Below are 56147 nucleotides of genomic sequence, written 5' to 3' on the forward strand. Positions count from 1 at the left end.
ATAAAGAGCTGTGGCTGTTCCCGCAGGCTATGGAGCCCCTGTTTGGTCAGGTGCGTTTTTCACGCATCGGCGTACGCCTGGCAGAGGTGCACAATAAGGGGTACCGCTGGCAGCATGAGGCGGTTATCGCCTTTGCCGCGCCGCAGCGCGCCTTCGAGCTGACCCAGGAGGAAGCGGAGGAATGGTATCGCGGACGCGACGTCTATCCGCAGACCGCGCCGCAGCAGGATGAGGCCATCGTGACCTTCCAGGGTGTCCCGCTGGGTCTGGCCAAGCGCGTCGGCTCCCGTCTGAAGAATAGCTACCCGCGCGAACTGGTGCGCGATGGGAAACTTTTTGCCGGCAAGGTGTGACGCCGCGCAAAAAATGCGCACTTTTTGACTGGCGGTTTTCACCCCATTGACTACGCTGAAAAATGACGGCCTCAACTGGTCGTACCACAACTCAGCTGAAAAATGGGGTGAAGCGATGAGTAAAACCAATGTCCGCATCGGCGCGTTTGAGATAGACGATGCCGAACTGCACGGTGAACATCAGGGAGAGCGAACGTTAAGTATTCCCTGCAAATCCGATCCAGATTTATGTATGCAGCTTGACGCCTGGGATGCCGATACCAGCGTGCCCGCTATTCTCAATGGCGAACATTCCGTGCTCTACCGTAAACATTACGACCGCCAGTCTGATGCCTGGGTCATGCGCCTTGCCTGACTCAAATGAACCCGTCGCCTGAGACGGGTTATTTATTTCCCCGTCCCGCCGTCATCCCCTACACTAAAGAGTATGTGAACCCGAGCATGAGGCCAGGATGTTTGCCTTGGTGTTGTTTATTTGCTATCTGGATGGCGGCTGCGAGGACATTGTGGTTGACGTCTACCGCGAGGAAACGCAGTGCTTAGTGGCGATGGAGGATCAGCGGATCCGCCACGGCGGCTGCTATCCGATAGAAGATTTTATTGATGGCTTCTGGCAACCCGCCAGCGAATACAGCGATTTTTAACCTGCCGATTGTAGCGCCACCAGCGTCAGCGTTCCGCCAAACACGGCGCCCGTATCAATATAGTGTTGATTATCGCGTTCATAAGGCGTGCGAAGCGGCGTATGGCCAAACCAGAAATGGTCTGCTCCGGCGATGGCGCCATGACGTCCCGCCAGATGTTCGCTCAGGCGATGACGGCTCCATAACACCCGCTGGGGATCCACCGGCTGCTGCCAGCGATAGACTGGCGCCGGATAATCGGCATGGGCGATCACATGCCGGGCATCTGCACACCCAACTTCAATAATCAACGGTAGCCGCTGACAACGCGCTAACAGCCGGTCGGCTTCGGCCCGCTGCTGCGCGGTGCCCCGGCCATACCAGTCGCCGCCATTCATCTGCCAGAGTGCCATATCCCCGCTCTCCAGCGCCTCCAGCGCCATCTGTTCATGATTCCCCCGAACGGCCCTGAACCAGCGGCAGCGCAGCAGGCCGAGGCAGTCAGCGCTCTGCGGTCCGCGATCGATCAGATCGCCCACGGAAATGAGCAGATCGGCCCAGGGATCAAAGCGCAGCTGACGCAGGCGGTCCATCAGTAGCGCAAAGCAACCATGCAGATCGCCCATCAGCCAGATATTACGCCAGTCGCTACCATTAATACGTTGATACATATAATTACCTCTCTGCTGTAATTATAGGTAATTGCGCCGAATCCCCGGTGATTTTTATTTACACCTCAATCGATTTTAAACAAACGGGAAATATAGTCGGCCAGAGGATTAAGCTTATCAGAAGCTCGCTTTAAAATAGGAGGAAATAACAACGAGGTGTTTATCGTGACAGACAATAGCCTGCATTCAACCAGCGTGCTTGCGCCGCGCTCGCATCTTATTGCCGATCTGGTGATGGGCAGACTAATACCTGCACCTATCTGGCGGCAGAAAAATTTTCGCCTTAAATTTCTGCTGCGTACGGCGTTATTTTATAGCCCCACCAAAGCAATGCTTGAGTCGCTTAGCGCCCGTGACGATTTTAATCAGCTTCTGACCGCGCAGGCGACCTTGCCGGGAAAAGTGCACCGTCAGTACCTGACGCGCGATCTTAACGCCTGGCAGCGGGCGATGGCGGTGATAAGTCATTATCGCTACATCGATACCCTGCAAGGGTCGCTGCTGGCGCATGCCATGACCGCGGTGAGCGAGGTCCCGCTGCTGACGCTGAACGGAAAAGACGACAGCCCGTTCACTCTCTCCGCCTCCTCAGCCGGGAAGGCTGAGCGCGAGGGCGAAACCACATTATGGCTACGCGACGGCGATCACACCCTGTTGGCCAGCGCAACCTTTAGCGTGACCTGGGACGGTGAAGCCTGGCAACTTGTCATCGGCGGCCTGCAGGGGCCACGGCGCCACGTTTCCCATGAGGTGATTAAGCAGGCCACTCGCGCCTGCTTCGGCCTGTTCCCGAAGCGCCTGCTGCTGGAGTTCATTTGGCTGCTGGCCGCTCGCAGCGCTATCGAGTCGATTTATGGCGTCAGCGATAACGGCCATGTGTTCCGTGCCCTGCGCTATCGTCTGAGCAAGGGCCGCCATTTCCACGCCAGCTACGACGAGTTCTGGCAGTCCATCGATGGTAAGCCGGAAAGCGCATGGCGCTGGCGGCTGCCGCAGCGTCTGGAACGAAAATCACTGGAGAGTATCGCCAGCAAAAAACGGGCCGAATACCGGCGTCGGTTCCAGCTGCTGGATCAACTGGCTGAGCAGGTGGACATCCTGACGCAACCGCGCCATGGTGCGTAAATGTCGCTGCGGATAGCGCCGCGCTGACACGCGGCGTTTGCTTATTCGGTCGTTATTTCGCTACTATCATGGCCCCTGGCGCCATTGGATAGTGGTTGGCATGATGAGTAAAACCGAAATTTTCCTGCTGATTCTTCTTGCGGTCATTCTGCTGGGCTGCGTATGGTTTATTTTTAGCGATGAAATTTGGCTTTTGCTCTGCTATCTCGAAAGTAAAATATATCCCACCTTTAGCGTCCCTGAATAATTTTAGCCGCTGTAAATAGCGGCGCATTCGCTTATTATTTTTAGCGATACGGTCGTTCATTGATAGCTAATCGCATGAATTGCCAAACCTATTAGACTTTGCTTATTTTATTTGTCATACAAATGTGTATACTAGCAGGCTTCCGATGTTGGCCCGCCAGTTAACCTGCACGCCGGGCCTGGTTAGGTGCAGGTTTTTTCTTTTCTCTTTCCACCCCAGCTTCAGATCTCTCCTTCCCGACGCAACCCTTCCTCAGGATGCGATTTGTGTGTAAATGGATTGTGTATGCTAAAAACGGTGTGCTATAACGGGACATCCAGAGGCCAGCCTGGGGTTTGACTGACATGATGTCGCTGGCTATTGCGAAAGCAGAAAGTTACCGATAAAAAGAGACCGAATACGATTCCTGTATTCGGTCCAGGGAAATGGCTCTTGGGAGAGAGCCGTGCGCTAAAAGTTGGCATTAATGCAGGCTAAGTCGCCTTGCACTATAAGAATAGTTTAACGCGTCAGCTTTTCCAGTCCGTGGCCAATGTGGTCGTATAATTCCTGGGAAACGGCTGTCAGCCAGTAAAAAACCGCCACTGCCGTTATCCGGCAAGGGCGGTTTTTTTTATGCTATTACAGTAAGATAACGCGGAACGCTAGCAGAGCTTCTGCGCTCGCTCGATAAATGGCGCAAGACTCATTTTTTGTCCCGGATGCTGCGGATCGTCGATCTGGATCACCGAGATCGGCTGCGCGGTCGTCTTGCCGGCTTTAACCTGCTGTTCCGCGACGTCATTGAGCGGATACTGGACCAGCGTACTCGGGTTGATGGCGTAAAGCGCGTTACCCGGACGGCAGGTCAACATCACCTCTTCACGGTTGAACGCCCAGCTCTCCTTCCCCACTTCAAAGCGGCTCACGGTGATAATTTGCGGCGCCGCCAGAGCAGCCCCGGAGCTTGCCAGTAACAACATGGTCAGAACAATTTTTTTCATGATTTTGCCAGTTAATTCAATAAGGTTCCCAGGTGGCAAACAGACTGACGGCCAGCAGCGCCAGCGCGCCCAGCCCTATCTCAGCCTGCGTGGTTCGCAGGATCAGGCTTTCCGCCCGCGAACCGCTTGCCGACATGCGCGGTACCAGAACATACCTGTTCACTAAGGCAATTACCACCATCCCGGCGACCAGCGCACATTTGATCAACAGCATGCGCCCCCAGGGCGAGGTGCCGATCACCGCCCCCTGGATCAACAGCGCATTGACCACGCCGCTGGCAAGGGTGCCGGCCACCGCCAGATGTCCATAACGCGAAAAGCGCGCCATGGTATAGACCGCAGCCTGACGCCAGCGCCCCTGCGCCAAACGCAGGCAGTAGATGAAGGGCAACAGGCCGCCGAACCAGCTGGCGACGCAGAAGAGGTGGACGGCATGATTAGTCCGCTGCAGGGCGCCGAGTAAGCCATCGTGCATAGCAGCATGCCCAACCCCGGCGGAAAGCAGCAGCTGGGCCGCCAGCAGGGCCATCAGTTGCCTGGCGCCGTGATGGGGACGGATCCACACCACGGCGAGAGCAGTCAACGCCAGCAGGATCTGCCAGATCCACACCCCGCCGAAGCGGGTACCCGCTACCGCCTGCCAAACGGCGGGCTGCCAGACATCCGCCCAGCCCTCGCCCATTATCCCCCCCTGCAGCAGATACAGCGCCACGGTTGAGAGCGCGCCAATCAACATCAGGGGGCGCAATAGCGGATAAAAGCGGTGCATCAGCACGCGCCTCAGCGGTACCGGCGCCCACCAGGCGCCATACAGCACGCAGCCAAAAGCCAACATCAGGGTGATAAAGTGCCCAAAACGCAGCGTGATATAGAGCCCGGTCAACATCGATCACTTCACGCTAAAAGTGTATTGCCCTTTGGTTTTATGGCCGTCAACCGAGACCACATGCCATGCTACGGTGTACTCCCCCGGAGGCAACGTTTCCGCCAGGGGTAAGGTGACCTGAGCGGGGTTGTCAGCGCTGCGGGTCAGTTTACCGGCGGCTACCGCGTGCTGCTGCGGACCGGTGACGGTCACGCCGCTGAAGGCCGGTTCGATCCCTTCTGAGAAACTGAGCGTCAGCGTCTGAGGAGGCGCGGTCAGTTGGGCACCCGCGGCGGGGATCTGCTGTTGCAGGTGAGCATGGGCGAAGGCGCCTGCCGCGGTTAACATACCGGCAAACGCAACGGAGAGGCGCAACGCGCGTCCAGCGAGGAGTCGCATATTCGTCATTCCCTTTTGTTATGTCTGTAGGACAGAGAATAACCCTGTATAATGGCAGAGTCGAGCTAAGCGTCAGCGCCTCGACCGGGTTTACCAGCACACTGGAGTTAATAATGGAAAGAAATCTGGCCAAAATTTCGCAAGCTGAGATGGATAAGGTCAACGTCGATCTCGCCGCCGCCGGCGTCGCCTTTAAGGAGCGATACAACATGCCGGTGGTCGCTGATTTGGTCGAGCGTGAGCAGCCCGCCCATCTGCGCGACTGGTTCCGCGAACGACTGATCGCCCATCGGCTGGCCTCTGTCTCGCTTTCCCGACTGCCCTGGGAGCCGAAGCAGAAATAATGCGCGCCCGCCTGCTCCCCATCGGTTGGCAAGACCACCCAATTCCTTTACGCTTGTTGTTTTGCTCTGGAGCGAGCCATGCTGCGCGTCATTGATACCGAAACCTGCGGCCTGCAGGGGGGCATCGTCGAAATCGCCTCGGTCGATATTGTCGACGGGCGAATCACTAACCCGATGAGCCATCTGGTGCGTCCTGATCGGCCCATCACGCCGCAGGCGATGGCTATCCACCGTATAACGGAAGAGATGGTCGCCGATAAGCCGTGGATTGAAGAGATTATTCCGCATTATCTTGGCAGCCCCTGGTATGTCGCGCACAACGCCAGCTTTGACCGCCGGGTGTTACCGGAGATGAGCGGCGAGTGGATTTGTACCATGAAGCTGGCCCGCCGCCTGTGGCCGGGGATCAAATACAGCAATATGGGGTTATATAAATCACGTAAGCTGAATGTGGCGACCCCGCCGGGGCTGCATCACCACCGCGCGCTGTATGACTGCTATATCACCGCCGCGCTGCTGCTGGATATCATCAACGTTTCCGGCTGGACGCCTGACGAAATGGCCGATATCACCGGCCGCCCGGCGCTGCTCACCACCTTTACCTTCGGCAAATACCGGGGTAAAGCGGTGGCCGAAATTGCTGAAAACGACCCCGGCTACCTGCGCTGGTTATTCAACAATCTCGACCGGATGAGCCCCGAACTGCGTCTGACCCTCAAACACTACCTCGGGGAATAATCGTCACACAGCCGCTTTTCCCGGCAGTGTCCCCTGCGCCAGGGCAATGAAAAAGGCATACTCCAGGGCCACCCCTTCATAGCTTTTAAAGCGCCCGGATTTGCCGCCATGGCCGGAATCCATATCGGTACAGAGCAGCAGCAGGTTATCGTCGGTTTTCAGTTCCCGCAGTTTGGCCACCCATTTCGCCGGCTCCCAGTATTGCACCTGGGAATCGTGCAGTCCGGTGGTGACCAGCATATGCGGATAAGCCTGCGCCCGGACGCCGTCGTAGGGGCTGTAGCTTTTCATGTAGTGGTAATAGGTTTCATCCTGTGGATTCCCCCACTCTTCAAATTCCCCGGTGGTCAGTGGAATAGATTCGTCCAACATGGTGGTCACCACATCGACGAACGGCACCTGGGCTATCACGCCATGAAACAGCTCAGGACGTTCGTTAACGGCCACGCCCATCAGCATCCCGCCGGCGCTGCCCCCCATGCCATAGCAGAGCTGCGGATCGCCGTACCCCTGGGCCAGCAGCGCGTCACAGACGTCCAGATAGTCGTTGAAGGTATTTTTCTTACACAGAAATTTGCCGTCCTCATACCACTGCTGCCCCAGCTCGCCCCCGCCGCGGACATGGGCGATGGCGTAGACAAAGCCGCGGTTGAGCAGGCTCAGCCGGCTGGCGCTGAAATCGGCATCGATACTCTCGCCATACGAGCCGTAGCCATAGACCAGCAGCGGATTGCTCCCTTTGCGGAAATGGTCGCGATGGTAGACCAGCGATACCGGAACCTCGACGCCATCGCGGGCGGTCACCCACAGGTGTTCGCTCTGGTAGCAGCTCGTGTCCAGCCCCTTCACTTCCTGCTGCTTGATAACCCGCCGCTCGCCGGTATCCATATCCAGTTCAAACAGGGTGTCCGGCGTGGTCATGGAGGAATACCCGTAGCGCAGTCGCGACGTTTCAGGTTCCGGATTATAGGCAAGCCAGGTGACATAGGCCGGATCGTCAAAGGCGATCCCTACCACCTCCCGGGTCTTGCGGTTAATTTGCCGCAGGCTGGTCAGGCCGCGCTGGCGCTCCTCGACGACCAGCCAGTCAGTAAACAGGGTAAATCCTTCGAGCATCACGTCGTGACGCGGCGGGATCAGCGTGGTCCACTGATCTTCATCGCGCAGCACAGTACGGTAGAGGCCAAAATTCTTCCCCTCCCGGTTGGATCGCAGATAGAACGCGTGCTGATAGTGATCGAGGCTGTATTCGTGATCTTTCCGCCGCGGCAGGAAGCAGACCGGCTCGGCGTCAGGGAGTTCGGCGTTGAGCAGTAATGCTTCACTGGTGGTGGCGCTGGAGAGATAAATCACCACGAACTGCTGGGAAGTGGTCTTATGTACGCTGACGTAGAAGGTCTCATCTTTTTCTTCATAGACCAGCACATCACTCTGCGCCGCGGTACCCACCGTGTGGCGCCAGACCTGATAAGGCAGCAGTGTGGTGGGATGTTTACGCACGTACCACACAAAGCGGGAATCATTGCTCCAGGCAAACCCGGAGGTAACATTTTCCAGGATCTCCGGGTACCATTCATCGCTGCTAAGGTTGCAGAAGCGCAGGCCATACTGGCGGCGGGAAAGATAATCCTCCGCCACCGCCATCAATTGGTTATTCGGCGCGACGCCCAGTCCGCCAAGGGTGTAGAACTCACTCTTCGCCGCCCGCTGGTTGCCGTCGAGCAGGATCTCCCACTCGTCCCACTCCTCTTTGAGCACCGACTGGCGCTGATAGATGGCGTATTCACAGCCCGGCTCGTAAACCTGACGGTAGCGAAAACCATTTTTACTGTAAGGGGCGGAGACTTCCCGTTGCGGAATGCGGTCGATAATTTCTTTCAGCAGACGTTCCTGCAGGCTGAGCTGCGAATCCATCACCCGCTTGCCATAGGCGTTCTCCGCGTGCAGGTACTCCAGCACGTCAGGTCGCGCGCGCTCATCGTCGCGCAGCCAGTAATAGTTATCGATGCGTGTATCGCCATGCAAGGTCATGGCGTGAGGGATCCGTTTGGCTTTAGGTGGCATGTTGTTCTTCTGCTGCTTTATCGTGACACAAGAGCATTCAGGTCACACGGCGGCGCCTGAATGATGACGTGTCTATAAGGGTGGCAAAAGACGCGGGCGATGCAAGCGAAACGTGATAATTTAGACGCTTAGCGCTTGTTTTTGTGACTGGATATCCTGTTCTATATCGGCCCGGACATCCTTTGGCAGTGACAAAGCGTCTCCCAGCGCGTTCAGATAACTGCGTTCCATAAAGTGGTCGATATCAATGACCGCGCAGCTGACGTAGTAGATCTCCAGTGCCTCCTGCGGATCAACGATGCCCTCCGCCAGACGCTGAGGATCCAGCGGTTGGGCCAGCGCCTGGTCGATCAGCACCCGGGCCTGAACGTCGATATTGGCCGCCCGCAGCTGGGCTTCAATATTAGCCCGTTCGTGATCATCTATATGACCATCGCTCCTGGCGGCAAAAACCAGCGCGGTGATCAGTCGCACGCTGCGCGGATCAACGTCCGCCGGCACGGCAGCCGGCGTGTTCGCCCCGGGGACAGGCGCGTTTTGAGCGCGCATCTTCTGCTGATACTTGTTCCATAACACCGTACCCGCCACCGCCCCACCGCCAGCCAGCAGCGCGCTGGTGCCGTACTTCGCCAGCAGTTTGCGTGAGGATTTACTGGCCACCAGCAACCCGGCCAGCCCGCCAATCGCGCCGGGCAGCAGTGCGCTCCCTTTTGACGACTCGCCTGTCGATGACGCGCCCTGCTGCCCGAGCAGCGACTGCAGTTGATTAAGCCAGTTAGCCATGGTTTTCCTCTCAGGTGATAAAACACTGCTATCAGCCTAAACGACGCGATGTCAGGAAATGTTAGATCTGGCTAAAGATGCGCAAAGGTGGGCGCGGCAGACAAATCCCTGCCAAGCCAGGCCATAGCTGGCTGCCGCCAGTCAGGCCACTTTCGCCTTACGCGCTTTGGTCGCTGGCGCCGCGGCGTCTTCCGCTGGAGAAGCCTCTTCTGCCGCCGACGGCGCGGGTGAGTCGTGCGCGGACGCATCCTGCTCCGGCAATCGGCCGACGCGCAGGATATGCTGCAGCGCCTCTTTTCGCTCTGCCAGCCACATCGCCATGGTGTCACGCTGGGCGTCATCCATCTCCAGCGGCGATGCCACCAGCCAGTCATTCAGCACCTCTGCCAGATCGAGCATTTTGTCGTAAGCGTCGGCCTCTTTTTTGCTGGCAAAAGACATTTTTTCCTCACCTTCGCGGATCACAACATATTTAATTTCAACCGCCATGCTGCAGCCTCTCAATACTGTTTTTTTATACAGTATAACAAATTTCCTCTCCGGACTCAACTCACGCGCGTAAAGACAGACGCAAACGTTTTCGTTTATAATCGGCAGCATCTTTTTTTACTGCGGAAGAGAGTTATGACTGTATTAGGCACCGCGCTGCGCCCGGCAGCCACCAAAGTAATGCTGTTAGGTTCCGGCGAGCTGGGCAAAGAAGTCGCTATTGAATGTCAGCGTCTGGGCATTGAAACTATCGCCGTCGACCGCTACCCCGATGCCCCGGCGATGCAGGTCGCCCACCGCGCCCATGTCATCAATATGCTGCACGGCGAGAGCCTGCGCGCTCTGATTGAACAGGAAAAACCCGATTACATCGTGCCGGAGATCGAAGCTATTGCTACCGATACCCTGGTTGAACTGGAACAGGCCGGGCAGAAAGTAGTCCCCACGGCGCGGGCGGCTAAGCTCACCATGAACCGCGAAGGCATTCGCCGCCTGGCGGCAGAAGAGCTGCAGCTCCCCACCTCCAGCTATCGCTTTGCCGACAGCGAAGAAGGCTTCCGCGCGGCGGTCACCGACATCGGTTTGCCGTGCATCGTCAAACCAGTGATGAGCTCCTCCGGCAAAGGTCAGAGCTTTATCCGCTCGGCTGACCAGCTCAGCGAAGCCTGGCGCTATGCGCAGCAGGGCGGCCGCGCCGGCGCCGGGCGGGTGATCGTCGAGGGGGTGGTGAATTTCGATTTCGAAATCACCCTGCTCACCGTCAGCGCCGTCGACGGCGTGCATTTCTGCGCCCCGGTTGGCCATCGCCAGGAAGACGGCGATTACCGTGAGTCCTGGCAACCGCAGCAGATGAGCGACCTGGCCCTCGAACGTGCCCAGGCCATCGCCCGCAAGGTAGTGCTGGCGCTGGGGGGTCATGGCCTGTTTGGCGTGGAACTGTTCGTATGCGGCGACGAGGTGATCTTCAGCGAAGTTTCCCCGCGCCCACACGACACCGGCATGGTAACGCTGATCTCGCAGGATCTCTCGGAATTCGCCCTGCACGTTCGTGCCTTTCTTGGACTGCCCGTCGGCGCTATCCGCCAGTACGGTCCGGCCGCTTCCGCAGTGATCCTTCCGCAGCTGACCAGTCAGAACGTCAGCTTTGGCCAGCTGCAATCGGCCGTCGGGGCTGGCCTGCAGCTGCGACTGTTCGGCAAGCCCGAGATTGACGGTACCCGCCGCCTGGGGGTGACCCTCGCCGTTGCCGATTCGGTTGAAGAGGCCGTAGCGCGGGCTAAAACCGCCGCCGCTGCGGTCATCGTCGAAGGCTAAAGACAAAAAAACCCGGTCGCGTTGCCGCTGACCGGGTTGTCGACCCTGAGGCGCGGTTTACTTCGCGCCTTCCACCGCTTCACGCGCCAGGGTGGTGATGCGATCGTAGTCGCCGGCCTCCAGCGCGTCGGCTGGCACCAGCCAGGAACCGCCGATGCACAGCACGCTATTCAGCGCCAGGTAGTCACGGTAGTTGGCCGGAGAAATACCGCCGGTAGGGCAGAAACGAATGTGGCCGAACGGACCAGCAATCGCCTGCAGGGCTTTCACGCCGCCGTTGGCTTCCGCCGGGAAGAATTTAAACTCTTTCAGACCATACTGCATACCCAGCATCAGCTCGGAAACCGTGCTGATCCCCGGGATCAGCGGAATGGTGCCGTCTTCGGTCGCCGCTTTCAGCAGGGATTCGGTCAGTCCCGGGCTGATAGCGAACTGCGCGCCAGCTTCCGTTACCGCTTTCAGTTGCTCGACGTTGGTGACCGTGCCCGCGCCGACAATCGCGTCCGGCACTTCTTTAGCAATCGCGCGGATCGCTTCCAGGGCGCACTCGGTGCGCAGGGTGACTTCCAGCACGCGCACGCCGCCCGCGACCAGCGCTTTCGCCATCGGTACCGCATGCTCCAGCTTTTTCACCACGATAACCGGGACAACCGGACCGGAGGTGAGGATTGCTTCTGCTGTTGTTTTCCAGTTTTTCATCAGGATTTTCTCTCGCCAGATCTAGAAATAAAATCGTCTTAAAAAGTGATGCAGGTTGCGCCCTGTTCCGCGCCAGAGAGCTTCTCACGCAGCGCCCCAAACATCTCCCTACCGGTTCCCACGCGCGACGCGCTGAGGTCAGGGATATGCGGCTGACGCGCCGCCAGTTCGGCATCGTCCACCAGCAGCGTCAGTTCTCCCGTCTGCCCGTTCACGCGAATCACATCGCCATCGCGCACCTTCGCCAGCAACCCACCATCATAGGCTTCAGGCGTGACATGGATTGCTGACGGGACTTTACCGGAGGCGCCAGAGAGTCGACCATCGGTCACCAGCGCTATTTTGAAACGGCGGTCCAATAATACACCAAGTGGCGGCATAAGTTTATGTAATTCTGGCATCCCGTTCGCTTTTGGCCCCTGATGACGGACCACCACCACACAATCTTTATCCAGCAGGCCCGCTTCAAAGGCCGGCAATACGTCGTGTTGGCTCTCGAACACCACCGCCGGCGCTTCGATCACCTGATTCTCCACCGGGACAGCCGAGGTTTTCATTACCGCGCGCCCCAGGTTGCCGCTCAGCACCTTGGTGCCGCCGTGACGGGAGAACGGTTTCTCGAAGGTCGCGATGACCTGATCGTCAAGCGGCGCTGTGGCCCCTTCACGCCAGTCCAGCTCGCCGTTGTTGAGCCACGGCTCCAGGGTATAACGCGACAGACCAAAGCCAGCGACGGTGTGAACATCCTCATGCAGCAGGCCGCCTTTCAGCAGCTCGCGCACCAGTACCGGAACGCCGCCCGCCGCCTGGAAGTGGTTGATATCCGCCGGGCCGTTGGGATAGAGGCGCGCCAGCAGCGGCACCACGTCTGACAGGTCAGAGAAATCGTCCCAGTTAATGATGATCCCCGCCGCGCGGGCCATCGCCACAAGGTGCATGGTATGGTTGGTAGAGCCACCGGTCGCCAGCAGCGCCACGATGCCGTTGACCACCACTTTTTCGTCGAACATTTTCCCCAGCGGCATCCACTCGTTGCCATTGCCGGTCATGCGGGTGACCTGGCGCGCGGCGGCGGCGGTCAGCGCGTCCCGCAGCGGGGCATCCGGATGGACAAAAGAGGAGCCCGGCAGCTGCATGCCCATAAACTCAACCACCATCTGGTTGGTGTTCGCCGTCCCGTAGAAAGTACAGGTCCCCGGCGCGTGGTACGAGGCAGCTTCAGACTCCAGCAGGGCCATACGATCCACTTTACCTTCCGCGTACAGCTGGCGAATGCGGACCTTCTCTTTATTAGCCAGGCCGCTGGCCATTGGACCGGACGGAATAAAGACCGACGGCAGATGGCCGAAAGAGAGTGCCGCCATGGTCAGGCCAGGAACAATTTTATCGCACACCCCGAGGTACAGCGCGCCGTCGAACATGTTATGCGACAGACCGATAGCGGCGGACATGGCGATCACTTCGCGGCTCAGCAATGAGAGCTCCATACCGTCCTGCCCCTGGGTTACGCCGTCGCACATTGCCGGCACGCCGCCGGCCACCTGGCCGACCGCATTGGCGCTATGCAGCGCTTTACGGATGATGTCCGGATAGTGTTCGTAGGGCTGGTGAGCGGACAACATATCGTTGTAGGAGGTAATGATGGCGATATTGTTGCGCAACATGCTTTTCAGAGAGGCTTTGTCGTCAGCCTGACAGGCCGCGAAACCGTGAGCCAGATTGCCGCAGGCCAGTTGCGCACGATGCACGGTGTCGGTTTTGGCCTGGTTAATCCTTGCGAGGTAAGCCGCGCGGGTGTCACGCGACCGTTCGATAATGCGATTTGTTACCCGTAACATTGTCGAATTCATAAAGGCTCCTCAAATTTGTATCTGTCCGGCCGCTGCGTGATGACGTATTTTTGTGCTAAAGGCCACCAACACCAGCGCTCAGGGGCAAAATGTCTGAAAGCAGTGTAATAAAAAAAGCCCCGTGGGTGAATCCTCACGGGGCTTAAAAGATTAAAAAGCGTGCGACTTTCTGCGTCAGATCATGTTACCGGTAAAATAACCCTGACGGATTAGGCGGCGAGCTTACTCGAACTCGTTCCATGAGCGGCCGTCACGGGTGATCATCGCCACCGACGCAACCGGTCCCCAGGTCCCTGCCTGATACGGTTTCGGCGCATCGCGGTCGGCAGCCCAGGCTTCGGTGATGGAATCCACCCATTTCCACGCCTCTTCCACTTCATCACGGCGGACGAACAGCGCCTGGATACCGCGCATGGTCTCCAGCAGCAGACGCTCATAAGCATCGGCCAGGTGCGTCTGGTTGAAGGTCTCGGAGTAGCTCAGATCCAGCTTGGTGATCTGCAGATTATGCTTATGGTCGAGGCCCGGCACTTTGTTCAGCACCTGGATATCCACCCCTTCGTCCGGCTGCAGACGAATGGTCAGCTTGTTCTGCGGCAGCTCCTGCCAGGTCTCTTTAAACAGGTTCAGCTCCGGAGTTTTGAAGTAAACCACTACCTCAGAGCATTTGGTCGGTAGACGTTTGCCGGTGCGCAGATAGAACGGTACGCCGGCCCAGCGCCAGTTATCGATATCGACGCGGATAGCCACGAAGGTTTCGGTGTTACTGGTTTTGTTGGCGCCCTCTTCTTCCAGGTAGCCCGGCACTTTTTTGCCCTGGGCAAAGCCGGCGGTGTACTGGCCGCGAACGGTTTTCTCACGCACGTTGGAGCGATCAATGCGGCGCAGGGATTTCAGGACCTTGACCTTTTCATCACGGATGCTGTCGGCGCTGAGATCGGACGGCGGTGACATGGCAATCATGCAGAGGATCTGCAGCAGGTGGTTCTGGATCATGTCGCGCATCTGCCCGGCCTGGTCGAAGTAACCCCAGCGCCCTTCAATACCCACCTCTTCCGCGACGGTGATTTCGACATGGTCGATAGTGCGGCAGTCCCAGTTATTGACGAACAGAGAGTTGGCAAAGCGCAGCGCCAGCAGGTTGAGGACCGTCTCTTTACCGAGGTAGTGGTCGATACGGTAGACCTGGCACTCTTCAAAAAACTCGCCGACCTGGTCGTTGATTTCACGCGAGGTTTCCAGCGAGGTACCCAGCGGTTTTTCCATCACCACGCGCGCAGGCTTGGAATTGAGCTTCGCTTCGCCCAGACCTTTGCAGATCGCGCCAAAGGTGCTCGGCGGCATGGCGAAATAGTTGATGGTGACACGGTTCTGTTGATCCAGCATCTCACCCAGACGCGTGAAGCCGCTGGTGTCATTGACGTCAAGATTACAGAACTCCAGGCGTCCGCTCAGGGAATCCCACAAACCCTCATCAATTTTTTCCTTCATGAAGGTTTCCAGCGCTTCGCGCACGACTTTGGTGTAAGCCGCTTTATCCCAATCGGCACGGCCGACGCCAATGATGCGGGTGTCGGCGTGGATCTGGCCCGCTTTTTCAAGCTGATACAGGGAAGGCAACAATTTACGTCGCGCCAGGTCGCCCTTCGCGCCGAAAATGACCAGGTCGCATGCCTGGGCCGTTTGCGTTACCGCCATGTCATTCTCCTCAGTTGATAGTCTGGTGCTTCTGCCAGGCTATATTTGTAATTTTCTTACACTGCACTGTACTGTGTTTACGTATTTCCCGAAAGCCTTCCCCTTCGTTTGCGGCGGTAAAACCGCACAGGGTGAAAACATTCGGCGATGATTTGGGCATCTGGCTGATATTGTTCGTTGTTTGTACCTGTTTCAGGTCAGTAAAATACGACTCTGATCATGTAATGAAAAAAAACAACATTATTTCACGTCATTCCTCACCGCTTGCGCTTGCGGAGGGGTATATTCTTGCTAAAACGCCCGATGATTTCACCCATTAATGAAATCGTTTCCATTGATGAGCGCCCTGTTACTAATGAACATGCTGGAAAAAATCCAGTCCCGACTGGAACACCTTAGCAAATCTGAACGCAAAGTGGCGGAAGTGATCCTCGCCACCCCCGCGCAGGCCATTCATTCGAGCATCGCCGCCCTCGCCCTTGAGGCCGGGGTGAGCGAACCGACCGTCAATCGCTTCTGCCGCAGTCTCGAAACCCGCGGGTTTCCTGATTTTAAACTGCACCTTGCCCAGAGCCTCGCGCACGGCACGCTCTATGTTAACCGGAATGTTGATGAAGACGACAGCGTTGAGTCATACACGGGAAAAATATTCGAATCGGCCATGGCGAGTTTAGATCAGGTCCACCATTCTCTCGACATGTCGGCGGTGAATCGCGCGGTGGATCTGCTGACTCAGGCCAAAAAAATCGCCTTTTTCGGCCTCGGTTCCTCGGCGGCGGTCGCCCATGATGCGATGAACAAATTTTTCCGCTTTAACGTGCCGGTCATCTATTCCGACGACATTGTCCTGCAACGCATGAGCTGTATGAATTGCGATGACGATGATGTGGTGGTGATTATCTCGCATACCGGAAGAACCAAGAGCCTTGTGGAGCTGGCGCAGCTGGCCCGTGAAAACGATGCCATGGTGATCGCCCTCACCTCCGCCGGTACCCCCCTGGCCCGGGAAGCCACGCTCGCCATCACCCTCGATGTGCCGGAAGATACCGACATCTATATGCCGATGGTCTCCCGTCTCGCCCAGCTGACCGTCATCGACGTATTGGCGACGGGGTTTACGCTGCGTCGAGGGGCAAAATTCAGAGATAACTTGAAGAGGGTCAAGGAAGCGCTGAAGGAATCGCGTTTTGATAAAGAACCGTTCGTACCCAGTGATAATCAATAAAAGTTGATAACAAGCAGTACCCCATTACACCTTCGATAACGATCCGGCTGTGCGACGTTGCAGGCTGGCGCTACCGAATCCATGTTCACGCAACACCAAAGTTGTATCAGTCAACGGAGTATTACATGTCCAGAAGGCTTCGCAGAACCAAAATCGTTACTACCTTAGGCCCAGCAACTGACCGCGATAACAACCTGGAAAAAGTTATCGCCGCGGGCGCAAACGTAGTGCGTATGAACTTCTCTCACGGCACCCCGGAAGATCATCAGCTCCGTGCCGACAAAGTGCGTGAGATTGCGGCAAAACTGGGCCGTCACGTGGCCATCCTCGGCGACCTCCAGGGACCAAAAATTCGCGTATCGACCTTCAAAGAAGGCAAAATTTTCCTCAACGTCGGCGATAAATTCCTGCTCGACGCTAACCTTGGTAAAGGTGAAGGCGACAAAGAGAAAGTCGGGATCGACTACAAAGGCCTGCCGGCGGATGTCGTGCCGGGCGATATCCTGCTGCTCGACGATGGTCGCGTGCAGCTGAAAGTCCTCGAAGTTCAGGGGATGAAAGTGTTCACTGAAGTGACCGTCGGCGGTCCGTTGTCTAACAACAAAGGGATCAACAAGCTGGGCGGCGGCCTGTCTGCCGAAGCGCTGACCGACAAAGACAAGGCCGATATCGTCACCGCCGCCAAAATCGGCGTCGACTACCTGGCGGTCTCTTTCCCGCGCTGCGGCGAAGACCTGAACTACGCCCGTCGCCTGGCGCGCGATGCCGGCTGCGATGCGAAAATCGTCGCCAAAGTTGAGCGTGCGGAAGCGGTCTGCGATCAGGATGCGATGGACGACGTGATCCTCGCCTCCGATGTGGTCATGGTTGCGCGCGGCGACCTCGGCGTCGAAATCGGCGATCCAGAGCTGGTGGGTATCCAGAAAGCGCTGATTCGTCGTGCCCGTCAGCTGAACCGTTCCGTCATTACCGCCACCCAGATGATGGAGTCGATGATCACCAACCCGATGCCGACTCGTGCGGAAGTGATGGACGTGGCCAACGCCGTGCTGGATGGCACCGATGCGGTGATGCTCTCTGCGGAAACCGCTGCCGGTCAGTATCCGTCGGAAACCGTGGCCGCGATGGCGCGCGTGTGTCTGGGCGCCGAAAAAATCCCCAGCCTCAACGTTTCCAAACACCGTCTGGACGTCCAGTTCGACAACGTGGAAGAAGCGATTGCCATGTCGGCGATGTATGCCGCCAACCACCTGAAAGGCATCACGGCCATCATCACCATGACCGAATCGGGCCGCACCGCGCTGATGACCTCGCGCATCAGCTCCGGTCTGCCGATTTTCGCCCTTTCCCGCCACGAGCGCACCCTGAACCTGACCGCACTCTACCGCGGGGTGACCCCGGTGTTCTTCGACAGCCAGAATGACGGGGTAGCCGCTGCGCACGATGCCGTCAATCTGCTGCGGGACAAAGGCTACCTGGTCTCTGGTGACCTTGTGGTCGTTACCCAGGGTGACGTGATGAGCACCATCGGCAGCACCAACACCACCCGTATCCTCACCGTCGAGTAAGCCTCGGTGTCGACCTGCCAGCGATGCGCTGGCAGGTTTTTTTTTGCCCACTATCTGGCAGATTACACCACCCAGCTCAACAACAGCGTCGCGGCGATCACCGTCGACGCCCCGCCGATCCGCGTCGCAATCTGGGCAAACGGCATCAACCCCATCCTGTTTGACGCCGAGAGGATGGCCACATCTCCGGTTCCTCCAAGGCCGCTATGGCAGCTGGTCACGATAGCGGCTTCCACCGGATACATATTCAGGCGAGTAGCGATAAAGAAACCGCTCAGCGCCATGGCAATAACGATGGAGCCGCAAACCACGACGTAGCCAATGGAGAAGACCGAGACCACGCTCTCCAGCGGCACATACAGCATGCCCAGGCCGATCATCAGCGGCCACACCAGCGCGGCGGAGACAAACTTGTAGCAGCTGTGCGCCCCCAGCTCCATCGCCGCCGGGATAACGTTGGTATATTTGCAGAAGACGGCCGCCAGAATCATCAGCACCGGCCCGGGAATATGCACCACCTTCTCCAGCAGACCACCGACGATGAAAAATGCACAAATCATCAGCAACCCGGCGCCCATCAGCTGAAAATCGGTGGGCTGGGTACTCTGATGTTGCGCAAAGACGCTATTATCGTCATGGCTGCGGATCAGCATCCCATTGCCGGAGAGCGCCGGACGACGTGCGCCCATGCGCGCCAGAAAACCAGCGCAGATAATGGCGAAAATATTCCCAACCACCGCGGCCGGCGCCAGCTGGGCAACATAGACATCAGGTGTTTGCCCGAGAATGGCCGAATAAGCCAGCGACAAAGGCAGGATCCCTTCGCCAATGCCGCCGCCGATAATCGGCACGATGATAAAAAAGAAGGTGTGGTAAATACTGTAGCCAAATAAGCTGCCCACCAGCAGGCCGGTTAATATTGCCGCCCCGGTCCCGGCCACCAGCGGGACAAACATACGCACCATCCCCTGGATCAGAATAGTGCGGTTCATTCCCAGAATACTCCCGACAACCAGGCAGGCGATGACGAAATAGAGGAGATTGGCCTCCTTCATCAGCAAATGCACGGTATCGAGCGTATGGGCTTCAAACACGCCAAAGTAGACCAATACTGAGGGCATCATCAGGCACAATATGGCCGGCCCGCCAATGTCTTTTAGTACTGGCACCATGCGGCCAATCTTAGCCAGCGCGAATCCCAGGGTCATAATGACCGCCAGTCCGCCAATCATATTTTTCGGCAGCAGGCCCGCGCTCGCAGAGAGCGCGACGATCGCAGCGATACCAATAAAGAGCGTTAACGGTACGGCACCAACGTCGATATTGGATAAAAGTCGTGTCGATTGGCCGTTCGGTTGCGTTTTATCTATCGGGTGGTTGAGTGAATTATTTTCCATATTTTTACCTGAATGATAAGGAGGTAGCGTAGGGTAGTAACGCAATATTAAAATTTGCGTAGCAACATAAATGAAATAGCACTAAACACCGGCTCACCAAAATACACTCAAAACGGTAGCACAGGCGTTTAAAACAAAAAATGACAAACGGATTTCTTCTGTTGGCTTTGTGACTAAACTATAAAATTGATTTTAAGTAATTTAATTTATCGTCATAAAGCTAAAGTTTTCATCAATGGTGAAATTTAAATGCCTTAGATACAACCCCATGATTTAACCCTGTTTTCTTTATTTGTAAGTAAAGTATCCGAGACGAAATTATTTAAAGGCAGGCGACTGTGATGACTATCACCTTTTAAATATTACGGGATCGCTAGATTGGCGACACAACAACCCGATAAAATATGTCAGGACATCTTATGCCTTCACTACTCTTACAATCTCTTTTCCCATTGGTATTTATCATGCTGCTGGGATGGCTTAGCGGTAAACTAGGCTATACCCGGCGCGAGGATGCCTCCGTTCTGGCCACGGTGGTGATCCGCTTTGCGCTTCCGTTCCATCTTTTTATCGGCGCGTTAAATACCCATCCCGATAAAATTAAAAACTTCACCTTTATGGCGGTGTTAGTCATTGGCCTGATGGGGTCCTATTTTCTCACGCTGCTGATCTCACGCTATGTTTTCCGTCATGATATTAAAACCAGCGCGATTCAGTCGCTGGTTTGCGCCTTCCCCGATATGGCCTACTTTGGCGCGCCCGTTCTGGCGGTACTGATAGGTCCGGAGGGTTTTCTCGGCGTGCTTATCGGAAACCTGGTGACCAGCGTATTGATGATCCCCCTGACTATTATCCTGATTCGCATGGGAGACAAGCACCGGAGCGTGGATGAACCCCAGCTTCACGCCGGGCAGCTGATCCTGCAAAACCTACTGAAGGCCGTGAGAAACCCCATCGTCTGGATCCCGATTTCCGGCGTATTGCTCAGCCTGGCGGGAGTCCAGCTGCCGCATATGCTCAGTATGCCTATTGAAATGGTGGGTAAAATCGCCGGCGGTCTGTCACTGTTCGCCCTGGGACTGCTGTTTTACGGCGAACGCCCGACGGTCAATATTCAAACCTGTACCAATATCAGTATCAAAAATCTGATCCAACCGGCAATGATGGCCCTGGCCGGACTGGCCTTTGGGCTCAGTCATACCTTAATGCAACAGGTTATTATCATCGGCGCGACGCCTTCCGCCATCGCGGCAGGGATGTTTGCGCTGCGCAGCGATACCTATATTGAGCCGGCCTCATCCTCTATTTTGCTGGGTACCGCCATCGGCGTCGTCACCGAAGGCATCATGATTTATCTCATTTCGTAATCACGGAAATAAAACACCAAGACATCAGGCAATGTTTTAATTTGATATTCAGGAGTCATCCAATGTTAGCCACAGAAACCTTATACACTCCCTATAACGGTGCCGTCCTGCTGGAAAATCCGTTATTAAATAAAGGCCTTGCTTTTACCGAAAGTGAACGCACGGCATTTAATCTTCAGGGACTGTTACCCCATAATGTTGAAACCATTGAAGAACAAACCGAGCGCGCATGGGGCCAGTTTTGCCAGTTCAAAAAGAGTATTTCGCGCCATATCTATCTCAGGAATATTCAGGATACTAACGAGACATTATTCTATAACCTGCTGCGTAGTCATATGAAAGAAACGCTGCCGGTGATCTATACCCCGACGGTGGGTGAAGCGTGTGAACATTTCTCAGAAATATATCGCCGGGGACGCGGTTTGTTTATTTCCTGGCCCAACCGTCACCAGATTGACGAAATGCTGCAGGGATTTTCCCGCAATGATATCAAAGTCATTGTCGTGACCGATGGCGAGCGCATTCTGGGGCTGGGCGACCAGGGGATTGGTGGCATGGGGATCCCCATTGGCAAACTCTCGTTATATACCGCCTGCGGGGGCATTCACCCGGCATCCACGCTGCCTATCATGCTAGATGTCGGCACCAACAACCCGCAGCATCTGGAGGATCCGCTGTATATGGGCTGGCGCCATCCGCGCATCAGCGACGAGCAGTACCTGGAGTTTATGGACATGTTTGTCCATGCCATTCAGCAACGTTGGCCGAATGTATTACTTCAGTTTGAAGACTTTGCCCAAAAGAATGCCACGCGACTGCTCAACCGCTATCGTCACCAGCTGTGCTGTTTTAACGATGATATCCAGGGCACCGCCGCCGTGACCTCAGGGACGCTGATCGCCGCCGCGGCCGCGGCCGGGACGCCGATCCGCGACCAGCGGGTAGTTTTCCTTGGCGGCGGTTCGGCCGGATGCGGCATTGCGGAAAAAATCATTGCGCTGATGGTGGATGATGGGCTTTCGCAGGAGGAAGCGCGCCGCCGTATCTTTATGGTTGACCGCTTTGGCCTGCTGACGGATGAGATGCCCAATCTGCTCGATTTTCAGCGCGACCTCGTCACGCCGCGAGCCAGTATTGCCCACTGGGATACCGAGTCCGCCCAACTGTCGCTGATGGATGTCGTACGCAACGTCCACCCTACCGTACTGATTGGCGTGTCTGGCCAGCCGGGGTTATTTAGCGAAGAGATAGTGAAGGAGATGCATCGGCACTGCCCGCGTCCGATTATTATGCCGCTCTCTAACCCCACCTCCCGGGCCGAAGCCCAGCCGAAGGATTTGCTGGAGTGGACCCGGGGAAGCGCGCTGATCGCCACCGGCAGCCCGTTCGAACCCGTCTTCTACGACGGCAAAACCTACGATATCGCTCAGTGCAACAACGCCTATATTTTTCCCGGTCTGGGGCTGGGGATCCTCGCCAGTAAAGCGCAGCGCGTCACGGAAGCGATGCTGATCACCTGCAGTAAAACCCTGGCAGCCCACTCGCCTTTGGCGAGCCGTGAAACCGGTGCTTTACTGCCGCCGGTTGAAGAGATCGAAATGATTTCCCGGGCTATTGCCGCAGAGGTCGCTCGCGCCGCGCAGCGGGACGGCGTTGCGCCGCAGATTGACGAGGCACAGCTGGCGGCGAATATCGATAAAACCTTCTGGCGAGCGCGCTACACCGCCTATAAACGATCGTCATTCTGATCGTCATTGCTCCGCTCATCTTACGGGAGGCCGGCTGGCTTCCCGCCACACCGGGGAACCACGCATGTTCAATGTGCTGATCGTCGATGATGATCCCATGGTAGCCGACCTGAACCGGCTGTTTATCAGCCGGGTAGCTGATTTTCACTGCTGCGGGGTGGCGGCGACGATCGGCGACGCCAAAGCGATGCTAAGCCATCTGGCGCAGGTCGATCTACTGCTGCTGGATGTCTATATGCAACAGGAGAATGGCCTGGACCTGCTGCCGGCGCTTCGCGCAGATGGGCGGAATATTGACGTCATCATGATGACGTCTGCCGCCGATACGCTCACGCTACAAACGGCGCTGCACTATGGCGTGGTGGATTACCTGATTAAACCGTTTCAGTTTCCGCGCTTTGAGGAGGCCCTGCAGGCATGGCGCAAAAAGCGTGAGGTGACGCAGGCGAAATCCTGTTATGCCCAAGCGGATATCGACACCCTGCTGCGCCGCGGGATCCCGCAACAGGAAAGCGCCCGCCGCCTGCCGAAAGGGCTGACGCCGCAAACCCTTCGCCTGGTGTGCCAGTGGATTGACGACCATCAGGCGCGCGATTTTTCGACAAACGAGCTGGCGGCGGCGCTGCAGATATCCAGGGTGTCATGCCGTAAATACCTGATTTGGCTGGAGCAGATAAACGTGCTCTTCACGACCAATCACTACGGTATCACTGGCCGCCCGGAGTATCGCTACCGGCTTGTCGTCGAGAACCTGATGTTACTGACGCAATATAGCCAGTGAGCCAGGAACGCCCACTGGCTCTCTTTTAGACTACTTCTTTGGGAACAGCTCTTTGCGTTTGTAGGGCTCGATTTCACCCGGCTTGCGCGTTTTCAGCAGCTTCAGGATCCAGGTGTACTGCTCGGTGTGCGGCTTAACAAACACTTCCACTTCTTCGTTCATCCGCCGGGCGATCGTCGTATCGTCTGCGTCCAGCAGGTCGTCCATCGGCGGGCGGACCAGCACCGTCAGGCGATGCGTTTGGCCATCATAGACCGGAAACAGCGGTACGACGCGGGCGCGGCATACCTTCATTAAACGGCCAATCGCGGGCAGCGTCGCCTTGTAGGTGGCAAAGAAATCCACAAATTCACTGTGCTCAGCGCCGTGATCCTGATCGGGCAGATAGTAACCCCAGTAGCCCTGGCGCACCGACTGAATAAACGGTTTGATCCCGTCGTTGCGCGCGTGCATACGCCCGCCAAAACGACGGCGCACGGTATTCCACACGTAATCAAAGACCGGGTTACCCTGGTTGTGGAACATCGCCGCCATCTTCTGCCCACCGGAGGCCATCAGCATCGCCGGGATATCCACGCCCCAGGCATGCGGAACGAGGAAAATCACTTTCTCGTTATTACGCTGCATCTCGTCGATGATCTCTTTCCCCTGCCAGTCGACGCGGGCAAGGATTTTCTGCGGATCGCGCAGGCCCAGCTCGGCCATCATCACCATCGCCTGCGGCGCCGAGGCATACATGGCGTCGATGATCGCTTCCCGTTCGTGCTCGCTTTTTTCCGGAAAACAGTAGAGCAAATTAATCTGCGCCCGGCGCCGCGAGCTTTTCGCCAAACGCCCTACGAAGCGGCCGAGTTTTCCGAGGATCGGATCGCGAAAGGAAGGCGGCGTCAGCGCGATGCCTGCGAAGGCAAAGACGCCCAGCCACGCGCCCCAGTAGCGCGGCAGTAAAAAGGATTTCTCAAACTTAGGGATAAACTCAATATTATTTTTTTTCGTTTCCATGCCCAATCCGCAGGTCGACTGCTTAATCAAGATAATGGGATAGTGTAGCGAGACGTTAGGTAACCTACAAAAGAAAAAGCCGGCGCCCTGGGGCACCGGCTTTCCACTGACCGGTGGTTAGTCAAACCGCAGCTGCGGGACGACCTCTTTGACCTGCGCCAGGTAATCGGTACGGTCGGAACCGCTCAGCCCTTCGGTACGCGGCAGCTTAGCCGTCAGCGGGTTGACCGCCTGCTGGTTGATCCACACTTCATAGTGCAGGTGCGGCCCGGTAGAACGGCCGGTATTCCCCGACAGCGCGATACGATCGCCGCGCTTCACTTTCTGCCCCGGTTTCACCAGCAGCTTACGCAGGTGCATATAGCGGGTGGTATAGGTGCGACCGTGGCGGATAGCAACATAATACCCGGCAGCGCCGCTGCGCTTGGCCACTACCACTTCGCCATCACCCACTGCCAGCACCGGCGTCCCCTGCGGCATCGCGAAATCGACGCCACGATGCGGCGCGACGCGCCCGGTGACCGGATTCAGACGACGCGGGTTAAAGTTAGAGGAAACGCGGAACTGACGCGCCGTCGGGAAGCGCATAAAGCCTTTCGCCAGCCCCGTCCCGTTACGATCGTAGAATTTGCCGTCTTCGGCACGGATAGCATAGTAATCCTTACCGTCGGAGCGCAAACGCACGCCCAGCAGCTGACTTTGCTCGCGCTTGCCGTCGAGCATTTCGCGCGACATCAATACCGAGAACTCGTCGCCTTTTTTCAGCTTACGGAAATCCATCTGCCACTGCATGGCCTTGATCACCGCGCTGATTTCGGTACTGGTCAGGCCGGCATCGCGCGCGCTGGAGACAAAGCTGGCGCCGACGGTGCCCTTCAGCACATTGTTGACCCAGTCGCCTTTCTGCAGCTCGCTGCTCATTTTAAAACCGTTGTCCACACGGGTATAAGTGCGGGTTTCGCGGCGGGACATCTCCCAGGTCAGGCTCTGCAGATCGCCGTCCGCGGTCAGGGTCCAGGAGAGCTGCTGGCCAATCTTCAGATTACGCAGCTCTTTATCGGCGGAGGAAAGCTGGGCGATATCGCCCATATCGATACCGTACTGGTTCAGGATGCTGCTGAGCGTATCGCCAGTCGACACCACATATTCATGACCGCCGGCATCGGTATCGGCCTTCTCGTCGAGTTCATCCTGAGGAATGGCTTCTTCTTCCTGCGGGGCCTGGTCGATCGGCTCGGAGGCTTCCGGCAGCAGGGAACGGATCTCGCTTTTTTCCAGTTCAATGGTTCTGACGATGGGGGCGGATTCCGGGTGGTAAATGTAGGGTCGCCAGACGGCGACCGCTAAGGTAAGAACGCTAAGCGACCCCAACATGACGCGATGAGGTCGTGGCAGATTGTTGAATGCCTGAGTGACAGCGCGGGCTATCTGTTGCACGTATTCACTTCCTCGTTAATCTCCTTTCAGGCAGCTCGAATACTGATTCGCCAGCTGGGTCAGGAATTGCGGGTAACTCGCTTTACCCAACGTAATTCCAGTACCCAGCGGATCCAGGGTTCCCATGCGCACAGACGTGCCCCGGGCAACAGCTTCGATAACCGCTGGCCTGAACTGTGGCTCAGCAAAAACGCACGTGGCCTTCTGCTCAACCAGTTGTGTTCTGATTTCGTGTAAACGCTGCGCACCAGGCTGTATTTCAGGGTTGACGGTAAAGTGCCCCAGCGAGGTCAAACCGTAGTGTTTTTCAAAGTAACCGTAGGCGTCATGAAAAACGAAATAGCCCTTCCCTTTCAGCGGTGCCAGCTCATTGCTAACCTGCTTGTCAGTCGCCGCCAGCGCGGCCTCGAACTGCTGCAGGTTGCTGTCGAGTTTGGCTCGACTCTGCGGCATAAGTTCTAATAATTTATCGTGGATTGCAACCGCCGAAAGCCGCGCTATCTCTGGGGATAACCACAGATGCATATTGTAAATACCGTGATGGTGATCGCCGTCACTTTTTTCTGCTGCGCCGTGGTCATGACCATCATGATCGTCATCGTCATCCGCCCCGGTCATCAGCAGCGGCTTCACCCCTTCCAGCTCCGCGATGGTCACCTTTTTATTCGCCGCAATGCTTTGCGTCGACCTATCCATAAAGGCTTCCATTTCCGGCCCAATCCATACCACTAAGTCTGCGTTCTGTAAGCGTTTTACATCAGAAGGCCGCAGTGAATAGTCATGCTCTGAGGCGCCGTCGGGCAATAGCACCTGAGTATCTGTCACCCCATCGGCGATGGCGGCTGCGATAAAGCCCAGCGGTTTCATGGAAGTCACTACGGCGGCGCTGGCCAGCGGAACCTGCGCGAACAAAAAAACAGCGCCAAGTCCAGCGCAAAGAAGCGTATTTTTATGTAACATAATGCGTCTAGTCATCGAAACGAGTGAATGTGATGTGATATTATAACATTCACTAGCTTGTGCAACCCTAAATTACTATGACAAACCTTGTTACGCTGGAAAATGTGTCGGTGGCCTTTGGCCAACGCCGCGTGCTGTCTGACATTTCGCTGGCACTCACGCCAGGCAAAATATTAACCCTGCTGGGCCCGAACGGCGCCGGTAAATCGACCCTTGTGCGAGTGGTTCTGGGGCTGGTAGCACCAACAGAGGGTGTCATCAAGCGGGAAGACCGCCTGCGGATTGGCTACGTGCCGCAGAAGCTGCATCTTGACGCCACGCTGCCGCTGACCGTCAGCCGCTTCCTGCGTTTGCGCCCGGGAACCCGCAAAGACGACATCCTGCCGGCACTGAAACGTGTGCAGGCCGGGCATCTGATCGACGCGCCGATGCAAAAACTCTCCGGCGGCGAAACCCAGCGCGTACTGCTGGCCCGCGCCCTGCTCAACCGCCCACAGCTGCTGGTGCTGGATGAACCGACCCAGGGTGTTGACGTCAATGGCCAGGTGGCGCTTTACGATCTTATCGACCAGCTGCGCCATGAACTGGACTGCGCAGTGCTGATGGTATCGCACGACCTGCATCTGGTGATGGCCAAAACCGACGAAGTCCTGTGCCTGAACCAGCATATCTGCTGCTCCGGCGCGCCGGAGGTGGTCTCCATGCATCCGGAGTTTATCTCCATGTTCGGCCCGCGCGGCGCGGAACAGCTGGGGATTTACCGCCACCACCATAATCACCGCCACGACCTTCAGGGGCGAATTGTACTGCGTCGGGGAAACAGCCGCTAATGATTGAACTTCTGTTACCTGGCTGGCTGGCCGGGATGATGCTGGCCTGCGCCGCCGGTCCGCTGGGCTCCTTTGTGGTCTGGCGCCGCATGTCCTATTTTGGCGATACGCTGGCGCATGCGTCGCTGCTCGGCGTCGCTTTCGGCTTATTACTTAACATCAATCCGTTTTATGCGGTGATCGCCGTGACTTTGCTGCTGGCCGGCGGGCTGGTGTGGCTGGAAAAACGCCCCCATCTGGCGATCGATACCCTGCTGGGCATCATGGCGCACAGCGCACTGTCGCTGGGGCTGGTGGTGGTCAGTCTGATGTCTAACGTCCGCGTCGATCTGATGGCGTACCTGTTCGGCGATCTGCTGGCAGTGACGCCGCAGGATTTGATTGCCATCGCCATTGGCGTAGTGATTGTGATTGGTATCCTGCTCTGGCAGTGGCGACCGCTGCTGGCGATGACCATCAGTCCGGATCTGGCGTTTGTCGATGGCGTGAAGCTGCAGCGCGTGAAGTTGCTGTTGATGCTGGTCACCGCTCTGACTATCGGCGTGGCGATGAAGTTCGTCGGCGCGCTGATCATCACTTCCCTGCTGATTATCCCGGCCGCCACCGCCCGCCGTTTTGCCCGCACGCCGGAGCAGATGGCCGCCGTGGCAGTGGGCGTGGGCATGCTGGCCGTTACCGGCGGGTTAACCTTCTCGGCCTTCTACGACACCCCGGCCGGGCCGTCGGTGGTGCTGTGCGCCGCCGTGCTGTTTATTCTCAGCATGACAAAAAAAGCCGCCAGCTGAAAATGAAAAAGCCCGGTCGCGCTGCTGACCGGGCCTCATAATGAACGACACATCCGTCGCGAACTAGGGCATTTCCGGCGGCGTGATCCCGAAATGATTCCAGGCGCGCACCGTCGCCATTCTTCCCCGTGGCGTACGCTGCAGAAAACCCTGCTGAATTAAGTAGGGCTCCAGCACATCTTCAATGGTTTCCCGCTCTTCGCCGATCGCGGCGGCGAGGTTATCCAGCCCCACCGGCCCACCAAAGAATTTATCTATCACCGCCAGCAGTAGTTTACGGTCCATATAGTCGAACCCTTCCGCATCGACATTCAGCATATCCAGCGCCTGGGCAGCAATGTCGGCAGAGATGCTGCCGTCGTGGCGCACTTCCGCGAAGTCGCGCACCCGGCGCAGCAGACGGTTGGCAATACGCGGCGTGCCGCGTGAACGACGGGCCACTTCCAGCGCGCCTTCGTCGCTCATCTCCAGCCCCATATGGCGGGCGCTGCGGCTGACGATATGCTGCAGATCGGGTATCTGATAGAACTCCAGGCGCTGCACGATGCCAAAGCGGTCGCGCAGCGGCGAGGTCAATGAACCGGCCCGGGTGGTGGCGCCAATCAGGGTAAACGGCGGCAGATCGATTTTGATGGAGCGCGCCGCCGGACCTTCGCCAATCATAATATCCAGCTGATAGTCTTCCATCGCCGGGTAAAGCACCTCTTCCACCACCGGCGAGAGGCGATGGATCTCATCGATAAACAGCACGTCGTGCGGTTCGAGGTTGGTGAGCATCGCGGCGAGATCGCCCGCTTTCTCCAGCACCGGGCCGGAGGTGGTGCGCAGATTCACCCCCATCTCATTGGCGACAATGTTCGCCAGGGTGGTTTTCCCCAACCCAGGCGGGCCAAAAATCAGCAGGTGATCGAGGGCGTCGCCGCGCAGTTTCGCCGCCTGGATAAAGATCTCCATCTGGGAGCGCACCTGCGGCTGGCCGACATACTCTGCCAGCAATTTTGGGCGGATGGCGCGGTCAACGGCCTCTTCTGCGCCGCTGCTGTCTGCCGATACCAGCCGGTCTGCTTCAATCATCCCTTACCTCACAACGCGGCGCGCAGCGCTTCGCGGATTAGCGTTTCACTGTTGGCGTCCGGACGGGCAATCTTGCTTACCATCCGGCTGGCCTCCTGCGGTTTATAGCCCAGCGCGACCAGCGCGGCAACCGCTTCCTGTTCGGCATCATCTGCCGTCGGGCCTGCCGGCGAGGTCAGCACCAGATCGGCCGCCGGAGTGAACAGGTCGCCGTGCAGCCCTTTGAAGCGGTCTTTCATCTCGACGATCAGGCGTTCTGCGGTTTTTTTGCCAATCCCCGGCAGCTTCACCAGCGAGGCGACTTCTTCCCGCTCAACGGCATTGACGAACTGCTGCGCCGACATGCCGGAGAGGATCGCCAGCGCCAGCTTTGGCCCCACACCGTTGGTTTTAATCAGCTCTTTAAACAGCGTACGTTCCTGTTTGTTGTTAAAACCATACAGCAGCTGGGCATCTTCACGCACCACAAAGTGGGTAAAGACTATCGCCTCCTGACCGGCCTCCGGCAGCTCATAGAAGCAGGTCATTGGCATATGCACTTCATAGCCGACGCCCGCCGTTTCCAGCAACACCAGCGGGGGTTGTTTTTCGAGAATGATGCCTCTGAGTCTGCCTATCACGTGGGGCTCCTGCGTTATGGTCTAAGTATCTGGCGGTATCATAAAAAAAGGCTGGATAGATATCCAGCCTGATTTGCGATTATCGTAAGCGCCCTCGCGCCAGATTGAGCCGGGTCTCGCTGACCTGAGCAACATTCTGGCTGATATGGCAATGGGTGATGGCAATCGCCAGCGCATCCGCCGCATCCGCTTGCGGATTGGCAGGCAGTTTGAGCAAGGTGCGCACCATGTGCTGAACCTGGCTCTTTTCGGCGCTGCCGATCCCGACAACGGTCTGCTTGACCTGACGGGCGGCGTATTCAAACACCGGCAGCGACTGATTGGTCGCTGCAACGATCGCCACTCCCCGCGCCTGCCCAAGCTTTAACGCCGAATCGGCGTTCTTCGCCATAAAGACCTGCTCAATGGCGAAATAGTCGGGCTGAAACTGGGTGATGATTTCCGTCACCCCGGCGTAGATCAGCTTCAGCCGCGACGGCAGATCGTCCACTTTGGTGCGGATGCATCCGCTGCCAAGGTAGCTCAACTGCCGTCCAACCTGGCGGATCACGCCATAACCGGTGACGCGCGACCCCGGGTCAATGCCGAGAATAATAGCCATCACGCGCCTCCGGTTAACCGTGGATGCGACTGCATCACAGGGTGGCCGCGACCTCGTCGGAGATCTCGCCGTTATGGTACACTTCCTGCACGTCGTCGCAGTCTTCCAGCATATCGATCAGACGCAGCAGCTTCGGCGCCGTCTCGGCATCCATATCCGCTTTGGTGGACGGGATCATCGAGACTTCGGCAGCGTCGGCTTTCAGGCCAGCGGCTTCCAGCGCGTCGCGCACAGCACCCATCTCTTCCCACGCGGTGTAGACGTCGATGGCGCCGTCGTCATAGGTCACCACGTCTTCTGCGCCAGCTTCCAGCGCCGCTTCCATAATGGTGTCTTCATCGCCTTTCTCGAAGGAGATGACGCCTTTCTTGCTGAACAGGTAGGACACGGAGCCGTCGGTACCGAGGTTACCACCGGTTTTGGTGAAAGCGTGACGCACTTCCGCAACGGTACGGTTACGGTTGTCGGACAGACATTCCACCATTACCGCGGTACCGCCAGGGCCATAGCCTTCGTAAATGATGGTTTCCATGTTCGCGTCTTCATCACCGCCGACGCCGCGCGCGATGGCGCGGTTCAGGGTGTCGCGCGTCATGTTGTTAGACAGCGCTTTATCAACGGCCGCACGCAGGCGCGGGTTGGAAGCCGGATCGCCGCCGCCCAGACGCGCCGCAGTCACCAGCTCGCGAATGATTTTCGTAAAGATTTTACCGCGTTTAGCATCCTGTGCCGCTTTGCGGTGTTTGGTGTTGGCCCATTTACTATGACCTGCCATAAAAAACTCTCCAAAAAGCGCGCCCTTTCAGGCGGCGTTAATTACAAATTCTTCAATCGCCTGCCGGTTGCTCCACGACTTGGTCAGCGCAGCGGCTTCCGTCGCGCTGACCCAGCGGTAGGCCAGATGTTCGGTGAAGGTAATCTCCCGCTCATGAGGCAGCGCAAGACAGAACCAGAATTCTGTATTGCGCTCTACACCCGGCGCATAGCGATGACGCAAATGAGAAAATATCTCGAACTCCACCGTGCGCTGACAGTCAATTAAGGTCAGTTGCTCGCAGGCAACATCAATGGCGACCTCTTCCTTTACTTCACGCGCGGCGGCCTGCAGCGCGGTCTCTCCTGCTTCCAGGCTGCCGGTCACCGACTGCCAGAACGCGGGATCGTCGCGCCGCTGTAACATCAGCACCCGTTTCGTATCTTCGGCGTAAATCACCACCAGCACCGAAACGGGCAGCTTAAATGACATATTACTTGTTCTCCAGAGACGCTTTCGCCTCTTTCTCCACAACCTGAATACCCAGTTCACCGAGCGCAGCCGGATTGGCGAAGCTTGGCGCTTCGGTCATCAGACAGGCCGCGGCGGTGGTTTTCGGGAAGGCGATAACGTCGCGGATGTTATCGGTACCGGTCAGCAGCATGGTCAGACGGTCAAGACCGAACGCCAGACCCGCGTGCGGCGGCGTACCGTATTTCAGCGCATCCAGCAGGAAGCCGAATTTTTCACGCTGCTCTTGTTCATTAATGCCCAGAATACCAAATACGGTCTGCTGCATGTCGCCACGGTGAATACGTACAGAACCGCCGCCGACTTCATAACCGTTAATGACCATATCATAGGCGTTCGCTACGGCCTCTTCCGGCGCAGCTTTCAGCTCGTTCGCGGTCATATCTTTTGGCGAAGTGAACGGATGGTGCATCGCCGTCAGGCCGCCTTCGCCGTCGTCTTCGAACATCGGGAAGTCGATCACCCACAGCGGCGCCCATTTGCTCTCGTCAGTCAGGCTCAGGTCTTTACCGAGCTTCAGACGCAGCGCGCCCAGCGCGTCCGCCACCACTTTCTTGTTGTCGGCGCCGAAGAAGATCATATCGCCGTCCTGCGCGCCGGTGCGTTCGAGGATCGCTTCCACGATCTCAGCGGTGAGGAATTTCGCCACCGGGCTGTTGATCCCGTCCATGCCTTTCGCACGCTCGGTCACTTTAATATAGGCCAGCCCCTTCGCGCCGTAGATCTTCACAAAGTTGCCGTATTCGTCAATCAGCTTGCGGGTCAGAGAGGCACCGCCCGGGACGCGCAGGGCCGCCACGCGCCCTTTCGGATCGTTGGCCGGGCCGGCAAAGACCGCGAATTCCACGGACTTCAGCAGGTCGGCGACGTCCACCAGCTCCATCGGGTTACGCAGATCCGGTTTATCGGAGCCATAACGACGTTCGGCTTCGGCGAAGGTCATGATCGGGAAATCACCCAGGTCGACGCCTTTAATTTCCAGCCACAGCTGACGCACCATTGCTTCCATGATCTCACGCACCTGCGGCGCGGTCATAAAGGAGGTTTCCACGTCGATCTGGGTAAATTCAGGCTGACGGTCGGCACGCAGGTCTTCATCGCGGAAACATTTAACGATCTGATAATAGCGATCGAACCCGGACATCATCAGCAGCTGTTTGAACAGCTGCGGGGACTGCGGCAGCGCGTAGAATTTGCCTTTATGCACGCGGGAAGGCACGAGGTAATCGCGAGCGCCTTCCGGGGTGGCTTTGGTCAGCATCGGAGTTTCGATGTCGAGGAAGCCATGGTCGTCCATAAAGCGGCGCACAAAGCTGGTGATTTTCGCGCGGGTTTTCAGACGCTGCGCCATTTCCGGACGACGCAGGTCGAGGTAGCGGTATTTCAGACGCGCTTCTTCGGTGTTGACGTGATTGGAGTCCAGCGGCAGCGATTCTGAGCGGTTAATGATCGTCAGATCGGAGGCCAGCACTTCGATGGCGCCGGTGGCCATGTCCGCGTTGATGTTTTTCTCTTCACGCGCGCGGACGGTGCCAGTGACCTGAATGCAGAACTCATTACGCAGTTCAGAGGCTAATTTCAACGCATCCGCACGATCCGGGTCGAAAAACACCTGAACGATGCCTTCGCGGTCGCGCATATCGATAAAAATGAGGCTACCGAGATCGCGACGGCGGTTGACCCAACCACACAGAGTCACCTGCTGCCCAACGTGGGACTGTCGAAGCTGTCCGCAATATTCTGTACGCATGAGATATCCCTTAACTTAGCCGTCGGCGGATTGTCGTCTGCCCTGCAGGCGACGAGGTCGCAGCTTTAGCTGATGTCACAACTGAATGAAAAAAGGCGGCTATTATACTGGAAATTCTGTCGTTCGATAAGTCCGACGCACGATGTACGCTGCTTTGCTGCGCGCTTAACGTCTACACTCACATAAATTAACAATATTTGTTACCCTTTTGCTGAAGCCGCGCAGGTATTGTAGCCGCCTGACAACAGAAGAAGATACGGGGATACCATGTTAGAACTCAATGCAAAAAAAACGGCGCTGGTGGTGATCGATCTGCAGGAAGGCATTCTGCCTTTTGCCGGCGGACCACATCGGGCTGACGAGGTGGTGGCGCGTGCCGCTCGCCTGGCAGACAAGTGTCGACAACAGGGTTCACCGGTCATCATGGTCCGCGTCGGCTGGTCGGCCGATTTCGCCGAAGCGCTGAAACAGCCTGTCGACGCTCAGGCCGGGGCGCATACGCTGCCTGAAAACTGGTGGACCTACCCGGCCACGCTGGGTAAGCAGGAGAGCGATATCGAAGTGACCAAACGCCAGTGGGGCGCGTTCTATGGCACCGACCTTGAGCTTCAGCTGCGCCGCCGCGGTATCGACACCATTATTCTCTGCGGTATCTCCACCAACATCGGCGTCGAATCCACCGCCCGCAACGCCTGGGAGCTGGGTTTTAACCTGGTCATCGCTGAAGATGCCTGCAGCGCCGCCTCCGCCGAGCAGCATCAGGGCAGCATGACGCATATTTTCCCGCGCATCGGTCGGGTGCGCAGCACCGAGGAGATCCTCGCCGCGCTATGATTTATATTGGGCTTCCCCAGTGGTCGCACCCGAAATGGGTGCGCCTTGGCATCACCAGCCTTGAAGAGTACGCCCGCCACTTCAATTGCGTGGAGGGTAACACCACCCTGTATGCGCTACCGAAGCCGGAGATTGTCACCCGCTGGTATGAACAAACCCATGATGACTTCCGCTTCTGCTTTAAATTCCCGGCCACCATCTCGCACCAGGCCGCCCTGCGTCATTGCGACGATTTAAGCAGTGAATTTTTTGCCCGCCTGGCGCCGCTGGCCTCGCGCATCGGCCAGTACTGGCTGCAGCTGCCGGCGACCTTCGGTCCTCGCGATCTCCCCGCGCTATGGCATTTTCTCGACGGGCTGCCGAAGGATTTCACCTACGGCGTCGAGGTTCGTCACCCCGAATTCTTCGCCAAAGGCGAAGCGGAACAGCAGCTCAACCGCGGGCTGCACGAGCGCAACGTTAACCGCGTGATCCTCGATAGCCGCCCGGTCCACAGCGCTGCGGCCACCAGTCCGGCGATGATCGACGCGCAGAAAAAGAAACCCAAAGTGCCGGTACATGCGGTGATGACCGCCCGGCAGCCGATGGTACGCTTTATCGGCGGTGACGACATGGCCCACAACCGGGAACTGTTTCGCGTCTGGCTGCAGACCCTGCCGAAGTGGCATCAGTCTGGCACCCCGTGGCTGTTCCTGCATACCCCAGACATTGCTTACGCGCCGACGCTGGTCGATACGCTGTGGAGCGATCTGCGCACCGCCCTGCCGGCGGCAGGAAATGCGCCGTCGATTCCGCAGCAATCCTCCCTTTTCTGATATCCTGCTATCATAATCGGAGCCATCTGCCAGAGTTAAAGGGAGTTTTCGTATGGTCAGCGCGCTGTATGCCGTTTTAGGTGCGTTATTGTTAGTGAAGTTCTCGTTCGACGTGGTGCGGTTACGCACCCAATACCATGTAGGCTACGGTGACGGCGGCTTTAGCGAGCTACAGGTCGCCATCCGCGTTCACGGTAATGCCGTCGAATATGTGCCGATTGGCCTCATTTTGCTGTTATTTATGGAGATGAACGGCGCCCAGACCTGGATGGTGCACGTTTGCGGCATTTTATTGATTGTCGGGCGACTGATGCACTCCTGGGGTTTTCATCACCGCGTCTACCACTGGCGCCGCTCCGGCATGAGCGCCACCTGGTGCGCCTTGTTGCTGATGGTGCTGGCCAACCTCTGGTATATGCCCTGGGAGTTGGTTTTCTCCCTCCGTTAGCGCACAATACGCCGTTTTCGTTTTTTCGGGTTTAACGTTATGTCTCACCGCGATACGCTTTTTTCCGCGCCGATTGCCAGCCTCGGCGACTGGACCTTTGATGAACGGGTTGCTGAAGTCTTCCCGGATATGATCCAGCGCTCTGTGCCCGGCTATTCCAATATCATCTCGATGATCGGCATGCTGGCCGAGCGCTTCGTTCAGCCCAACACCCAGGTTTACGATCTTGGCTGTTCGCTGGGCGCCGCCACCCTCTCTGTGCGCCGCAATATTAGTCATCCGGGCTGTCGCATTATCGCCATCGACAACTCTCCCGCGATGGTAGAGCGCTGCCGTCGCCATATTGACGCCTATAAAGCGCCGACGCCGGTCGAGGTCATTGAAGGGGATATCCGCGATGTGGCCATTGAAAACGCCTCGCTGGTGATCCTGAACTTTACCATTCAGTTCCTTGAGCCGGGCGATCGCCAGGCGATCCTCAATAAAGTCTATCAGGGGCTTAATCCGGGCGGCGCGCTGGTGCTCTCGGAGAAATTCAGCTTCGAAGACGCCCACGTCGGCGAGCTGCTGTTCAATATGCATCATGATTTTAAACGCGCGAACGGCTACAGCGAGCTGGAGATCAGCCAGAAACGCAGCATGCTGGAAAATGTGATGCTGACGGACTCCGTGGAAACCCATAAAGCCCGCCTGCGTCAGGCTGGGTTTGAACATGCCGAACTGTGGTTCCAGTGCTTTAACTTTGGCTCGCTGGTGGCAGTAAAATCCGGGGAGCAGGCATGATCGACTTCAGTAATTTCTATCAGCTGATCGCCAAAAGCCCGCTATCTCACTGGCTGGAAACCTTGCCAGCTCAGGTAGCCGCCTGGCAGCGCGAGGCCCTGCACGGCAAGTTTCGCGAATGGGAGCGCGCCGTTGAGTTTCTTCCGGAATTAACGCCGTGGCGTCTGGATCTCCTGCACAGCGTCACCGCCGAGAGCGAAACGCCGCTCAGCGAAGGTCATCAGCTGCGGGTAGAAAACCTGCTTAAAAACCTGATGCCGTGGCGCAAAGGGCCTTATTCGCTGTACGGCATTAATATCGATACCGAATGGCGTTCCGACTGGAAATGGGAGCGCGTCCTGCCGCACCTGTCCGATCTTACCGGGCGGACTATCCTCGACGTGGGCTGCGGCAGCGGCTATCACATGTGGCGAATGATCGGCGCCGGCGCGCATCTGGCGGTCGGCATCGATCCCACCCAGCTGTTCCTGTGCCAGTTTGAAGCGGTGCGTAAGCTGCTCGGCAACGACCAGCGGGCGCATCTCCTGCCGCTGGGCATCGAGCAGCTGCCGGCGCTGGAGGCCTTCGACACCGTGTTCTCGATGGGCGTGCTCTACCACCGCCGCTCGCCGCTGGACCATCTGTGGCAGCTGAAAGATCAGCTGGCGCCGGGAGGCGAGCTGGTGCTGGAGACGCTGGTGGTCGAAGGGGATGAAAATACGGTGCTGGTTCCGGGCGACCGCTATGCGCAGATGCGCAACGTCTATTTTATTCCCTCGGCGGCGGCCCTGAAAATGTGGCTGGAGAAGTGCGGGTTTATCGATGTGCGCATCGTCGATGCCTGCGTCACCTCGACCGATGAGCAGCGGCGCACCGAATGGATGACCAGTGAATCGCTGGCCGATTTCCTCGACCCGCAGGATCAGCGCAAAACCGTGGAGGGGTATCCGGCTCCGCTGCGCGCGGTGATTATCGCCACCAAACCGGAAACGCAGCAGTCGCTGGCAAAAAAAGCGAGATAAAAAAAGGCCCCTGTTTAATGGGCAGGGGCCTGGTACGGGCAATCATCATATTGGGCGACATGATGTGCAGCAAAAAACCGTTTAACTTCTCCAGGCGGAGATAATCCCTTTCATCTCCGCCACCGCTTCGCCATTGACGGCGTAGCGCCTGTATTCGTCCGCATCGGGATCGGCTGACATCGAAACGCCTGGATGACGAAAGCGCATCTCCGATGGCAACCACTGGCCTGCAGAGCTATGAACCTCTTTCACCCCCGCCTGCAGCAACAGCGGCAAGTTCGCGGCGCGCACTCCCGCACCGGCCATAATGATTGGAGTATCCCCTGCGGCAATAAGTTCCGTAATTAATGAAATACCTTTCTCCGCCGAGGATTGCTGACCGGAAGTCAGGATACGTTTAACCCCCAGCTCACCCAGCGTCTTCCAGGCCTGACGCGGGTCGGCACACAGATCGAACGCGCGATGAAAGGTCACCGCCAGCGGCCCGGCCGCGGCCATTATTTTTTTCATCCGCGGGATATCGACCTGGCCATCGGCATTCAGTACGCCGGTCACCACCCCGGGAAAGCCGAGCTCCCGCACCATGCAGATATCGCTAAGCATCGCGGCGAACTCCTCTTCGGTGTAGCAGAAATCGCCGCCGCGCGGGCGAACGATCGGATGCACCGGGAGGGTAATCGCCTCGCGGACCGAGACCAGCACCCCATAAGAGGGTGTTAATCCCCCTTCCTGCGGCGCGGCGCAGAGTTCAATACGATCGGCGCCGCAGCGCTCAGCCTCCCGAGCGCACGCCATGCTGTAGCAACACACTTCCAGTACCGCCATTCCTCTCTCCCTGATCCAGACAACCTTTGCAGCATGTCATGATTTCACGCGGCAGACGCCGCGCGGCTTCACACTGTTACGTATCGGCTTGCTCGCTGGCGACGATTTGTTCAATCGACCACGGATGAAATTTCACCGTCACGCTGCCGTCGGTCACCGCCAGGGTGGGATTCGGCAGACGCTCATGCTGCCCTTTCGGCGAGCTGGTTTTGACGACGATCCCCGGCTGGCTGAGTCCGTCATCGGCCAGCAGCGCCAGCGCGCGGGCATTTAAGGTTGCCGGATCGCCAGGTAGGACAATTTCAATATGCTCCCAGCCTTCATGGGGATAACGCTTTTCACCCGGCCACGGCAGCTCAATGATATGGAAGCGCCAGTGCGCCACGCAGACCGGCTCCGCCAGTTTAAACAGACAGATAGGCCGGCCGTTAATCATATTCTCCGACAGCAGGGTTCCGCACTGTTCCAGACCGCGGCGCCAGCGTTCCGCAGTGGTATTCTGATGACAGCGCAGGGAGATATGGTCGGCGTCGAGCCCGGCGATCTCCAGTCCCAGTCGCGCAGTGAAGCGCTGAAGCGCATCGGAAAATCGCGGGAGATCCGCCGTAATATCGGCCAGTTGTTCAATTTGCTGCCAGTTTGCCATGGGTTTGCTCGTCAATGATGCTCGTCAGTAATGAAAAGGTAATTTACCGTGTTTCGGTCTGCGGACCAACCGCCGCCCTGCTGATGGGCAACTGAACGGCGATGGATTGCGCACGCCGCCGCGCCGCGCGCAATGCTGACGGACGGGGACAAATGCAGTATACTCCCGCCCTAATTTGTCCACATTATGGCGCTGCCTCCCTCGGGGGCAGGCGCATTACACGTAAGGTATTCCGGTGAATATTCAGGCTCTTCTCTCAGAAAAAGTCAGCCAGGCCCTGATCGCGGCAGGCGCGCCTGCCGATTGCGAACCTCAGGTCCGCCAGTCAGCAAAAGTTCAGTTCGGTGACTATCAGGCCAACGGCGTGATGGCTGTCGCCAAAAAACTGGGCATGGCGCCGCGACAACTTGCAGAGCAGGTACTGTCTCATCTTGACCTCAACGGCATTGCCAACAAGGTTGAAATCGCCGGGCCGGGCTTTATCAATATTTTCCTCGATCCTGCTTTTCTGGCGGACAACGTCAACCGCGCGCTGCAGTCTGAGCGCCTGGGCGTCACGAAACCGCAGGCGCAGACTATCGTCGTCGACTACTCGGCACCCAACGTAGCGAAAGAGATGCACGTTGGCCATCTGCGTTCGACCATCATTGGCGATGCTTCAGTCCGTACCCTGGAGTTCCTGGGTCATAAGGTGATCCGCGCCAACCACGTCGGCGACTGGGGCACCCAGTTCGGTATGCTGATCGCGTATCTGGAAAAACAGCAGCAGGAAAACGCCGGTGAGATGGCCCTGGCCGACCTCGAAGGTTTCTATCGCGAAGCGAAAAAGCACTACGACGAAGACGAAGCCTTCGCCGAGCGCGCACGTAGCTACGTGGTTAAACTGCAGGGCGGCGATCAGTACTTCCTGCAGATGTGGCGTAAGCTGGTCGACATCACCATGTCGCAAAACCAGATCACCTACGATCGCCTGAATGTGACGCTGACCCGCGATGACGTAATGGGTGAGAGCCTGTACAACCCGATGCTGCCGGGGATCGTCGCCGATCTGAAAGCCAAAGGGCTGGCCGTCGAGAGCGAAGGCGCCACCGTGGTGTTCCTTGATGAGTATAAAAACAAGGAAGGCGAACCGATGGGCGTCATCATCCAGAAAAAGGATGGAGGCTACCTTTACACCACCACCGATATCGCCTGCGCGAAGTATCGCTATGAAACGCTGCACGCCGACCGCGTGCTCTATTACATCGACTCTCGTCAGCACCAGCACCTGATGCAGGCGTGGACCATCGTGCGTAAAGCAGGCTACGTGCCGGACTCTGTGCCGCTGGAGCACCATATGTTCGGTATGATGCTGGGGAAAGACGGCAAGCCGTTTAAAACCCGCGCCGGCGGTACCGTGAAGCTGGCCGATCTGCTGGACGAAGCGCTGGAGCGCGCCCGTCGCCTGGTAGCGGAGAAAAACCCGGACATGTCGGCTGACGAGCTGGAAAATCTGGCGAAAGTGGTCGGTATCGGCGCGGTGAAATATGCCGATCTGTCGAAAAACCGCACCACCGATTACGTTTTTGACTGGGATAATATGCTGGCGTTCGAAGGCAACACCGCGCCGTATATGCAGTATGCCTATACCCGCGTGCTCTCCGTCTTCCGCAAAGCCGGCATCGACGAAAACGCGATGAACGACGCGCCGGTGGTCATCGCCGAAGATCGCGAAGCCCAGCTGGCCGCGCGCCTGTTGCAGTTTGAAGAGACCCTCTCCGTGGTCGCTCGCGAAGGGACGCCGCACGTGATGTGCGCCTACCTGTACGATCTGGCGGGGCTATTCTCCGGCTTCTACGAGCATTGCCCGATCCTCAGCGCGGAAAGCGAAGAGACCCGCAACAGCCGCCTGAAGCTGGCGCTGCTGACGGCGAAAACCCTCAAGCTGGGTCTCGATACCCTGGGTATCGAAACCGTAGAGCGTATGTAACAAACAACCCGGCGAAAGCCGGGTTAGTTTTATTCGGCGCCCCGTCAGCGGGGCCCCTGCTCAGAAATACTTGCGCAGATACTCCGTCAGACAAAGGATCGCCATCGCCTGGCCATAGGGCATCGAGGTAAGCGGGATCTGGCGATAAAAATCAAGGTCTGCCCCCATTCCGGTGCCAAACGAGGTCTGCAGCAGCTCCCCCTGCGGCGAAATATTCTGCACAATCCCGCGAATCGCTTTTTCAGCCACCCCGGCATAGTGCTGCCCGACGTAACGCTTGCGCACCGCTTTGAGAATGCCGTAGGCAAAGCCAGCGGTCGCGGAGGCCTCAGGATAAGAGTGCGGATCGTCCAGCAGGGTATGCCACAGGCCGCTGTCGTCCTGGCATTTTGCTAAGGCGGCAATCTGTGCGTCGAGTACCGTCATCAGATAACGCCGTACCGCGTTCCCCTCGGGGAGATCCACCAGCTCCAGAAAGTCCGGGATCACCATGGTGAGCCAGCTGTTGCCCCGCGCCCAGCGCGCCCGGGCAAAGTTGTGCCGCCCCTCATAGCTCCAGCCGTGAAACCACAGCCCGGTCTCCCGGTCCATCAGGTTCTGCACATGGAGCAGGAACTGATAGGTCGCCTCCTCCACATACTGCGGGCGATTAAGCAGCTTGCCAATTTTGGCTAACGGCAGCACGGTCATCATCAGCGTGTCATCCCACATTTGCTGATGGTTCTCCTCCGCCAGGGTCATGTGCTGCATGCCGCCCTGCTCGGTGCGCGGCATCTCATGCATCGCCCACTCCGCCCAGCTCTCCAGCCACGGCAGATACGCCATCCGGCCGGTCTCTTCAAAGCGGTATGCCAGGGTCAGGAACGGGGCCATCGTATTGACGTTTTTGGTCGTTGCCCCCTCGGCGAAGCGGTCGGCAAACCAGCGGTCGATGATATCGCGCATCTCGATATCGCCGGTTTGCTGATAATACTGATAGATGCCGTACAGCCCAACGCCGTGGGTCCACTCCCAGCCGGCCCAGCCTTTGGTATCGATCACGCGCCCGTCATCGAGGCGCAGTAAAAATTGCCCGCTCTCATCCTTAATGTTCACCAGGTTTTGCGTCACGTTGCGGATCAGTGCCTGCAGTTCGCTGCGGGCGATAAAACGCTCAGGCTGACACAGTAATGGGCTATGTTTGACTGGCCAAACTTTCATGTTGTTAACCTCGGGTGTATGTCGAATTTAAAGCGCCGCCCTGGGTGAGCCCCGGGGCAGCAGGTTTATGACGATTCAGATAGCCAATATTGTTATTGCCCCACAGGCAGTCGTAAGGCATCCCCGCCAGCATCTCGACCACCGCGCGGTGTTCTGCAATGGTCTGTTCCGGCTGGGCACTGCCGAGATCGCGCATTCTGAGGGTTTCACTGCGCAGGATGCTGTGGGTGTGCAGGTTGAGCTTGAAGCGTAGCGAGACGAGGAAGCCGCAGGCTAACACCACCAGAGTGCCGACGCTGAGGATCAGCAAAATGGTATGACTCACCCCTGGCGGTTGTATTTTTTGCCCGGAGACAAACCCCGACAGCTGCATGATGATGCCCACCAGCATGACCGCCCCCGCCTGCGAGGCTTTGCGGGTCAGCGTCATGATGCCGGCAAAAATTCCTTCGCGGCGCTGGCCGGTGATCGCCTCGTCGACGTCGGCAATATAGGTGTAGGTATTCCACGGTACGTAGTTAATCCCGCCGCGTCCCAGTCCGGCGACAGCAGAGATGAGCAGCAGTAAGGAATAGACGTCGCTCAGTCCGGCGTAATAGAGCAGCGCATACGAGAGCGAGCTCAGGCCAAACAGGACCACCACCATGCGGTAGGACGGCGCCGGGCCAAAGCGAATGCACAACGGGATCATGGCGATCACCGCAATAAACTGGAAGATGGCCATCGTCCCGAGCAGATTCGAGGCGACAGAGGCTTCCTGCATCAGGACAAAGACCACGTAGTAGGTAAACACGGCATTGAAGACGTCCTGGGCGATATAGCCCCCCAGATACATGCCGAGGTGCTGGCGGAAAATTTTTATCCGCAGCGTGGAGCTTAGCTCAATCACCAGGCGATTGAGGCTCTGAGCGAGGGTTAAGTTTTGTTTTTCCGCTTCCGCCCGCAGCGCCGCCTCTGACCACGCCTCACGCGGCCGTTCCCACGTGAAGCACCAGACGAAGGTCAGCATCACCGCACACAGGACCGAGAACACCAGACTGGCATAAAAGAATGAGCTGGCATTGTTTTTCCCGAGCCAGGTGAGGAGGATCCCCGGCAGAAAGGAGGCTAAAATCGCCGACATTTGCGCCATCGAGATGCGCGCGCCAGAAAATTTGGTTTTCTGTTTAAAGTCATCAGTCATCTCTGGCACCAGCGTTTCGTAGGGCACCAGAATCATGGTGTAAACCATATCAAACAGCAGATAGGTGACGAGGTAGTACCAGAAGCCCATCTCGCCGACCCACATCGCTGAATAGCTGAATACGCACGGAATGCCGAGCAGAATAAAGAATTTTCTGCGGCCGAAGCGCTTTCCGAGCCAGGTGGTGCCGAAGTTATCGGTGAGAAAGCCCATCAGCGGGCTCACCACCGCATCCAGCACGCGGGCAGCAGCAAAAATAAGCGTGGCCTCAATTGGGGTCAGTCCGCAGAAGGTCGTGTAAAAGTAGAGTAGCCATGCGGCAGTTAGCGCTGTCGTGCCGGCGCCGAGAAAATCGCCCGCGCCGTAGGCCAGGTAGTTAGCCAGTCCAATTTTTCGTGTTTTCATCGCCGTGATCCTGTGTCTTTTATTAAAAGAACGCCGACAATCGTTCCGGATTTGCCACCGGAAGGGAGTGGGTACCTGGCTACACTAAAAGCAGTGAAACGACGTTACCTTTGTGTTTTTGCCACGGAACAACCGCCGGTGGCAAAATGACAAAGAGACGATGTCTCTACTTCACTCATTTATAAAACAGCATTTCTTTTAAATAAAAAGGCAGGTTCATTTATGTGATCTTGTGAGGAAAACACGGACTGGCGAAGAGCGTCGCAAATCACGGGAGCAACCCTTGCGCCGCTGGGGAAACAGGAGTAAAGAAAGAAGGGTTATTCCGCGTATCTCAAGGAGGCCAGATGCCTTATTCACATCTGCTGGTTGCCGTCGCGCCAACGCCGGAAAGTCAGATATTAATTAAAAAAGCGGTGTCGATTGCCCGCCCCGTTAACGCGAAAGTGAGCTTTATCACCTTCGCCACGGATCCGGAAATGTATAACCAGTTCGCCGCACCGATGATGGAAAATCTGCGTGAGCTGATGCAGGAAGAAACGCGGGAGTTTCTCAATGAGCTGGCTCGTCAGGCGGACTACCCGATAGAAAAAATGACCATCGCCTGCGGCGAACTGGGTCACCATGTCAAAGACTTTTGCCAGTCGCACAAGGTTGATCTGGTGATCTGCGGCAATCACAACCACTCGCTTTTCTCGCGCGCCACCTGCTCGGCGAAAAATATCGTCGGCAGTAGCGGCGTCGATGTTCTGCTGGTTTCCCTTGAAAAGGGCTAACGCCGGTTAGCCCTTTTCCTGAACTAGGCCAGTTTAGGGAAGGTGGCTATCTTCCCCCGCAGGCGGCTCTCCTCGCTGCGCGGCGAAATATGCTGCAGATCGTCGACAAAACGCGCCTGCCAGTTATGAATATCATTCTCTCTGATCACGTCCAGCATCGCGGAATGACGGGCGATACGTTCCGCCAGCGGCATGCTGAGAGCACGATCCAGCGCGGTGGCAACCTCATCGCGATCGTAAGGGTTGACGATCAGCGCGCTGGTCAGCTCCTGCGCCGCCCCGGCAAACTGCGACAGCACCAGCACCCCGGGGTTATCCGGATCCTGCGCCGCGACGTATTCTTTCGCCACCAGGTTCATGCCATCACGCAGCGGCGTCACCAGCCCGACGTCAGAGTAGCGGAAGACCTTCATCAGCAGCTTACGGTCAAAATGCTGGTTCAGGTAGTAGAGCGGGGTCCAGCCAAGCTGGCCAAACTGGCCATTGATGCGTCCGGCTGCAGTTTCCAGCTGGTGACGAATATCCTGATAGGCCTGTACATCGCCACGGGAAGTGGGCGCGATCTGGGTATAACGGATCTTGCCATGATGTTGAGGGTACTTCTCAAGCAGCGTCTCATAGGCGAGGAATCGCTCCGGCAACCCTTTCGAGTAGTCAAGCCGCTCCACGGAGAAGATATTCTTCACATTTTTCAGCTCATTCTTCAGCTGAGCCAGCTTCGGCGGCAGCGGGCCTTTGGCGTTGCGCGTAATTTCGTCCGGATCGATCCCAATCGGATAAACCTCGGTACTGAACGCCTTACCCCATGCCTGATAGCGTTTGTCCCCGAGATCGGAGAGTCGGGTCTGCATGGCAATGCTGTCAAGAAAGGCGGTTCTGTCGCTTTCGGTCTGGAAGCCCAGCAGATCGTAATCGCACAGTTGCTCCAGCAGCTCGGCATGCGGCGGTAGCGCGTTAAAAATCTCCGGCGTCGGGAATGGAATATGCAAAAAGAAGCCGATCCGGTTGTTCACTCCGCGCTTACGCAGTTCACTGGCGAAAGGCAGCAGATGGTAATCATGGATCCACAGCGTATCGTCTGGCTCGATCAGCGGCAGAAGCTTGTCCGCCAGCATCGCGTTGACCCGCAGATATCCCTCCCAGGCTTCGCGCTGGAAGCTGACCAGGTCAAGACGATAGTGGAAGGCCGGCCACAGCACGGCGTTGGAAAACTGGTTGTAATATTCATCATGGTCCCGTTCATTCAGGTTGAACGACGCCCAGGAGATATTTCCGCGGGAGACCTGCTTCAGCGGCTGCTGGTCATCGCCAATTTCGCCGCTCCAGCCAAACCACAGACCCCCCGCCGCTTTCAGTGCCCCCAGGATGCCGACGGCCAGACCGCCAGCGCTCGATTTTTTATCGTCCGGTAAGGCGATACGGTTAGAGACTACGACTAAACGACTCATGGTCATCCCTCCTTTCGGTTTGCGCGTCATACGCCAGATGTTGCAACCACGTCCTTACAGCGGCGGCATCCGCCAACCGCCAGTGCGCCTGAGTTTCCCCGGCGCCGACTTTTACCGACATTCCCTGCAGTTGATTAACCACGCTAAATCCCGCCTCATCGGTCAAATCATCGCCGACAAAAACCGGTTCGCGGCCGGCAAACGGCGCCTCCTGCATGAAGGCGCTGATCGCCTCCCCTTTGTTCACTCCACGGGGTTTAATCTCCACCACGCATTTACCCAGCTGCAATGCCAGCAGCGGGTAGCGCTGAACGATGCGCTGAGCCAGCTCCAGTACTGCGCTCTGCTGCTGCGGAGCCTGGCGGTAGTGCAGCGCGAAGGCCATCTCTTTACTCTCCAGCTCGCAGCCGGGGAGCCCCTGCAGCGCCGAGGTCAGCTCAGTCGCGATTTCATCGCGCAGCGCCGACGGCAGAGAAACGATATAGGTTTTACCATTGATATCACGGCGTTCTGCCCCGTGAACGCCGGCCAGCGGTAGCCGCCAGGGATGGGTTAGCGCGTCAAGTTCAGCCATTGAGCGCCCTGAAATCAATGCCACCGCCCCACCCTGCTGCTGGGCCAGCGCGTTGAGCGCCTGCAGCGTGTTGTCGGGTATCACCACCTGATCGGGGTGCGGTTGGATATCGGCAAGAGTACCGTCGAGGTCAAAGAAAAAAGCGTAGTTTCCGGTTAGCGCAGGCGGTACAGATATCTGGTTATCCACCCTGTTTCCTCCTTATCATGGCCAGCCGAAGCTGGTTGTTAATTATATGTTAGCCATGTAAGTATAGACAGTGTGACCAACCTCGCCATTTTTGATAGTTACCGCCAGCGAAACGGGCGCTGGCGGTAATTACTCTGTAGACTTAAAAGTTATGCCTGAAATCAGGCCGCGCGTTTGGCTTTTTGTTTGTAGCGGTCAAAAATCACCGCCGCCAGCAGGATCACACCGCGCACGACGTATTGTGAGAAAGGCGAGATGTTCAGCAGGTTCATCGCGTTCTCCACGGTCCCGAGGATCAGGATCCCGGCGACCACGTAGGAGATCTTGCCGATCCCGCCCTTCAGCGATACCCCGCCCAGCACGCAGGCTGAAATAACAATCAGCTCATAGCCAATCGAGGTCATCGGCTGGCCGCTGGTCATCCGCGACGCCAGAATGATCCCCGCGGCGGCCGATACCAGACCGGAGAGCACAAAGATAATAATCTTGGTGCGCACCACCGGGACCCCGGCCAGACGCGCCGCCTCTTCATTGCCGCCAATAGCCAGCGTATTACGGCCAAAGGTGGTTTTGTTTAGTAATAATCCGAAAACCACCAGGCAGGCGACCGTCAGCCAGATTGGCGCCGGCAGACCAAACCAGTTGGCGTAGCCGAGAGTGAAGAAGCGCTCATCTTCGATCCCCACCGCTTTCCCGTCGGAGATAATGTAGGCCAGGCCCCGGACGATTTGCATCGTCGCGAGGGTGGTGATCAGGGCGTTAATCTTCAGGCGCGCAATGACAAAGCCGTTGACCAGACCACTGACCGCGCCCAGCAGCAGGCCGGCGGCAATCCCCAGCCACAGGCTTTCGCTCAGGTTAATCACCACTGCGGTAGTGACCCCGGCACAGGCGATAACCGACGCCACCGACAGGTCAAAATCGCCGGAGGCCAGGCAGAAGAGCATGCCGCAGGCCACCATTCCGGACATCGAGATCGCCAGCCCCAGCCCCTTCATATTGACGAATGAGGCAAAGTTGGGCACAAAAATTACGCAGCCGATAAACAGCACAGCAAACACCACCAGCATGCCAAACTGATCCCAAATGCGGGCAAAGCTAAAGGCAGAGCGGGTAGCGCCAGACGTAGTCACAGATGACATCATTTACTCCTTACTCAGGCGACAGCCTGACTCACTTTTGGCATCGCAAGGCTTAACGCCTGCTGTTCATTGGCTTCTTCATGCAGCAGTTCGCCGGCGATTTGCCCTTCGCGCATCACCACGATGCGGTCAGCGACGCCCAGCACTTCCGGCAGGTCGCTGGAGGCAAACACCACGGCAACACCTGAGGCGGCGAGGCCATATATCACGTTGTAAATTTCATGTTTGGCGCCGACGTCGATGCCGCGGGTGGGCTCATCGAGCAGGATCACCTTCATCTCTTCCGACAGCCAGCGGCCAAGGATTGCTTTCTGCTGGTTGCCGCCCGACAGGTTCATGATCAGCTGTTCCGGGCCCGGCGTTTTAATGTTCAGCGACTGGATATGCTGATCGGCATTGTCTGCCTCCCAGGCGTTGTTGATCAGGCAGCCAGCGTGAATATGCTTGCGCCGGGCGCTGATATTGATATTGTCGCGTACGGAGTGAACCGGAATAATCCCCTCCGCTTTGCGATCTTCCGGGCACAGCATCATCCCGGCCTGAATGGCCTGGGCCGGTTTACGAATGTCGACGGGCTGGCCATCGATATACACCTGACCGCCGGTGATCCGGGTGCCGCCAAATAAGCCTTTCATCAGTTCGCTGCGCCCGGCGCCCACCAGCCCGAACAGGCCGACGATTTCGCCACTGCGTACCGAGAGGCTGACCGGCGTACGCACGCCCGGTGCTTTGACCTCCTCCAGACGCAGCCGCTCTTCGCCATAGGGGCGAGGTTTCCAGCCGTATATATCGCCCAGATTGCGCCCCACCATCGCCTGAACCAGGGCGTCATGACTGACGCTCGGCATATCGTCAAAAGTGCAGACATAGCGGCCATCCTTAAAGACGGTGATGGCATCGCTGAGGGCAAAAATTTCTTCCATCCGGTGCGAAACATAGATGATGACCCGCCCCTCCTCCCGCAGTTCGCGGATAACGCGAAACAGGTTGTCTATCTCGCGGGCGGAGAGCGAACTGGTCGGTTCATCGAAAGCGATGATCTTGGCATTGCGCGCCAGCGCTTTGGCAATCTCCACCATCTGCCACTGGCCTATAGAGAGATACTTCAGCGGCGTCTCCGGATCGATATCCAGCCCCAGATGTTCCAGCTGCAGGCGGGCCTCATAGTTGAGCAACGATCGGTTGACGATACCGCCTCTGTGCGGTAGCTGGCCAAGATAGATATTTTCGGCGACGGTCATCTCCGGGATCAGATGCAGCTCCTGGTAGATAATCGCCACGCCGGCGTTCAGCGCCTCCATGGTATTACTGAACGCCATCTGCTGGCCGCCGATCTGCAGGTGGCCAGCGGTCGGAATATAGTTGCCGCTGAGAATTTTCAGCAGCGTCGATTTGCCTGCGCCATTTTCACCCATCAGCGCGTGGATCTGTCCGGGGTAGCAGTCAAAACTGATATCGGACAAAGCCTTTACGCCAGGGAACGTCATGGTGATGCCGCGAAATGAGAGATAAGGGGTAGACTGTTGCATAACGACTCCGCTCTTCAGCACTCAGCCCCCGCCGCGGCGGGGGCCAGTTCAACCAGGCTGTTACAGCCCTTTTTTCGCCAGCTCTTCTTTGAAGTTATCGCGGGTAATCAGCACCACATCGGTCACCGCCGTGAACTTCGGCGGCTCAACGCCCTTAGTGACCCAGTTGTAGAGCATTTCGCTGGTTTTATAGCCATGAATATCCGGGCTTGGCAGCAGGGAACCATAGAAGCCGGTCGGTTGCGCCTTCGACAGTTCGTTGACCGCATCCACACCGTTGATGCCGATGCCAATCACATCCGGTGCTTTAAAGCCCTGGCCTTCAGTGGCACGCACGCCGCCGAGCACGGTGTTGTCGTTCATCCCCACGATCAGCCAGTGTTTCACCTGCGGGTGCTGGACCAGCATGGAGTTACCGGCGTCAAACGCCCCCGGGATATCGTTAGATTTTGTCGGCACGCGGTAGATTTGCGCGTCCGGGAAGCCGGCTGCCTTCAGGGCATCGATGGAGCCGGTGGTGCGACGACGGGCGGTGTCCAGCTCATCGGCGGTGATAGCCATCACCGCGGTGTCTTTAACATCCCAGCCGCGTTTTTGCATCTCTTTATAGAGTTCCTGCCCCTGGCGGGCGCCGATTTCGCTGGCCGCCATCATCACCAGCGGTACGCTCTCCATCGGTTTGCCTTTCGCATTGACGAACTGGTCATCGACGGTAATGACCTTCATGTCATAGCCACGCGCTTTGGCGACAATCGCCGACCCGAGCTTGGGATCGGGGGTACAGATGACAAAGCCCTTCGCGCCGCTGGCTGCCAGGCTGTCGATTGCGTTGAGGGTTTTCTCACCATCCGGAACCGCAATTTTAATGACGTCAAACCCTAAATCTTTTCCTGCTTTATCAGCAAATTTCCACTCAGTCTGGAACCATGGCTCTTCCGGCTGCTTCACCAGAAAACCCAGTTTCAAATTTTCCGCCATAGCTGATTGTGACATAACCGCAGCGAGACCAATGGCCGCCAGCGCTTTAGTAAATTTGTGCATGGTAAACTCCAGCTTTAATTCGCTTTCATGTAGGGAAAAATCGGAATTAACAATTTTATCGGCATCAAAACAAGGCATTAGAAAAATCGCATTCCCCACTGCCGTTGTTAGAGTAGTAATACCCGGAAATTATTTCTCCATACGAGAGCATTATCACATCGCGGAATTACAGTAATTGCGTACATACATTTAGCAAAAAATGACATAAAAAATGACACAATTGTCATACAATTTTACCGGGCTATAGCAGGATCATCTATACCACCAGCAGACTTATCCTTGTGATGTCAGAGGATGTTTAACAGAGGGTTACAGCGCTGTTATCCCCGGCGATTCCCAGCCTCGTAAAGGGCGTTCGCCTCTGTGCCTCTTAAGTGACAACAGCCCCGTATCGCCGGGCGACCGGGACCGCTTAATATCGCGAAAAAACGGATCTTTTCCGTAATTAATACCGAATTGAAAAAATATTCCGCTTCAAATAAAAGCCTGCAACAAAAAATAAAAATAATGATCATTAGCCAGAAACATTACGCTTGAAATAACTTATTCCGCTCTGTTCTACGACAAATTTCGTAGTCAAATACCTATAACTTATCACTAACGCGATGCCAGCAAGCCCCGGCCAACGGCGCATGATTTCAGTCCAGATACCCTCTAAAAATAATGGTGTAACAAAACGTAAATTACCGCGATTGAGAGTTTTCTTAATTCCGTTGAGCGAGTATTCTTAAATCGTCGGCAAATGGAAAAAATACCCGACTCATACGGAATGTGTAGAGTTTTATTATTCTGCAACAGTGCCGCGTGTCACTATTTTATCTTGTGGTTATCCGCAGGATCTGTCGACACGCATCAGTAACCCCTTCCCGGTTAATAAGGATATTTTTTTATGGCAGTTCCAGGAATGGCACAAAAGCTAAACACCCAGATGAATCTTGAGTTTCACGCCTCTAACGTTTACCTGAACTTAAGCGAGTGGTGTGCCCGGCATCGCTTCGACGGCGCCGCGACATTTTTGCGCACCCGCGCGCAAAGCAGCATTACCCTCACCATGCGCGTATTTGACTATCTGAAAAAAGCCGGCAGCTGGCCGATAGTGAATCCCGACCGCGCCTGTAATCCCGAATGCACCTCGCTGGAAGATCTGTTTACCCAAACCCTGAACGATTACCAACAGCGCAGCAGTATGCTGAGCGGTCTTGCCGAAGAAGCCAGGGCACAAAGCGACGACAACACCTGGCGATTTCTGACGCTGCTGGCGGAAGAGCAGCAACAGGATGGTCTGCTGTTGCAAAGCGTGCTTGAGGAAATCCGCAATGCCGATAAAGCTGGTCTCGGAATGGAGCAGACCGATCGGCGTCTGATGGCATTGGTCGGAGAACCACGGAAGCCGCATTAGTCAGCCATTTTCGCTCTGTCAGGGGGAGCGTGCCCACGCTGCCCCGTCTCTCGCTTTAAATCAGTTATGTCAATTTTTCCACCTCATTTATTCCCCAATAGAATAAAAAAGTTTTAACGCGATCGCATTCCCTCGTCACCGTTACCCCTTCTCAGGGATTAGTGAGCGCGGTCACTTTTTATCAAGCCACAAAGAAATATAAAAACAGTGTTTCAAAAATATAAAACACGAGGTTTATTTTTTTATGGCTAGATACACGGCTTCAGCCCCTGAAGGGCTGCAGGGAAGACCGATCTTGTTACGCCATCAGTTAGCTTACGGCGGCGGTAATCTGTTGGGGAGTGGCGCGCTGGCGATAAGCGGCGCCTGGCTGCTCTATTTTTATACGACTTTTTGCGGCCTGACGCTGATCGAGGCCTCATTTATCTTCTCCGTCGCCAGCATCATCGATGCTATCAGCAACCCGCTGATGGGCTATCTCACCGATAACTTTGGCAAAACGCGCTTAGGCAAGCGCTTTGGCCGCCGGCGTTTCTTTCTGCTGATCGGCATCCCCTTGATGATGTTCTACCCGCTGCTGTGGGTGGAAGGCCTGAGTTTCTGGTACTACCTCTGCACCTATGTGGTGTTTGAGATCATCTACACCTCTATCATGGTGCCTTATGAAACGCTGGCGACAGAGATGACCGATGATTTCTCGCTGCGCTCAAAACTGACCGGCTATAAAGCCATTTTCGGCAAGCTAGCCAACTTCCTTGCGGCGTTTATTCCCGGACAGTTCATTCTGCTGTATGGCAAAGATTCTGCCACCCCTTTCTTCCTCACCGGTCTGACCTACGGCGTTATCCTCATCGTCGCGATTTCCTGCCTGTGGCTGTGCAGCTGGGAACGAAAGCGCGAGGAAGAAATAGAAACCAGCGCCAGGAAAGGGCTGCTGAGCACCCTGCTGTCGCTGGCAAAAGACATGCGTTCCACCTTTTATCTGCGCGTATTCCGCAAACATCTTGGTATGTACCTGTGCGGGTTTGGCGCTGAATGGCTGTTTGCCTCCATCTTTACCTATTTCGTGATATTCGTTCTTCAGCACGACCCGGCGATGGTCGCCGGACTGAATAGCCTGAACTCGATTCTGCAACTGATCTCTACAGCGCTGTTTATCGGCCTGTGCGTAAAAAAAGGCTTCAGTAAACCCTATATTCTGGCGCTGGGGATCGTGATTTTCGCGGTCCTGCTGTATACCTCGCTGTGGTTCTTCCATCTGCCGTCAGGCCTGGCGACGGTGCTGATGTTCGGCATTACCGTACTGTTCGGCCTGGGTACCGGCGGGGTTTACTACATTCCCTGGACCGTTTACACCTTCCTGGCCGATGTCGATGAGATCTACACCGGACGCCGTCGGGAAGGGATCTATGCCGGCGCCATGACCTTCTCAGGGAAAATTCTGCGCTCGATTGTGGTGTTCTCGATGGGGGCGATCCTGAGCTTCTACGGTTTCCAGTCAAAAGCGCACAGCCAACCGGAAAGCGCGGTGACCGCTATCGCGGTGGTATTCTGCGTCGGGGTGATCGCGTTAGCGTTGGCCGCCATCGTCTTCAGCAAGCAGATGAAGCTGGATCGTAAAGCTCATCTGGTGGTGCTGCAGGAAGTCGCGCGGATCAAAGCGGGCGGAAAAATCAGCGATATCGCGCCGGATGTACGAGTTATCGTGGAGGATCTGGTCGGTCATCGCTACGAAGAGTGTTGGGGCAACAGCAAGTTGTTCAAAGATGCTGCCCCTGCGCCTGCGCAGACCGTCGTTTCCCATTAAAGAAGAAGGCCCCGCCGGTAAACGGCGAGGCCTGTTATTAATGCGTCTCTTCCTGCGGGGTAAACTTCAGCTCAATCAATGCGATCGCTTTTTGCACCGCGCGAAGGGTCACCGGATCGGCAGAGGCCGGATGGCTGGCGAAGTCGATAGCTTTCAGCTGAGTAGTCATTTTTTCACGCACTTCCACGGGCGCAATGACGTCAATGACATCGAGGATCTGTTTGATAACCAGCTGGCAAGCAACCACATCGGAAACCAGCTCATCGTGTTCGGTAAGATGTTGAGACATTAATTACTCCTTTTTTCAGGAGCGTAATAGTACCCTAAATTTTCACAGATAAAAAAACCTGCCGTCGCAGGTTTTTTTATCTACCCTACTGGCGGCGGAACTTCTCCTGCCGCTTTGCTCAGGCTCACATTCTTGATGGCAGTGACAACATGAATACCGCGATCTCTTCCAGAGACGAACGTGCTTTTTCAGCGCCTGCGCTGCTGGTGGCCGGTGCTTTTTTTATGGAGTTTCTCGACGGGACGGTGATCGCCACCGCGCTGCCCGATATGGCGAAAGATTTTGGCGTCACCGCGGTCGAGCTGAATATCGGCATCAGCGCCTATCTGATCACCCTAGCGGTACTGATCCCGGCCAGCGGTTGGATCGCCGATCGCTTCGGCGCCCGCGCTATTTTTACCCTCGCCCTGGCGATCTTTACCCTTGCCTCGGTCTTCTGCGGCCTCTCCACCGAGGTGCATACTTTTGTCGCCATGCGTATCCTGCAGGGGATCGGAGGCGCGCTGATGGTCCCTGTCGGTCGCCTGGCGGTACTGCGAACCACGCCGAAACACCTGCTGATCAAAGCCATCGCTACCCTCACCTGGCCGGCGCTGGTGGCCCCCATTATCGGCCCGCCTTTGGGCGGCTTTATCACCCGCTACGCCAGCTGGCACTGGATCTTCTTTATCAATGTCCCGCTGGGCCTCGCAGCCATCATCCTTGCGCTGCGCATTATCCCTGATATTCGCGAAACGGAACGGCGCTCCTTCGATCTCACCGGCTTTATCACCACCGCAGTCGCGATGGTCAGTCTGGTCACCGCGATGGAACGGCTCGGCGATCGCCAGCCGCAGATCTGGCCGACGCTGGCTCTCGCCGTGCTTGGCTTCGGCTGTCTGACATATGCTATACGCCACTTCCGCCGGGCGACGGCGCCCATGGTTCGTCTCGACGCCCTGCAGGTGCCAACGTTCCGGGTGACGATGTATGGCGGCTCGCTGTTCCGCTCCTCCATCAGCGCGGTCCCCTTTCTGCTGCCGCTGCTGTTTCAGGTAGGGTTCGGCATGGATCCCTTCCACTCCGGCCTGCTGGTGCTGGCGGTGTTTGTCGGCAATTTGACCATCAAACCCGCCACCACGCCGCTGATCCGCTGGCTGGGCTTTCGCCGACTGCTGTTGATCAACGGTGCACTGAACGTCTGTTCACTGCTGGCCTGTGCGCTGCTCACGCCGCAGACGCCGGTCTGGGCCATCATGTTAATCCTTTATCTCGGCGGGGTATTTCGCTCGATCCAGTTTACGGGCGTAAGCACGCTGGCCTTTGCCGATGTCCCCGCCGCGCAGATGAGTGATGCCAATACGCTGTTCAGTACCGCGTCGCAGCTGGCGGTGGGGCTGGGGATCACGCTCGGGGCGATTGGCATTCGCCTGGGCGAGCAGGTCGGCGACTGGCTGCACCTTTCCACGCTACCGGGGATCAGCTTTCGTCTGTCGTTTGTCTTTATCGCGGTGATCTGTCTGGTAGGGATGATCGACAGCCTGCATCTGGCCAAAACGGCCGGCAGCAGCGTGTCGGAGAAGAAGAAATAATGATGGAAGGGCCAGCGGCGCTGGCCCTGATGACGGTTAACCGACGATCTGGCGAACGAAGGCTTCGATGGCTTTATCCTGACAGTTTTCGAAGAAGCACTGCTGGAAGCGTGGGCCGGATACCGCGGTTTTCACCAGCTCCGGATCGATGGCGCGCAGGGTGTCGAGATAGTTTTCTTTTACCACTGCCGCTTTAACCTGGTTGAGGATCCCGGCATTTCGTACCTGCGGCTCTTTGCGCTCCGGCGGATAGCCTTCGCCGTTGCGGCCGGTAAACGCTTTTTCAAAGATAAAGCGTACATTCAGCTCCGCGCCCCAGCCGAAACCTTTGGCAAACGGCAGCGACAGCGCATTACCATTGTTGATCTGAGCAAACAGGAACGCGTCCGCCGGATCGATACAGTAGCCGCAGACCACGCCCGGGTGAATATTCAGCGACATCAGCGCCCCCTGACCGGTACCGCAGCCGGTGACCACGAAGTCGACCGCTTTCGAATTCAGCAGGATGCTGGCCATGATCCCGAGGTGAATGTAGGTCAGATGATGATCGTGCTCATCGCTCATGCCGACGTTGAACACCGGGAATCCTTTTTCGTCA

At 57.0% G+C, this 56147-nt stretch carries 57 protein-coding genes and 1 pseudogene (2 of these 58 running past the window's edge); 25 read left to right on the plus strand and 33 right to left on the minus strand.

All coding sequences use genetic code 11. From position 1 onward, the window contains the following. From rsmF to AS136_RS18110, 3 genes are all read left to right on the plus strand, one after another. Window positions 1-353: the final stretch of a 16S rRNA (cytosine(1407)-C(5))-methyltransferase RsmF gene (gene rsmF, locus AS136_RS18100; protein WP_012541265.1), read on the plus strand. It extends 1081 nt beyond the left edge of the window; 353 of the gene's 1434 nt are visible here — the last part of the coding sequence; its start codon lies beyond the left edge, outside the window; the stop codon is at window positions 351-353. Between the two features lie 115 nt (window positions 354-468). Further along, on the plus strand, window positions 469-708 hold the full coding sequence (locus AS136_RS18105; protein WP_002911393.1) for a YebV family protein: 240 nt from the start codon (window positions 469-471) through the stop codon (window positions 706-708). Window positions 709-805: 97 nt separating this feature from the next. Further along, entirely contained in the window at window positions 806-997 is a 192-nt protein-coding gene (locus AS136_RS18110) for a YdfD/YebW family protein (protein WP_002911395.1), read from the plus strand. On the opposite strand, the gene pphA is transcribed toward AS136_RS18110, so the two are convergent. Then, window positions 994-1647, minus strand: a complete 654-nt coding sequence (gene pphA / locus AS136_RS18115) for a protein-serine/threonine phosphatase (RefSeq protein WP_022066249.1) — start codon at window positions 1645-1647, stop codon at window positions 994-996. The two genes, AS136_RS18110 and pphA, sit on opposite strands and share 4 nt — an antisense overlap. 156 nt (window positions 1648-1803) lie before the next feature. Between pphA and AS136_RS18120 the strand changes: the two genes are divergently transcribed. Both AS136_RS18120 and AS136_RS28245 read left to right on the plus strand, forming a co-directional pair. Continuing rightward, complete coding sequence (locus tag AS136_RS18120; protein ID WP_162493241.1) at window positions 1804-2772, plus strand: VirK/YbjX family protein; 969 nt, start codon at window positions 1804-1806, stop codon at window positions 2770-2772. Between the two features lie 103 nt (window positions 2773-2875). Further along, a complete protein-coding gene (locus AS136_RS28245; RefSeq protein ID WP_048268691.1) occupies window positions 2876-3019 on the plus strand; it encodes an Ecr family regulatory small membrane protein in 144 nt (47 codons plus the stop codon). 644 nt (window positions 3020-3663) lie between these two features. Here the strand turns inward: AS136_RS28245 and AS136_RS18130 are convergent. From AS136_RS18130 to yobA, 3 genes are read right to left on the minus strand one after another with little or no spacing between them, the layout of a single operon-like run. Beyond that, window positions 3664-4002: a YebY family protein gene (locus AS136_RS18130; protein ID WP_008804271.1), complete on the minus strand. Its 339-nt coding sequence runs from the start codon at window positions 4000-4002 to the stop codon at window positions 3664-3666. A gap of 16 nt (window positions 4003-4018) precedes the next feature. Further along, a complete protein-coding gene (gene copD / locus AS136_RS18135) occupies window positions 4019-4888 on the minus strand; it encodes a copper homeostasis membrane protein CopD (RefSeq protein WP_023322895.1) in 870 nt (289 codons plus the stop codon). Between the two features lie 3 nt (window positions 4889-4891). Further along, window positions 4892-5266, minus strand: coding sequence for a CopC domain-containing protein YobA (gene yobA / locus AS136_RS18140; protein WP_016161388.1), 375 nt, complete (start codon window positions 5264-5266; stop codon window positions 4892-4894). Window positions 5267-5379: 113 nt separating this feature from the next. Here yobA and AS136_RS18145 point away from each other — a divergent pair, with 113 nt between their 5' ends. Further along, window positions 5380-5610, plus strand: coding sequence for a DNA polymerase III subunit theta (locus AS136_RS18145; RefSeq protein ID WP_012541260.1), 231 nt, complete (start codon window positions 5380-5382; stop codon window positions 5608-5610). 78 nt (window positions 5611-5688) lie between these two features. Next, entirely contained in the window at window positions 5689-6348 is a 660-nt protein-coding gene (gene exoX / locus AS136_RS18150) for an exodeoxyribonuclease X (RefSeq protein ID WP_008804267.1), read from the plus strand. Between the two features lie 3 nt (window positions 6349-6351). Here exoX and ptrB read toward each other — a convergent pair whose 3' ends face one another. The 3 genes from ptrB to AS136_RS18165 form a co-directional block, all read right to left on the minus strand. Then, window positions 6352-8412: an oligopeptidase B gene (gene ptrB, locus AS136_RS18155; protein ID WP_032738870.1), complete on the minus strand. Its 2061-nt coding sequence runs from the start codon at window positions 8410-8412 to the stop codon at window positions 6352-6354. Between the two features lie 120 nt (window positions 8413-8532). Then, a complete protein-coding gene (locus AS136_RS18160) occupies window positions 8533-9195 on the minus strand; it encodes a tellurite resistance TerB family protein (RefSeq protein WP_012541257.1) in 663 nt (220 codons plus the stop codon). 141 nt (window positions 9196-9336) lie between these two features. After that, window positions 9337-9684, minus strand: coding sequence for a YebG family protein (locus tag AS136_RS18165; protein WP_012967680.1), 348 nt, complete (start codon window positions 9682-9684; stop codon window positions 9337-9339). 135 nt (window positions 9685-9819) lie between these two features. Here AS136_RS18165 and purT point away from each other — a divergent pair, with 135 nt between their 5' ends. Continuing rightward, window positions 9820-10998 (plus strand): formate-dependent phosphoribosylglycinamide formyltransferase, encoded by a 1179-nt coding sequence (purT, locus tag AS136_RS18170; RefSeq protein ID WP_012541255.1) that lies wholly within the window; start codon window positions 9820-9822, stop codon window positions 10996-10998. A gap of 57 nt (window positions 10999-11055) precedes the next feature. Here purT and AS136_RS18175 read toward each other — a convergent pair whose 3' ends face one another. From AS136_RS18175 to AS136_RS28775, 4 genes are all read right to left on the minus strand, one after another. After that, entirely contained in the window at window positions 11056-11697 is a 642-nt protein-coding gene (locus tag AS136_RS18175; protein WP_002911423.1) for a bifunctional 4-hydroxy-2-oxoglutarate aldolase/2-dehydro-3-deoxy-phosphogluconate aldolase, read from the minus strand. 38 nt (window positions 11698-11735) lie between these two features. Continuing rightward, complete coding sequence (gene edd, locus AS136_RS18180) at window positions 11736-13547, minus strand: phosphogluconate dehydratase (protein ID WP_008804261.1); 1812 nt, start codon at window positions 13545-13547, stop codon at window positions 11736-11738. 222 nt (window positions 13548-13769) lie between these two features. Next, complete coding sequence (gene zwf / locus AS136_RS18185; protein WP_023322898.1) at window positions 13770-15245, minus strand: glucose-6-phosphate dehydrogenase; 1476 nt, start codon at window positions 15243-15245, stop codon at window positions 13770-13772. A gap of 10 nt (window positions 15246-15255) precedes the next feature. Next, the gene (locus tag AS136_RS28775; protein WP_004145554.1) at window positions 15256-15405 is read right to left on the minus strand and encodes a hypothetical protein; all 150 of its coding nucleotides are present in this window, start codon (window positions 15403-15405) and stop codon (window positions 15256-15258) included. 159 nt (window positions 15406-15564) lie between these two features. On the opposite strand from AS136_RS28775, the gene AS136_RS18190 reads away from it, so the two are divergent. Beyond that, the gene (locus tag AS136_RS18190) at window positions 15565-16470 is read left to right on the plus strand and encodes a MurR/RpiR family transcriptional regulator (RefSeq protein ID WP_162493240.1); all 906 of its coding nucleotides are present in this window, start codon (window positions 15565-15567) and stop codon (window positions 16468-16470) included. 125 nt (window positions 16471-16595) lie between these two features. Next, window positions 16596-18038 (plus strand): pyruvate kinase, encoded by a 1443-nt coding sequence (gene pyk / locus AS136_RS18195; RefSeq protein WP_002911440.1) that lies wholly within the window; start codon window positions 16596-16598, stop codon window positions 18036-18038. 62 nt (window positions 18039-18100) lie between these two features. Here the strand turns inward: pyk and AS136_RS18200 are convergent, their stop codons facing one another. Beyond that, window positions 18101-19435, minus strand: a complete 1335-nt coding sequence (locus tag AS136_RS18200; protein WP_012967679.1) for a 2-hydroxycarboxylate transporter family protein — start codon at window positions 19433-19435, stop codon at window positions 18101-18103. Window positions 19436-19854: 419 nt separating this feature from the next. Between AS136_RS18200 and AS136_RS18205 the strand changes: the two genes are divergently transcribed. The 3 genes from AS136_RS18205 (at window position 19855) to dcuR (ending at window position 23331) form a co-directional block, all read left to right on the plus strand. Beyond that, on the plus strand, window positions 19855-20802 hold the full coding sequence (locus AS136_RS18205) for an AEC family transporter (protein ID WP_023322899.1): 948 nt from the start codon (window positions 19855-19857) through the stop codon (window positions 20800-20802). 62 nt (window positions 20803-20864) lie between these two features. Next, complete coding sequence (locus tag AS136_RS18210) at window positions 20865-22550, plus strand: NAD-dependent malic enzyme (RefSeq protein WP_012541252.1); 1686 nt, start codon at window positions 20865-20867, stop codon at window positions 22548-22550. Between the two features lie 64 nt (window positions 22551-22614). Beyond that, window positions 22615-23331 (plus strand): two-component system response regulator DcuR, encoded by a 717-nt coding sequence (gene dcuR / locus AS136_RS18215; RefSeq protein ID WP_008804254.1) that lies wholly within the window; start codon window positions 22615-22617, stop codon window positions 23329-23331. A 30-nt stretch (window positions 23332-23361) separates the two neighbouring features. On the opposite strand, the gene lpxM is transcribed toward dcuR, so the two are convergent. The 3 genes from lpxM to znuA all read right to left on the minus strand — a co-directional run bounded on the left by lpxM (window position 23362) and on the right by znuA (window position 26730). After that, window positions 23362-24333: a lauroyl-Kdo(2)-lipid IV(A) myristoyltransferase gene (lpxM, locus tag AS136_RS18220; RefSeq protein WP_008804253.1), complete on the minus strand. Its 972-nt coding sequence runs from the start codon at window positions 24331-24333 to the stop codon at window positions 23362-23364. A gap of 117 nt (window positions 24334-24450) precedes the next feature. After that, window positions 24451-25770, minus strand: coding sequence for a murein DD-endopeptidase MepM (gene mepM, locus AS136_RS18225; RefSeq protein WP_012541251.1), 1320 nt, complete (start codon window positions 25768-25770; stop codon window positions 24451-24453). Between the two features lie 15 nt (window positions 25771-25785). Next, the gene (gene znuA, locus AS136_RS18230) at window positions 25786-26730 is read right to left on the minus strand and encodes a zinc ABC transporter substrate-binding protein ZnuA (protein ID WP_008804251.1); all 945 of its coding nucleotides are present in this window, start codon (window positions 26728-26730) and stop codon (window positions 25786-25788) included. Between the two features lie 110 nt (window positions 26731-26840). Between znuA and znuC the strand changes: the two genes are divergently transcribed. Next, window positions 26841-27560 (plus strand): zinc ABC transporter ATP-binding protein ZnuC, encoded by a 720-nt coding sequence (znuC, locus tag AS136_RS18235; RefSeq protein WP_229531798.1) that lies wholly within the window; start codon window positions 26841-26843, stop codon window positions 27558-27560. Next, window positions 27560-28345 (plus strand): zinc ABC transporter permease subunit ZnuB, encoded by a 786-nt coding sequence (gene znuB / locus AS136_RS18240; RefSeq protein WP_008804249.1) that lies wholly within the window; start codon window positions 27560-27562, stop codon window positions 28343-28345. The genes znuC and znuB overlap by 1 nt, the downstream gene beginning before the upstream one ends. Before the next feature lie 63 nt (window positions 28346-28408). On the opposite strand, the gene ruvB is transcribed toward znuB, so the two are convergent. The 6 genes from ruvB to aspS all read right to left on the minus strand — a co-directional run bounded on the left by ruvB (window position 28409) and on the right by aspS (window position 33675). Beyond that, window positions 28409-29419 (minus strand): Holliday junction branch migration DNA helicase RuvB, encoded by a 1011-nt coding sequence (ruvB, locus tag AS136_RS18245; protein WP_012541250.1) that lies wholly within the window; start codon window positions 29417-29419, stop codon window positions 28409-28411. 8 nt (window positions 29420-29427) lie between these two features. Then, window positions 29428-30039: a Holliday junction branch migration protein RuvA gene (gene ruvA, locus AS136_RS18250; protein WP_002911454.1), complete on the minus strand. Its 612-nt coding sequence runs from the start codon at window positions 30037-30039 to the stop codon at window positions 29428-29430. Window positions 30040-30118: 79 nt separating this feature from the next. After that, the gene (gene ruvC, locus AS136_RS18255; RefSeq protein WP_008804247.1) at window positions 30119-30640 is read right to left on the minus strand and encodes a crossover junction endodeoxyribonuclease RuvC; all 522 of its coding nucleotides are present in this window, start codon (window positions 30638-30640) and stop codon (window positions 30119-30121) included. A gap of 34 nt (window positions 30641-30674) precedes the next feature. Continuing rightward, on the minus strand, window positions 30675-31415 hold the full coding sequence (locus tag AS136_RS18260; RefSeq protein WP_002911459.1) for a YebC/PmpR family DNA-binding transcriptional regulator: 741 nt from the start codon (window positions 31413-31415) through the stop codon (window positions 30675-30677). 27 nt (window positions 31416-31442) lie between these two features. Further along, window positions 31443-31886 carry a dihydroneopterin triphosphate diphosphatase gene (nudB, locus tag AS136_RS18265; protein ID WP_002911477.1) on the minus strand — a complete coding sequence of 148 codons (444 nt, stop codon included), beginning with the start codon at window positions 31884-31886 and terminating at the stop codon, window positions 31443-31445. A gap of 1 nt (window position 31887) precedes the next feature. Next, the gene (gene aspS / locus AS136_RS18270) at window positions 31888-33675 is read right to left on the minus strand and encodes an aspartate--tRNA ligase (RefSeq protein ID WP_008804246.1); all 1788 of its coding nucleotides are present in this window, start codon (window positions 33673-33675) and stop codon (window positions 31888-31890) included. A 267-nt stretch (window positions 33676-33942) separates the two neighbouring features. Between aspS and AS136_RS18275 the strand changes: the two genes are divergently transcribed. The 5 genes from AS136_RS18275 to cmoB are packed head-to-tail and all read left to right on the plus strand — an operon-like array spanning window position 33943 to window position 37556. Then, window positions 33943-34509: a hydrolase gene (locus AS136_RS18275; RefSeq protein ID WP_008804245.1), complete on the plus strand. Its 567-nt coding sequence runs from the start codon at window positions 33943-33945 to the stop codon at window positions 34507-34509. Continuing rightward, window positions 34506-35324, plus strand: coding sequence for a DUF72 domain-containing protein (locus AS136_RS18280; protein ID WP_012967677.1), 819 nt, complete (start codon window positions 34506-34508; stop codon window positions 35322-35324). Before AS136_RS18275 ends, AS136_RS18280 begins: the two co-directional genes overlap by 4 nt. A gap of 52 nt (window positions 35325-35376) precedes the next feature. After that, complete coding sequence (locus tag AS136_RS18285; protein WP_008804243.1) at window positions 35377-35772, plus strand: MAPEG family protein; 396 nt, start codon at window positions 35377-35379, stop codon at window positions 35770-35772. Window positions 35773-35811: 39 nt separating this feature from the next. Then, window positions 35812-36555 (plus strand): carboxy-S-adenosyl-L-methionine synthase CmoA, encoded by a 744-nt coding sequence (gene cmoA / locus AS136_RS18290; protein ID WP_008804242.1) that lies wholly within the window; start codon window positions 35812-35814, stop codon window positions 36553-36555. Then, the gene (cmoB, locus tag AS136_RS18295; RefSeq protein WP_008804241.1) at window positions 36552-37556 is read left to right on the plus strand and encodes a tRNA 5-methoxyuridine(34)/uridine 5-oxyacetic acid(34) synthase CmoB; all 1005 of its coding nucleotides are present in this window, start codon (window positions 36552-36554) and stop codon (window positions 37554-37556) included. The genes cmoA and cmoB overlap by 4 nt, the downstream gene beginning before the upstream one ends. A gap of 81 nt (window positions 37557-37637) precedes the next feature. On the opposite strand, the gene cutC is transcribed toward cmoB, so the two are convergent. Both cutC and AS136_RS18305 read right to left on the minus strand, forming a co-directional pair. Further along, entirely contained in the window at window positions 37638-38381 is a 744-nt protein-coding gene (gene cutC, locus AS136_RS18300) for a copper homeostasis protein CutC (protein ID WP_008804240.1), read from the minus strand. 76 nt (window positions 38382-38457) lie between these two features. After that, window positions 38458-39027 (minus strand): VOC family protein, encoded by a 570-nt coding sequence (locus tag AS136_RS18305; protein ID WP_008804239.1) that lies wholly within the window; start codon window positions 39025-39027, stop codon window positions 38458-38460. Window positions 39028-39262: 235 nt separating this feature from the next. Here AS136_RS18305 and argS point away from each other — a divergent pair, with 235 nt between their 5' ends. Beyond that, on the plus strand, window positions 39263-40996 hold the full coding sequence (gene argS / locus AS136_RS18310) for an arginine--tRNA ligase (protein WP_012541245.1): 1734 nt from the start codon (window positions 39263-39265) through the stop codon (window positions 40994-40996). 60 nt (window positions 40997-41056) lie between these two features. On the opposite strand, the gene bglB is transcribed toward argS, so the two are convergent. Beyond that, the gene (gene bglB, locus AS136_RS18315) at window positions 41057-42196 is read right to left on the minus strand and encodes a beta-galactosidase BglB (RefSeq protein WP_023322900.1); all 1140 of its coding nucleotides are present in this window, start codon (window positions 42194-42196) and stop codon (window positions 41057-41059) included. Between the two features lie 4 nt (window positions 42197-42200). Continuing rightward, a complete protein-coding gene (locus AS136_RS18320) occupies window positions 42201-43784 on the minus strand; it encodes an MFS transporter (protein WP_023322901.1) in 1584 nt (527 codons plus the stop codon). Between the two features lie 347 nt (window positions 43785-44131). On the opposite strand from AS136_RS18320, the gene uspC reads away from it, so the two are divergent. After that, on the plus strand, window positions 44132-44560 hold the full coding sequence (uspC, locus tag AS136_RS18325; RefSeq protein WP_008804235.1) for a universal stress protein UspC: 429 nt from the start codon (window positions 44132-44134) through the stop codon (window positions 44558-44560). Between the two features lie 23 nt (window positions 44561-44583). Here uspC and otsA read toward each other — a convergent pair whose 3' ends face one another. From otsA to AS136_RS18350, 5 genes are all read right to left on the minus strand, one after another. Continuing rightward, window positions 44584-46008: an alpha,alpha-trehalose-phosphate synthase gene (gene otsA, locus AS136_RS18330; protein WP_008804234.1), complete on the minus strand. Its 1425-nt coding sequence runs from the start codon at window positions 46006-46008 to the stop codon at window positions 44584-44586. After that, window positions 45983-46771 (minus strand): trehalose-phosphatase, encoded by a 789-nt coding sequence (gene otsB / locus AS136_RS18335; RefSeq protein WP_008804233.1) that lies wholly within the window; start codon window positions 46769-46771, stop codon window positions 45983-45985. Before otsB ends, otsA begins: the two co-directional genes overlap by 26 nt. Window positions 46772-46932: 161 nt before the next feature. Then, the gene (gene araH, locus AS136_RS18340) at window positions 46933-47913 is read right to left on the minus strand and encodes an L-arabinose ABC transporter permease AraH (RefSeq protein ID WP_004203438.1); all 981 of its coding nucleotides are present in this window, start codon (window positions 47911-47913) and stop codon (window positions 46933-46935) included. 14 nt (window positions 47914-47927) lie between these two features. Continuing rightward, complete coding sequence (gene araG / locus AS136_RS18345; RefSeq protein WP_012967672.1) at window positions 47928-49442, minus strand: L-arabinose ABC transporter ATP-binding protein AraG; 1515 nt, start codon at window positions 49440-49442, stop codon at window positions 47928-47930. Window positions 49443-49502: 60 nt separating this feature from the next. Further along, window positions 49503-50483 carry an arabinose ABC transporter substrate-binding protein gene (locus AS136_RS18350; protein WP_002911518.1) on the minus strand — a complete coding sequence of 327 codons (981 nt, stop codon included), beginning with the start codon at window positions 50481-50483 and terminating at the stop codon, window positions 49503-49505. 889 nt (window positions 50484-51372) lie between these two features. Between AS136_RS18350 and AS136_RS18355 the strand changes: the two genes are divergently transcribed. Then, complete coding sequence (locus AS136_RS18355) at window positions 51373-51882, plus strand: non-heme ferritin-like protein (RefSeq protein WP_012541238.1); 510 nt, start codon at window positions 51373-51375, stop codon at window positions 51880-51882. 64 nt (window positions 51883-51946) lie between these two features. Here AS136_RS18355 and AS136_RS29380 read toward each other — a convergent pair. Continuing rightward, a pseudogene (locus AS136_RS29380) lies at window positions 51947-52111 on the minus strand (succinate dehydrogenase). 66 nt (window positions 52112-52177) lie between these two features. Here AS136_RS29380 and AS136_RS18360 point away from each other — a divergent pair. Continuing rightward, entirely contained in the window at window positions 52178-53689 is a 1512-nt protein-coding gene (locus tag AS136_RS18360) for an MFS transporter (protein ID WP_012541237.1), read from the plus strand. 37 nt (window positions 53690-53726) lie between these two features. Here AS136_RS18360 and AS136_RS18365 read toward each other — a convergent pair whose 3' ends face one another. Further along, window positions 53727-53978 (minus strand): DUF2766 family protein, encoded by a 252-nt coding sequence (locus tag AS136_RS18365; protein ID WP_002911524.1) that lies wholly within the window; start codon window positions 53976-53978, stop codon window positions 53727-53729. 149 nt (window positions 53979-54127) lie between these two features. Here AS136_RS18365 and AS136_RS18370 point away from each other — a divergent pair, with 149 nt between their 5' ends. After that, window positions 54128-55549, plus strand: a complete 1422-nt coding sequence (locus tag AS136_RS18370; protein ID WP_012541236.1) for an MFS transporter — start codon at window positions 54128-54130, stop codon at window positions 55547-55549. Window positions 55550-55585: 36 nt separating this feature from the next. On the opposite strand, the gene AS136_RS18375 is transcribed toward AS136_RS18370, so the two are convergent. Beyond that, window positions 55586-56147, minus strand: partial view of an RpiB/LacA/LacB family sugar-phosphate isomerase gene (locus AS136_RS18375; RefSeq protein ID WP_012967669.1) — the 3' portion only. 77 nt of this gene lie beyond the right edge of the window; 562 of the gene's 639 nt are visible here — the last part of the coding sequence; its start codon lies beyond the right edge, outside the window; it ends in the stop codon at window positions 55586-55588.

Origin of the sequence: Klebsiella sp. D5A (assembly GCF_001620885.1) — a bacterium.
Lineage (GTDB): Bacteria > Pseudomonadota > Gammaproteobacteria > Enterobacterales > Enterobacteriaceae > Klebsiella > Klebsiella variicola.

Coding starts and splice junctions, on each gene's coding strand:
- AS136_RS18105 (WP_002911393.1), top strand. CDS start 469: ATGAGTAAAACCAATGTCCGCATCGGCGCGTTTGAGATAGACGATGCC.
- AS136_RS18110 (WP_002911395.1), top strand. CDS start 806: ATGTTTGCCTTGGTGTTGTTTATTTGCTATCTGGATGGCGGCTGCGAG.
- pphA (WP_022066249.1), bottom strand. CDS start 1,647: ATGTATCAACGTATTAATGGTAGCGACTGGCGTAATATCTGGCTGATG.
- AS136_RS28245 (WP_048268691.1), top strand. CDS start 2,876: ATGAGTAAAACCGAAATTTTCCTGCTGATTCTTCTTGCGGTCATTCTG.
- AS136_RS18130 (WP_008804271.1), bottom strand. CDS start 4,002: ATGAAAAAAATTGTTCTGACCATGTTGTTACTGGCAAGCTCCGGGGCT.
- copD (WP_023322895.1), bottom strand. CDS start 4,888: ATGTTGACCGGGCTCTATATCACGCTGCGTTTTGGGCACTTTATCACC.
- yobA (WP_016161388.1), bottom strand. CDS start 5,266: ATGCGACTCCTCGCTGGACGCGCGTTGCGCCTCTCCGTTGCGTTTGCC.
- AS136_RS18145 (WP_012541260.1), top strand. CDS start 5,380: ATGGAAAGAAATCTGGCCAAAATTTCGCAAGCTGAGATGGATAAGGTC.
- exoX (WP_008804267.1), top strand. CDS start 5,689: ATGCTGCGCGTCATTGATACCGAAACCTGCGGCCTGCAGGGGGGCATC.
- ptrB (WP_032738870.1), bottom strand. CDS start 8,412: ATGCCACCTAAAGCCAAACGGATCCCTCACGCCATGACCTTGCATGGC.
- AS136_RS18160 (WP_012541257.1), bottom strand. CDS start 9,195: ATGGCTAACTGGCTTAATCAACTGCAGTCGCTGCTCGGGCAGCAGGGC.
- AS136_RS18165 (WP_012967680.1), bottom strand. CDS start 9,684: ATGGCGGTTGAAATTAAATATGTTGTGATCCGCGAAGGTGAGGAAAAA.
- purT (WP_012541255.1), top strand. CDS start 9,820: ATGACTGTATTAGGCACCGCGCTGCGCCCGGCAGCCACCAAAGTAATG.
- AS136_RS18175 (WP_002911423.1), bottom strand. CDS start 11,697: ATGAAAAACTGGAAAACAACAGCAGAAGCAATCCTCACCTCCGGTCCG.
- edd (WP_008804261.1), bottom strand. CDS start 13,547: ATGAATTCGACAATGTTACGGGTAACAAATCGCATTATCGAACGGTCG.
- zwf (WP_023322898.1), bottom strand. CDS start 15,245: ATGGCGGTAACGCAAACGGCCCAGGCATGCGACCTGGTCATTTTCGGC.
- AS136_RS28775 (WP_004145554.1), bottom strand. CDS start 15,405: ATGCCCAAATCATCGCCGAATGTTTTCACCCTGTGCGGTTTTACCGCC.
- AS136_RS18190 (WP_162493240.1), top strand. CDS start 15,565: ATGAAATCGTTTCCATTGATGAGCGCCCTGTTACTAATGAACATGCTG.
- pyk (WP_002911440.1), top strand. CDS start 16,596: ATGTCCAGAAGGCTTCGCAGAACCAAAATCGTTACTACCTTAGGCCCA.
- AS136_RS18200 (WP_012967679.1), bottom strand. CDS start 19,435: ATGGAAAATAATTCACTCAACCACCCGATAGATAAAACGCAACCGAAC.
- AS136_RS18205 (WP_023322899.1), top strand. CDS start 19,855: ATGCCTTCACTACTCTTACAATCTCTTTTCCCATTGGTATTTATCATG.
- AS136_RS18210 (WP_012541252.1), top strand. CDS start 20,865: ATGTTAGCCACAGAAACCTTATACACTCCCTATAACGGTGCCGTCCTG.
- dcuR (WP_008804254.1), top strand. CDS start 22,615: ATGTTCAATGTGCTGATCGTCGATGATGATCCCATGGTAGCCGACCTG.
- lpxM (WP_008804253.1), bottom strand. CDS start 24,333: ATGGAAACGAAAAAAAATAATATTGAGTTTATCCCTAAGTTTGAGAAA.
- znuA (WP_008804251.1), bottom strand. CDS start 26,730: ATGTTACATAAAAATACGCTTCTTTGCGCTGGACTTGGCGCTGTTTTT.
- znuB (WP_008804249.1), top strand. CDS start 27,560: ATGATTGAACTTCTGTTACCTGGCTGGCTGGCCGGGATGATGCTGGCC.
- ruvB (WP_012541250.1), bottom strand. CDS start 29,419: ATGATTGAAGCAGACCGGCTGGTATCGGCAGACAGCAGCGGCGCAGAA.
- ruvC (WP_008804247.1), bottom strand. CDS start 30,640: ATGGCTATTATTCTCGGCATTGACCCGGGGTCGCGCGTCACCGGTTAT.
- AS136_RS18260 (WP_002911459.1), bottom strand. CDS start 31,415: ATGGCAGGTCATAGTAAATGGGCCAACACCAAACACCGCAAAGCGGCA.
- nudB (WP_002911477.1), bottom strand. CDS start 31,886: ATGTCATTTAAGCTGCCCGTTTCGGTGCTGGTGGTGATTTACGCCGAA.
- aspS (WP_008804246.1), bottom strand. CDS start 33,675: ATGCGTACAGAATATTGCGGACAGCTTCGACAGTCCCACGTTGGGCAG.
- AS136_RS18275 (WP_008804245.1), top strand. CDS start 33,943: ATGTTAGAACTCAATGCAAAAAAAACGGCGCTGGTGGTGATCGATCTG.
- AS136_RS18280 (WP_012967677.1), top strand. CDS start 34,506: ATGATTTATATTGGGCTTCCCCAGTGGTCGCACCCGAAATGGGTGCGC.
- AS136_RS18285 (WP_008804243.1), top strand. CDS start 35,377: ATGGTCAGCGCGCTGTATGCCGTTTTAGGTGCGTTATTGTTAGTGAAG.
- cmoA (WP_008804242.1), top strand. CDS start 35,812: ATGTCTCACCGCGATACGCTTTTTTCCGCGCCGATTGCCAGCCTCGGC.
- cmoB (WP_008804241.1), top strand. CDS start 36,552: ATGATCGACTTCAGTAATTTCTATCAGCTGATCGCCAAAAGCCCGCTA.
- cutC (WP_008804240.1), bottom strand. CDS start 38,381: ATGGCGGTACTGGAAGTGTGTTGCTACAGCATGGCGTGCGCTCGGGAG.
- AS136_RS18305 (WP_008804239.1), bottom strand. CDS start 39,027: ATGGCAAACTGGCAGCAAATTGAACAACTGGCCGATATTACGGCGGAT.
- bglB (WP_023322900.1), bottom strand. CDS start 42,196: ATGAAAGTTTGGCCAGTCAAACATAGCCCATTACTGTGTCAGCCTGAG.
- AS136_RS18320 (WP_023322901.1), bottom strand. CDS start 43,784: ATGAAAACACGAAAAATTGGACTGGCTAACTACCTGGCCTACGGCGCG.
- uspC (WP_008804235.1), top strand. CDS start 44,132: ATGCCTTATTCACATCTGCTGGTTGCCGTCGCGCCAACGCCGGAAAGT.
- otsA (WP_008804234.1), bottom strand. CDS start 46,008: ATGAGTCGTTTAGTCGTAGTCTCTAACCGTATCGCCTTACCGGACGAT.
- araH (WP_004203438.1), bottom strand. CDS start 47,913: ATGTCATCTGTGACTACGTCTGGCGCTACCCGCTCTGCCTTTAGCTTT.
- araG (WP_012967672.1), bottom strand. CDS start 49,442: ATGCAACAGTCTACCCCTTATCTCTCATTTCGCGGCATCACCATGACG.
- AS136_RS18350 (WP_002911518.1), bottom strand. CDS start 50,483: ATGCACAAATTTACTAAAGCGCTGGCGGCCATTGGTCTCGCTGCGGTT.
- AS136_RS18355 (WP_012541238.1), top strand. CDS start 51,373: ATGGCAGTTCCAGGAATGGCACAAAAGCTAAACACCCAGATGAATCTT.
- AS136_RS18365 (WP_002911524.1), bottom strand. CDS start 53,978: ATGTCTCAACATCTTACCGAACACGATGAGCTGGTTTCCGATGTGGTT.
- AS136_RS18370 (WP_012541236.1), top strand. CDS start 54,128: ATGAATACCGCGATCTCTTCCAGAGACGAACGTGCTTTTTCAGCGCCT.